The organism is Gilliamella sp. Pra-s60 (assembly GCF_009795755.1).
Taxonomy (GTDB): domain Bacteria; phylum Pseudomonadota; class Gammaproteobacteria; order Enterobacterales; family Orbaceae; genus Gilliamella.
This window is the reverse complement of the sequence record NZ_WTFA01000016.1, coordinates 1-43,030: the sequence shown is the minus strand read 5'-3', so window position 1 is coordinate 43,030 and position 43,030 is coordinate 1. Positions and strand designations below refer to the sequence as shown.

Annotated in this window: 45 protein-coding genes; 11 read left to right on the top strand and 34 right to left on the bottom strand. The window is 36.2% G+C overall.

Annotated elements, in window-relative coordinates:
- Positions 1–200: 200 nt before the first annotated feature.
- The 5 genes from GQ596_RS09510 to ilvI form a co-directional block, all read right to left on the bottom strand.
- On the bottom strand, positions 201–1,799 hold the full coding sequence (locus GQ596_RS09510; protein WP_160401447.1) for a hypothetical protein: 1,599 nt from the start codon (positions 1,797–1,799) through the stop codon (positions 201–203).
- A gap of 453 nt (positions 1,800–2,252) precedes the next feature.
- Positions 2,253–4,832 carry an IgaA/UmoB family intracellular growth attenuator gene (locus tag GQ596_RS09505; RefSeq protein ID WP_160401446.1) on the bottom strand — a complete coding sequence of 860 codons (2,580 nt, stop codon included), beginning with the start codon at positions 4,830–4,832 and terminating at the stop codon, positions 2,253–2,255.
- Positions 4,833–4,949: 117 nt separating this feature from the next.
- Entirely contained in the window at positions 4,950–7,121 is a 2,172-nt protein-coding gene (locus GQ596_RS09500) for an IgaA/UmoB family intracellular growth attenuator (RefSeq protein WP_160401445.1), read from the bottom strand.
- A gap of 173 nt (positions 7,122–7,294) precedes the next feature.
- Positions 7,295–7,789 carry an acetolactate synthase small subunit gene (gene ilvN / locus GQ596_RS09495; protein WP_160401444.1) on the bottom strand — a complete coding sequence of 165 codons (495 nt, stop codon included), beginning with the start codon at positions 7,787–7,789 and terminating at the stop codon, positions 7,295–7,297.
- Positions 7,789–9,507 carry an acetolactate synthase 3 large subunit gene (ilvI, locus tag GQ596_RS09490; protein WP_160401443.1) on the bottom strand — a complete coding sequence of 573 codons (1,719 nt, stop codon included), beginning with the start codon at positions 9,505–9,507 and terminating at the stop codon, positions 7,789–7,791. Before ilvI ends, ilvN begins: the two co-directional genes overlap by 1 nt.
- 243 nt (positions 9,508–9,750) lie before the next feature.
- On the opposite strand from ilvI, the gene ygfZ reads away from it, so the two are divergent.
- Positions 9,751–10,626 carry a tRNA-modifying protein YgfZ gene (gene ygfZ / locus GQ596_RS09485; protein WP_160401442.1) on the top strand — a complete coding sequence of 292 codons (876 nt, stop codon included), beginning with the start codon at positions 9,751–9,753 and terminating at the stop codon, positions 10,624–10,626.
- 118 nt (positions 10,627–10,744) lie between these two features.
- Here the strand turns inward: ygfZ and GQ596_RS09480 are convergent, their stop codons facing one another.
- The 8 genes from GQ596_RS09480 to ppdD (GQ596_RS09445) form a co-directional block, all read right to left on the bottom strand.
- Complete coding sequence (locus tag GQ596_RS09480) at positions 10,745–11,902, bottom strand: M20 aminoacylase family protein (RefSeq protein ID WP_160401441.1); 1,158 nt, start codon at positions 11,900–11,902, stop codon at positions 10,745–10,747.
- Positions 11,903–12,072: 170 nt separating this feature from the next.
- On the bottom strand, positions 12,073–12,867 hold the full coding sequence (locus GQ596_RS09475) for an A24 family peptidase (RefSeq protein WP_160401440.1): 795 nt from the start codon (positions 12,865–12,867) through the stop codon (positions 12,073–12,075).
- A complete protein-coding gene (gene hofC / locus GQ596_RS09470; RefSeq protein WP_160401439.1) occupies positions 12,867–14,042 on the bottom strand; it encodes a protein transport protein HofC in 1,176 nt (391 codons plus the stop codon). Before hofC ends, GQ596_RS09475 begins: the two co-directional genes overlap by 1 nt.
- Positions 14,039–15,148, bottom strand: coding sequence for an ATPase, T2SS/T4P/T4SS family (locus GQ596_RS09465; protein WP_160401438.1), 1,110 nt, complete (start codon positions 15,146–15,148; stop codon positions 14,039–14,041). Before GQ596_RS09465 ends, hofC begins: the two co-directional genes overlap by 4 nt.
- 39 nt (positions 15,149–15,187) lie before the next feature.
- A complete protein-coding gene (ppdD, locus tag GQ596_RS09460) occupies positions 15,188–15,619 on the bottom strand; it encodes a prepilin peptidase-dependent pilin (RefSeq protein WP_160401437.1) in 432 nt (143 codons plus the stop codon).
- Positions 15,620–16,032: 413 nt separating this feature from the next.
- Positions 16,033–16,326 (bottom strand): hypothetical protein, encoded by a 294-nt coding sequence (locus GQ596_RS09455; RefSeq protein ID WP_160401436.1) that lies wholly within the window; start codon positions 16,324–16,326, stop codon positions 16,033–16,035.
- 398 nt (positions 16,327–16,724) lie between these two features.
- A complete protein-coding gene (locus tag GQ596_RS09450) occupies positions 16,725–16,961 on the bottom strand; it encodes an ATPase, T2SS/T4P/T4SS family (RefSeq protein WP_160401435.1) in 237 nt (78 codons plus the stop codon).
- A gap of 39 nt (positions 16,962–17,000) precedes the next feature.
- A complete protein-coding gene (gene ppdD / locus GQ596_RS09445; protein ID WP_160401434.1) occupies positions 17,001–17,432 on the bottom strand; it encodes a prepilin peptidase-dependent pilin in 432 nt (143 codons plus the stop codon).
- A gap of 211 nt (positions 17,433–17,643) precedes the next feature.
- Here ppdD (GQ596_RS09445) and ampD point away from each other — a divergent pair, with 211 nt between their 5' ends.
- Positions 17,644–18,495: a 1,6-anhydro-N-acetylmuramyl-L-alanine amidase AmpD gene (gene ampD, locus GQ596_RS09440; protein ID WP_160401433.1), complete on the top strand. Its 852-nt coding sequence runs from the start codon at positions 17,644–17,646 to the stop codon at positions 18,493–18,495.
- A 122-nt stretch (positions 18,496–18,617) separates the two neighbouring features.
- Here the strand turns inward: ampD and mltG are convergent, their stop codons facing one another.
- The 3 genes from mltG to GQ596_RS09425 all read right to left on the bottom strand — a co-directional run bounded on the left by mltG (position 18,618) and on the right by GQ596_RS09425 (position 21,259).
- Complete coding sequence (mltG, locus tag GQ596_RS09435) at positions 18,618–19,640, bottom strand: endolytic transglycosylase MltG (protein WP_160401432.1); 1,023 nt, start codon at positions 19,638–19,640, stop codon at positions 18,618–18,620.
- Positions 19,641–19,647: 7 nt separating this feature from the next.
- Positions 19,648–20,733: an alanine racemase gene (gene alr, locus GQ596_RS09430; RefSeq protein ID WP_160401431.1), complete on the bottom strand. Its 1,086-nt coding sequence runs from the start codon at positions 20,731–20,733 to the stop codon at positions 19,648–19,650.
- Between the two features lie 196 nt (positions 20,734–20,929).
- Entirely contained in the window at positions 20,930–21,259 is a 330-nt protein-coding gene (locus tag GQ596_RS09425) for a nitrous oxide-stimulated promoter family protein (RefSeq protein WP_160401430.1), read from the bottom strand.
- Positions 21,260–21,331: 72 nt separating this feature from the next.
- Here GQ596_RS09425 and GQ596_RS09420 point away from each other — a divergent pair, with 72 nt between their 5' ends.
- Entirely contained in the window at positions 21,332–22,162 is an 831-nt protein-coding gene (locus tag GQ596_RS09420) for a shikimate 5-dehydrogenase (RefSeq protein ID WP_160401429.1), read from the top strand.
- A 66-nt stretch (positions 22,163–22,228) separates the two neighbouring features.
- Here GQ596_RS09420 and ycaO read toward each other — a convergent pair whose 3' ends face one another.
- Complete coding sequence (gene ycaO, locus GQ596_RS09415; RefSeq protein WP_160401428.1) at positions 22,229–23,995, bottom strand: 30S ribosomal protein S12 methylthiotransferase accessory factor YcaO; 1,767 nt, start codon at positions 23,993–23,995, stop codon at positions 22,229–22,231.
- A 123-nt stretch (positions 23,996–24,118) separates the two neighbouring features.
- Between ycaO and GQ596_RS09410 the strand changes: the two genes are divergently transcribed.
- Positions 24,119–24,448, top strand: coding sequence for a DUF4282 domain-containing protein (locus GQ596_RS09410; RefSeq protein ID WP_160401427.1), 330 nt, complete (start codon positions 24,119–24,121; stop codon positions 24,446–24,448).
- Positions 24,449–24,562: 114 nt separating this feature from the next.
- On the opposite strand, the gene tsaD is transcribed toward GQ596_RS09410, so the two are convergent.
- Genes tsaD through coaE form a run of 4 tightly spaced genes read right to left on the bottom strand, consistent with a single transcriptional unit; the run spans position 24,563 to position 27,189 of the window.
- Positions 24,563–25,588, bottom strand: coding sequence for a tRNA (adenosine(37)-N6)-threonylcarbamoyltransferase complex transferase subunit TsaD (gene tsaD, locus GQ596_RS09405; RefSeq protein ID WP_160401426.1), 1,026 nt, complete (start codon positions 25,586–25,588; stop codon positions 24,563–24,565).
- Complete coding sequence (gene yacG / locus GQ596_RS09400; RefSeq protein ID WP_160401425.1) at positions 25,588–25,806, bottom strand: DNA gyrase inhibitor YacG; 219 nt, start codon at positions 25,804–25,806, stop codon at positions 25,588–25,590. Before yacG ends, tsaD begins: the two co-directional genes overlap by 1 nt.
- A gap of 35 nt (positions 25,807–25,841) precedes the next feature.
- On the bottom strand, positions 25,842–26,579 hold the full coding sequence (zapD, locus tag GQ596_RS09395; RefSeq protein WP_160401424.1) for a cell division protein ZapD: 738 nt from the start codon (positions 26,577–26,579) through the stop codon (positions 25,842–25,844).
- A 4-nt stretch (positions 26,580–26,583) separates the two neighbouring features.
- Entirely contained in the window at positions 26,584–27,189 is a 606-nt protein-coding gene (gene coaE, locus GQ596_RS09390) for a dephospho-CoA kinase (protein ID WP_160401423.1), read from the bottom strand.
- Between the two features lie 266 nt (positions 27,190–27,455).
- Between coaE and lexA the strand changes: the two genes are divergently transcribed.
- Both lexA and GQ596_RS09380 read left to right on the top strand, forming a co-directional pair.
- Positions 27,456–28,082: a transcriptional repressor LexA gene (gene lexA, locus GQ596_RS09385; protein ID WP_160401422.1), complete on the top strand. Its 627-nt coding sequence runs from the start codon at positions 27,456–27,458 to the stop codon at positions 28,080–28,082.
- A gap of 62 nt (positions 28,083–28,144) precedes the next feature.
- Positions 28,145–28,528 (top strand): hypothetical protein, encoded by a 384-nt coding sequence (locus GQ596_RS09380; protein WP_160401421.1) that lies wholly within the window; start codon positions 28,145–28,147, stop codon positions 28,526–28,528.
- A gap of 114 nt (positions 28,529–28,642) precedes the next feature.
- Here the strand turns inward: GQ596_RS09380 and hisM are convergent, their stop codons facing one another.
- The 3 genes from hisM to GQ596_RS09365 are packed head-to-tail and all read right to left on the bottom strand — an operon-like array spanning position 28,643 to position 30,844.
- Positions 28,643–29,362, bottom strand: coding sequence for a histidine ABC transporter permease HisM (gene hisM / locus GQ596_RS09375; RefSeq protein ID WP_160401420.1), 720 nt, complete (start codon positions 29,360–29,362; stop codon positions 28,643–28,645).
- A 6-nt stretch (positions 29,363–29,368) separates the two neighbouring features.
- Positions 29,369–30,052 carry an ABC transporter permease gene (locus GQ596_RS09370; RefSeq protein WP_160401419.1) on the bottom strand — a complete coding sequence of 228 codons (684 nt, stop codon included), beginning with the start codon at positions 30,050–30,052 and terminating at the stop codon, positions 29,369–29,371.
- Between the two features lie 3 nt (positions 30,053–30,055).
- Positions 30,056–30,844: a lysine/arginine/ornithine ABC transporter substrate-binding protein gene (locus GQ596_RS09365; protein WP_160401418.1), complete on the bottom strand. Its 789-nt coding sequence runs from the start codon at positions 30,842–30,844 to the stop codon at positions 30,056–30,058.
- Between the two features lie 399 nt (positions 30,845–31,243).
- Between GQ596_RS09365 and GQ596_RS09360 the strand changes: the two genes are divergently transcribed.
- Genes GQ596_RS09360 through GQ596_RS09350 form a run of 3 tightly spaced genes read left to right on the top strand, consistent with a single transcriptional unit; the run spans position 31,244 to position 33,015 of the window.
- Entirely contained in the window at positions 31,244–31,600 is a 357-nt protein-coding gene (locus GQ596_RS09360; RefSeq protein WP_160401417.1) for an ArsC family reductase, read from the top strand.
- A 13-nt stretch (positions 31,601–31,613) separates the two neighbouring features.
- Positions 31,614–32,753, top strand: coding sequence for a succinyl-diaminopimelate desuccinylase (dapE, locus tag GQ596_RS09355; RefSeq protein ID WP_160401416.1), 1,140 nt, complete (start codon positions 31,614–31,616; stop codon positions 32,751–32,753).
- A gap of 58 nt (positions 32,754–32,811) precedes the next feature.
- Complete coding sequence (locus tag GQ596_RS09350; protein ID WP_160401415.1) at positions 32,812–33,015, top strand: YpfN family protein; 204 nt, start codon at positions 32,812–32,814, stop codon at positions 33,013–33,015.
- A 19-nt stretch (positions 33,016–33,034) separates the two neighbouring features.
- On the opposite strand, the gene cysZ is transcribed toward GQ596_RS09350, so the two are convergent.
- The 7 genes from cysZ to GQ596_RS09315 all read right to left on the bottom strand — a co-directional run bounded on the left by cysZ (position 33,035) and on the right by GQ596_RS09315 (position 39,748).
- Positions 33,035–33,856 carry a sulfate transporter CysZ gene (gene cysZ, locus GQ596_RS09345; protein ID WP_160401414.1) on the bottom strand — a complete coding sequence of 274 codons (822 nt, stop codon included), beginning with the start codon at positions 33,854–33,856 and terminating at the stop codon, positions 33,035–33,037.
- 87 nt (positions 33,857–33,943) lie between these two features.
- Positions 33,944–35,974, bottom strand: a complete 2,031-nt coding sequence (locus tag GQ596_RS09340; protein WP_160401413.1) for a tRNA(Met) cytidine acetyltransferase TmcA — start codon at positions 35,972–35,974, stop codon at positions 33,944–33,946.
- Positions 35,975–35,977: 3 nt separating this feature from the next.
- Positions 35,978–36,433, bottom strand: coding sequence for a DUF441 domain-containing protein (locus GQ596_RS09335; RefSeq protein WP_160401412.1), 456 nt, complete (start codon positions 36,431–36,433; stop codon positions 35,978–35,980).
- Complete coding sequence (gene purC / locus GQ596_RS09330) at positions 36,433–37,143, bottom strand: phosphoribosylaminoimidazolesuccinocarboxamide synthase (RefSeq protein ID WP_160401411.1); 711 nt, start codon at positions 37,141–37,143, stop codon at positions 36,433–36,435. The genes GQ596_RS09335 and purC overlap by 1 nt, the downstream gene beginning before the upstream one ends.
- 71 nt (positions 37,144–37,214) lie before the next feature.
- The gene (gene bamC, locus GQ596_RS09325) at positions 37,215–37,979 is read right to left on the bottom strand and encodes an outer membrane protein assembly factor BamC (protein WP_160401410.1); all 765 of its coding nucleotides are present in this window, start codon (positions 37,977–37,979) and stop codon (positions 37,215–37,217) included.
- Between the two features lie 34 nt (positions 37,980–38,013).
- Positions 38,014–38,892, bottom strand: coding sequence for a 4-hydroxy-tetrahydrodipicolinate synthase (gene dapA / locus GQ596_RS09320; protein WP_160401409.1), 879 nt, complete (start codon positions 38,890–38,892; stop codon positions 38,014–38,016).
- Between the two features lie 97 nt (positions 38,893–38,989).
- Positions 38,990–39,748 carry a Nif3-like dinuclear metal center hexameric protein gene (locus GQ596_RS09315; protein WP_160401408.1) on the bottom strand — a complete coding sequence of 253 codons (759 nt, stop codon included), beginning with the start codon at positions 39,746–39,748 and terminating at the stop codon, positions 38,990–38,992.
- 200 nt (positions 39,749–39,948) lie between these two features.
- On the opposite strand from GQ596_RS09315, the gene rnt reads away from it, so the two are divergent.
- The gene (rnt, locus tag GQ596_RS09310) at positions 39,949–40,632 is read left to right on the top strand and encodes a ribonuclease T (RefSeq protein ID WP_337189513.1); all 684 of its coding nucleotides are present in this window, start codon (positions 39,949–39,951) and stop codon (positions 40,630–40,632) included.
- A 60-nt stretch (positions 40,633–40,692) separates the two neighbouring features.
- Here rnt and GQ596_RS09305 read toward each other — a convergent pair whose 3' ends face one another.
- A complete protein-coding gene (locus tag GQ596_RS09305; RefSeq protein ID WP_160401448.1) occupies positions 40,693–41,019 on the bottom strand; it encodes a Grx4 family monothiol glutaredoxin in 327 nt (108 codons plus the stop codon).
- A 477-nt stretch (positions 41,020–41,496) separates the two neighbouring features.
- Positions 41,497–41,772 carry a hypothetical protein gene (locus tag GQ596_RS09300; protein ID WP_160401407.1) on the bottom strand — a complete coding sequence of 92 codons (276 nt, stop codon included), beginning with the start codon at positions 41,770–41,772 and terminating at the stop codon, positions 41,497–41,499.
- 290 nt (positions 41,773–42,062) lie between these two features.
- Between GQ596_RS09300 and GQ596_RS09295 the strand changes: the two genes are divergently transcribed.
- Positions 42,063–42,251, top strand: a complete 189-nt coding sequence (locus tag GQ596_RS09295; RefSeq protein ID WP_160401406.1) for a ribbon-helix-helix protein, CopG family — start codon at positions 42,063–42,065, stop codon at positions 42,249–42,251.
- A 519-nt stretch (positions 42,252–42,770) separates the two neighbouring features.
- On the opposite strand, the gene GQ596_RS11115 is transcribed toward GQ596_RS09295, so the two are convergent.
- On the bottom strand, positions 42,771–43,030 hold a 260-nt coding region (locus tag GQ596_RS11115), incomplete at its 5' end, for a hypothetical protein (RefSeq protein ID WP_237398400.1).

The window sequence follows — 43,030 nt, the reverse complement described above, 5'->3', positions numbered from 1 at the left end:
CTGTAGCTATTTTGTTCACCAAAGGTCAAAACGTCCGAAACCTTGCCGTACTAAAAATAGACCACCGCTTTAAAGCGCCACAGCGCAACCCTAAGGGAAACGCCCCAACTTACGCGGGGGCTTTATTCTTTGTTATATTATCCCCTCAGGCACCGTAACCCCCTTCCGCGCCCTAAGGATTAAGAACTAAACGCTAAAAGCTAAGGTGCGGTGCAAAGGCCATAGCGGGAGTCGCCGGCATTGTCGCGGAAGACGATGCCGCGCGAGTCGACAGCGTACTGGGAGCTACGCGTCGCGTCGCTCGTCCAGAAGTAGGTGCGGACGAAGCCCGCATCAGCGAAGTAGGTCAGGTAGCCCCACTCCGTGAAAAAGCCTGCTCCTATGTGACGCATGTAATAATTACCTGATGAACGAGGTAAGGCGCCAAAATTGCTATAGTTTGAATTGGTTAAATCCCTTACCCTAGGCATCCGATAACCCAAACTATTACACCATGCTAATTGGTTTCTATAATCTTCCAGTCTACTACCCCCATGGACGAACCACTGCTTTAACACAAATCCATAACGAACCTCATTACCACTTCTATCCCTTCCCACCAACTCGAACGTCTGTGGCAAAGATGGGCGTGTTAGTGAACTTGGATTACTTGAACTTATTTGACTACTACTTGCCCTTGGACCGCTCAATTTTACCCGTGCTACCCGTTTCCTTCTATCAACACTAGGAATCCAACTATCATTAGCTGCTACCACCGATACTGTAGCTGTTATTCCACCACGTGTGACCGGAGACCAAGTTAACTGAGCTACATCTAACCCCCCTACATCCAAATCAAAATACAAACCATCTGCTCCTGTAGTAGGAAAGTTCCTGTCGTAAGATGATGGACTTGTTGACTGAACTAAAAAGCCCTTACTAGGAGACCATATGTTAGCAGGACCTGCATAGCCGGGGTTGTCCCTAGAATCAATGCCTGTTGTTCCACCATACACCAAGTTCGGCCTGACCGAACAAATAACGGGCTGTGATGAATTCGGATTAATATAATAATCCACCGTTGCGCCACTAAAACTACTACTTCTTGGTACCCCATACTGCGTACTTAATGTGCCACCTGTACTTGTTAAAGTTACCTTATAAGGGGCACTACATATACTTAATGCATCGCTACGATTAACCGTATTACCGTTTTTATCCTTAAACGTTACCGATATACTCCCCGATGCCGTTACTCCACCTACTCCCTGTCCGTCTCCATCATCATCACCCCAATATCCCTGACTGACCAAATCATTCATCGTGATTGAACTCCGTGATGGTGGAACTATCGTCTCTATATGACTTAAGTTACTCCCCACATATGGCAACCTGATTGGATTGCTTGGTGTTGATGGATTGGTTGACCTTGTGTATACCGTGCCATCCTGCAACTTTATTGACAATAAACGGTCTGTATTCGTTAATTTTGTTGCCCCTCCATCAAACGTTAAATACGGCGCACTACCCTCTATGACCCTTGATGTCTGTGCCGTTAACGCCTCTGTATCCTGCGTATATGACAATAACAACAATGGCGCAAGAACCAATGCGGATTTAGATAATAATGGCGGTTTGGATAACCACTTGGATATCGGCGATAATTTTGCCGAAAATATGGCCGATGACGGCGTCGATTTCGCTACGCGAAATGACTTCGATGATGAAAATAACTGTGGCGCTCTATTTTGACCACTGTGCGAATCAATAAAATTTAGGGCATAGGTTTGGCAGGCCAGATGCCAGATGCCAGATGCCAACCATGGTAATGCATTTTTATTCCCTTGTCAAGTAATTTCTTGTTTTTTCTCGATTTTTCTATTCGTTCGCTTTATTTTTGAGCGATTCCTTGCTTGAATAAGCCTTAAAATTATAACTTGATAGTGCATAATCTGCCACTTTTTTTGTTAATTTATTGTAAAGATTTGTTAGGGCGTGAGGAGGGGTTGCTTTGTTTTTTTGGGGAAAGTGGCATTTTTTATGGGTGCTTGAGTGGTCGTTTTTAGTCGCTGTTTTAGGTAGCGGTTTTTAATCACTTTTTTAATAAAAACCACCTCAAAAAAACTTCAATAAAATCAATACCTTTCCTGACCGATTTTTGGCAAAAAATAATGGCTTTATCACGTTATATAGTCTAAATCAATTTTATTTGTATTGATTTATTATTTTTGATAAAGCCATTGATTTGGCTGTCAATCCATTAAATGGAGTAATTATTTTATTCTATTTTCATATGCTTTGATGATATTGTCTTTTCGTTTATTATTTGCAATAAGTTTGTAGCAAACTATTATGCCATTAGACAATGCCGTTAAAACAGTAATAATAAAAATAGCGACACCAATAAATATAGGCGAAGTGAAAGATAATAGCCGCTGTTGATAGATGCGATATAACAGGTCATCGTTAATTGTTAGATTTGAAACGGTGTTGTCATTTTGATAATCAATCTGTGTCACTAAGCCTGAAGTTTTGACCCTCCCGCCCTTTCCTAATAACGCATTTTTATATATTTGTAATAAGCCTATATCTTCGCCATCTAGCTGAGTAATTTTTATCTCTTGTGCATTTGTAAGTTTTAAACCAACACTTTGTGGTGATTGTTGGTAATTAGTTAGGGATATGTTTGATTTGTTTAGGTAATAAAATGTCACGCTTTTTTTCAAATTTTTGATTTGTTGTTCTAGTGGTTCTAGCGTGCTATTAAAGATAATTTCTTCGTAATTTGTATTTTTTTTGCTGTATTCAACTAGCTCAGCCCACTGTTCAATTGGATTGTCGATAGGTTTTATGGTATTGATTAAAGCTTGTTTAATTCGACTACATTTATCCTCTTCAAATAATTGACAACTTTCATCAATGGTTAAAATTAAGCGGTCAATATGTAATAGTTTGGTTAATGGTTCAATTTGTGAATAATATTGATGTTTTTTATTTCGTTCGGCGTTTATTTTTTTTTCAAGTTGTTTGACTGAATCATCTCGCACTGTTTCAATTAAGTCATCGTTGTATAATGCATTGATTAAATCATTATCAAATATGGTTTCTTCACCGTTATTTGTAACTTGTTGGTTGATAAACACTTTATCGCAATGTTCTAAATACAGGTTGCTTTCTGCATTACATGATGCGCCGTTGAGTTTGAGATTAATAAAATCGCCTTTTTTGATTGGACTGTTTTTTAAAGATTCAGCATCTTTAATGTTCCAAATGGAAACATTGCTATCAAAAGGATAATTAGCCAATTGCAAATTATCGGTGATATCCACCATTTTGAAAATCATAATAGACAAAAGAAATGCCGTAACAAATAGAATTAAATTGCGCATTATAAATTTGGGTGGGCCAAATTCTTCAATTTCACGGCTGATGGATAATAAATTACCATAACGAAGGAGTTTTTCTTTGTTTACAATGGCATCGATATCGACATCTTCATTGAGTTTACAAGGTAAAAAAGGAGCCCAATAAGCGGGATATGTTAAAGTTAGATCATCGCTAACAATTATTCTGTTTTTTATATCGTCTTTATAGCGAATTTTTGTTTTTATACGGCTAACGTCTAAGGTATAAGGTTGTGCCTTACGCAGGTAAAAGAAAATAGATACAATCAAACTCAGCGCAATAAATAGCGGTAACCATGAGTCAAAAGTGTACCAATATTTAATATAGATTATAACCGTTAAAGCTAAAAAAACAGCGGCAAATATGCCATTGTTTTTTTTGCTTCTGTTTGAAGATTCTATCGGTGTTTCTTGACGTTGTTCAACTATTTCATAACTAACTTTAGGTTTTAATTCAATATCTTTTTTATCAATTCTAATTATGCAGTCATTGGTATCGGTTAGGTTTTGTTCTGGTAAAATTTCTTCTTTTTTGCTTTTCCAAGCGGGTTCAAAATAAGTTTTTTTATTTTGTTGCAGTTGTTGCTGCCGTTGTTCTTGCTTTTGTTGTGCTGTTTTTAAGTCATATTGATTGATTTTGACTACTAATGCATAGTGTTCAGTAACGACAACTTGCACGATGTTAATATCTTCAACATATCGTTCCATGTCATAAGGGAAAAAGACAACAATATCACCAATTTGATAAGTATAGATAGGATCATTACTATTATTAGAATGATTAATAGCAATACATGAACCAATAATAATTGACACATCAGAACTAACTAACGTGGAACTATGCTCATAATTTCCGACCATGGTTGGGTTATTAAGATAAGGTTCAAGTAGTTGTAGCTCTTCTTCTTTTATTGGTCGAGTTAAATCGGAAAATGAAGGCGATAAACTATATAGGCTATTTTTTTTATTAGGTGTAGCACCAAAATCTACTAACGTGTCTAAACTATAGCCATTAAAACTAATCACAATTGCATAATTCGAGGTAAAAACCACTTCCGCAACATTGTGGCTTAAAGAAAATAGCTGTAAATTATAAGGAAATAGCGCTTCGATACCATCTATCTCATAATAAAAATCGGTTTCTTCTGAATTGGTATAAAAACTATGACGAATACAATCCCCCTCAATAATGGATACCTCAGAGTCCACTAATGACGATCGTAATTTATAAGGTTTAACTAACTTTTTATTGTTAAGATAAGGCGTTATAAGCTCAAGCTCTTCTGCTGTTAATCGTCTTGTTGTTTGGCGGTTATTAATAAACTCTTCTAGATTTCTTTTGTTTTGCTTACGTTCTGATTTAAAATCAGACCATTTACCTAGTCCAATTAAGCAACTAAGTAACGTAATTAGGAGTAAAATGATTTTTAAAGTAAAAATTGTATCCATTTTTTCTTTTTCCTTATTTTAGCGTAATTATTATTATTTTTATTTTTTATGTCTAAAAATGCAGAGATTAAATGCAATTACATTTAATTTCTACATAACAATAGGTTATATCATATATTAGATTATTCTATTTTTATAAAATTTAATGATTTCTGTTTGTCGTCGACGATTGGTAATTAATTTATAACAAAGTTTTATGCCATTAAAAAATGATGTTAAGCAGGTAACAATAAAAATAACAAGGCTTATTAAAACTGGCGATGTTAACGAAAATAGATCATTTAAATTCATACGGTAGCAATAGTTTGCATCAATATTTAATCCTGATATTGTATTATCATCTTGATAATAAATATCGTTAACTAATCCAACGATATTAATTGTTCCTGCTTTGGCCAATAGAACATCATAATAATGATTTAACTTTAATTCTAATAATGAATCTTGTGTAAGGTTGTCATTATTTACATTTTCTAGAGTGCTTATGTCTTTGTAGCTATAATTAGATAAATCAATTTTTAAGCTTGGTTTTTGATGCTGATAATTTGAAACTGTATCTTTTACTTTTACTAATATATCTTTCTTTAATGTTGAAATTGAGCTATCAAGCCTAGATACAAATTTGTTATCAACCACCTCATCATAATTTGGATGCGCTTCAGCACTTTTAACCATTTCTTGCCAATTAGAACTATCATAAAATATAGATAATTCTTTTTTAACGTTCTGACAATCCAATTCAAAAACGTTGCAAGCTTTGTCTAAAGTAGTCACAATTTTTCCTATACTTTTTAGTTTTGTATAAATATTTTTGATGTTATAAATTGATGCTCGCCTATCATATTGTTTATATAGTTCATTTATTCTGTCGTGATATTGCTGAACTCTCATAACATCACGATCGATATAAGTATGAATAAAATTATTATCAAATAAGCTTTTCATTAGATCCGCCATTGATGCTACACGATTATTTTCAATAGGTTGATTGTTAATAAATAATGTATGACATCCTTCTTTATTACTCTTTTCATTGACATCACATGATACACCACTCATTTTTATGTTAACCAAATCACCTTTTTTAATTAGGCTGTTTTTTAAGCTTGATTCATCTTCTAGATTCCAAGATGTTATACTTCCATTAAAAGCCCGATAAGCCAATAACGCATTATCAACAATACTTGTTTGAAAATAGACAATAGCAGATAAAACAACGCCTGTAATAAAGAGGATTAAATTGCGCTTAACAAATTTTGGGGGTCCAAATTGTTCAATTTCGTGGTTAATTGAAAGCGTGTTTTCATAACGAATTAAGTTTTTATCATCTACTGTTACATCCATGCTAGCTGGCATAGATGATTTATCAGGAAGGAACGGCAACCAATAAGGTGGAACGTTTAAAATATAATTTTTATCAACAGTTACTTTTTTGGTATCAGTTTGTTTAGAGATAATTAAGCCTTTAATACATTTTACTTTGTGTAAATCGTATTTAGACTTTGGCTGATACCAATAAAATAGAATAAAAAGAATAAAACTAAAAATGACTAAAAAAAGAATGGCAGAATTATTCAAATACCAATACATCAGGAAAGATACTGTCATTGATACCAAAAAAAACGCTGATAATATGCCATTCGTTTTTGGGTTTCTATTTTTTGATTCTAATGGTGTTTCTTCTCGCTCTAACAATTCAACATAGCTAATTTTGTTATCAGTTTCTGATTTTATTTTCGCTGCGTTGTTACTACTTAGTTGCTTATCTTCTAAAGTTTCAAGATCAAAAGATTGTTCGTGTAGCCAAGGTTCATCGAGTTCTGAGTATATGCCCCCATTTTGAGACTCTGCAGCAGTTTTTATATCATAACCATTGACTTTAACAACAAATGCGTATCTTTCGGTAAAAACAACTTCTACCTCGTTAAAGTCTGAAATATGATGGTACATATTATAAGGAAAAAAGAGTTCAATGCCGCCAATCTCATAATAAAAAGATGTTTCTTCAGAATTAGTGTATAAACTATGTCGGACACAATTCCCTGCTAACGCTGATACGTCTAAATCAATTAGAGAAGATTGATATTTATAAGGAAACACCAACCATTTATTATCCAAATAAGGTTTTAGAAGCTGAAATTCATCTTCAGTTAATTTTCTTATTGAAGTGCGCTCATTAATAATATCATTTAAATTTTGTTTATTTTGATTCCTTTCTGACCTATAGTTAATCCAAGAAAATAAAGCAAGACCTATAAAAAAAAGTTTAATTAACCAATAAAACTCCATCCCTATATTTTCCTTATATTATTGCTAGTAATAAATAAAGTTAACAATATAACTTTTATATTATTGTATTTTTGTCAAAATTAAGGCGCATAATGCGCCTTAATTAAATAAGTTATCTATAAATATGTTAATTATAAATATAGCTATTATAAATATAGCTATTATAAATATAGCTATTTAACTGTTTTTTCACTACGCGATAAACCAATAATGCCAGAACGAACAGTTTCGACAATATTGCAAGTTTCACGGATCGAGGCTAAAAACGAGTCTAGTTTTTCGCTAGTTCCCGATAATTGTACGATATAATGTGTTGCAGTAACATCTACAATTGATCCTCTAAAAATATCAGCACAGCGTTTAACTTCGTCACGTGCCTCTGAGCCTTTTGCGGCGACTTTGACTAGCATAATTTCGCGCTCAACATGTGGTCCTTCGGTTAAATCATGCACACGGTAAACATTAACTAGCTTATGTAGCTGTTTTTGGATCTGTTCAAGGACATGTTCATCACCACTAGTCTGTATTGTCATGCGGTGCATGGTGGGATCTTCTGTCTGCGCTGTTGTAATTGTTTCAATATTAAAGCCACGTTGTGAAAACAACCCAATAATTCGTGACAATGCGCCTGGTTCGTTTTCGGTTAAAATTGATAATATATAACGCATTAGGTTCTCTCCGTTTTGCTAAGCCACATTTCGTTCATTGCGCCACCACGAACTTGCATTGGGTAGACGTGTTCAGTAGCATCGGTCATAACATCTACAAAAACCAAACGGTTTTTAATGGCTAATGCTTGTTTGAGTTTTGGCTCTAGTTCTTCACGTTTAGTAATTACCATGCCAACATGACCATAGGCTTCAGCTATCTTGGCAAAATCGGGGAGCGATTCCATATAAGAGCTAGAATGCCTGCCTGCATAAATCATATCTTGCCACTGTTTAACCATGCCTAAAAAACGGTTATTTAGGTTTAACACAAGTACAGGTAAACCATATTGTAATGCGGTTGATAGCTCTTGAATATTCATTTGGATACTGCCATCACCAGTGACACAGACAACGGTCTTTTTAGGAAACGCTAATTTAACCCCAAGCGCCGCAGGCAATCCAAACCCCATAGTGCCAAGCCCACCCGAAGTAATAAAATGACGTGGTTTATCAAATGGGTAATAAAGTGCAGTGAACATTTGATGTTGACCAACATCGGTTGTCACAAATGCATCACCTTTGGTTAGTTTATATAATACTTCAACGGCTTCTTGAGGTTTTATACTCTCGCCGTCATGGCTGTAAGCTAAACAGTGACGAGCTCGCCAATGTTCGATCTGCTTCCACCAATCGACTAATGCGTCTAAATCACGCTCTACATTCAGCTCATCAATTTGAGATAACATTGTTTCAACCACCATTTTAGCATCACCCACAACGGGGATACTTGCCATAATGGTTTTTGATATTGAGGTTGGGTCGATATCAACATGAATAATTTTGGCTTTAGGGCAATACTTTTCAACATTATTTGTTGTTCTATCATCAAATCTAGCACCTATCGCCAAAATGACATCGGCATTATGCATAGCCACATTGGCTTCATAAACACCATGCATACCAACCATACCAAGGTAATGTTTGTCAGTACTAGGAAAGGCACTAATCCCCATTAATGTTGAGGTAACTGGCAAATTTAATTTTTCAGCAAAAGCTTTAATTGCATCACTAGCATTTGCCGCAATTACCCCGCCACCAATACACAAAACAGGCTTTTTAGCCGCTAGTAAAGTAGTTAACGCTTTTTTAATTTGCCCTTTATGCCCCTGTATAGTTGGATTGTAAGAGCGCATAGTGACTGATTTTGGATAATGATAATTATATTTATTGGCAGGGTTAACAATGTCTTTAGGTAAATCAATAACAACGGGGCCTGGCCTACCGGTTGAGGCAATATAAAACGCTTTTTTGATCGTTTCAGGAATATCTTTACTATCTTTGATTAAAAAGCTGTGTTTTACAATTGGGCGGGAAATACCAACCATATCACATTCTTGGAATGCATCATTACCGATTAAGTTGCTAGCAACCTGCCCCGACAATATCACTAGCGGTACGGAGTCCATGTAGGCAGTGGCAATGCCTGTAATGGTGTTTGTTGCCCCCGGCCCTGATGTAACTAACACAACACCTACATCGCCTGTTGCTCTTGCATAACCATCGGCCATATGTACCGCAGCTTGTTCATGACGAACTAGAATATGTTCAATTCCACCTAGAGTATGAATTGCATCATAAATATCAAGAACGCTACCACCGGGATAACCAAATATCTGTTTTACGCCTTGGTCAATCAAAGATTGAATAACCATCTCTGCACCTGACAGCTTCGCCATGGTTGTTGCCTCCAATGTTACTGATTTATTATATAGTGAATCATTTTGCATCAACTTGTAAGTAAAATCAATAAAGTCAATCAACTAAGTGAAATTCAGATAAAATCCAGCAAAAATACAATTAATTTTTTAAATATCGCTAATTGATTTTATTGTTATTTTTTTGTTTTTTATATACACTCAGAACTTAAGTATTTCTAGATATAACAGTACTGGAATTCTTCATTACCTAAAGGTACAAATATGAGCAATATTTCTTCTAAACCGACTTCTCTTGCTGACTGGCAATTGGTTAAAGTCTCAGGGGACGATAACCGTGTTTTTTTGCAAGGACAAATAACCAATGATATTAACCGCCTTTCAGAACACGCTACACTCTATGCAGCTCATTGTGACAGTAAAGGCAGAATGTGGAGTACGTTATTGTTATTTCAACGAGGTAACGATATTTACTACATTGAACGTAAAAGCGTTGCAAAAAGACAGGTTGCTGAGCTAGCAAAATATGCCGTTTTTTCTAAGGTATCTATCGAACTAGTCCAAGACTTAAATATGGTTGGATTGGTTGACGATGCCATACCAGCTGAAATTAAAGCTAAATTAATTGATAAAAGCTGTTTAACTGAAAATAACATCACCTACATCAAGTTACCTTTACCTGAAACACGCGTCATTATGATAACGCCAGAATCAATTCCAAATGATTTGAATCCATGTAGTGACTGGTTAAAACTTGATTTTCAGGCTGGTTATCCAGTTATTGATGATATCAATATGGCTATTTTGTTACCACAAGCTTGCAATTTACAATCATATGATGCAATCAGCTTTGACAAAGGTTGCTATTGCGGGCAAGAAATGGTTGCTAGAGCGCAGTTTCGTGGTGCAAATACACGCGGTATGTATGTTATTAAAGGAACAAGTAATGTTCTGCCCAAAGTGGGAAGTACACTTGAATACAAACTTACTGGTGGTTGGCGAGAAGGCGGCTTAGTATTAGCTGCAACAAGACTAGATGACAAAGACAGCATTTGTGTCCAAGTTGTACTAAATAATGGAATTGATTTAAATACCGTATTTAGAATCTACGGTAATGACAATAGCCGATTGATGTTTTAATCTGTTATTTAGCTAAAACTGCTGGAATAAATTAATGTTTATTCCGGCAGTTTTATGTGTCTACCGTTTCAGCTAGTAGCTTAATCACTTAGTTAACTACTTATAGTTAGTTAGTTCGTTACTTAGCCAATTCTTGGTTAACAATTTCAACAAAATAGCTTACACCCGTTGCTAATACTTCGTCATTGAAGTTAAAGGCGGGATTATGTAAGTTAGCACCTTTTCCTGCACCCAACCAAACGTATACACCTGGTATTTTTTGCAACATAAAGGCAAAATCTTCTGATCCCATTGAAGGAAGCGGATCAATAACTAAGTTATCTTGCCCAACAACTTTTTTAGCGGCGGCAATTGCAATATCAGCTTGTTTTGCGTAATTAATTGTTGCAGGGTAACGACGTTGATAATCCACTTCGGCTTTAGCTTCAAATGTTGTGGCAATGCCAGTTGCAATTTGTTTAATTCGTTGTTCAGCCATATCTTGTACTTGAGCACTAAATGTCCTAACTGTACCACGAATCACCGCTTCTTGAGGTAACACATTCCAAGTATCACCACTATGAATTTGAGTCACACTAACCACTAACGAACTTAGCGGATCAGTATTACGACTCACAATACTTTGCAAACTATTCACTATTTGTGTAGCAGTTAAAATCGTATCTTTACCAAGATGAGGAGCAGCCGCATGCGCACCCACGCCAGTAATTTTAATTTCAAACACATCATACGACGCCATCATTGGACCATGATTAATATAAAAATGATTTAATGCCATGTTAGGTTGATTATGAATACCGTACACCGCTTCAATTGGGAATTGCTCAAATAAGCCATTTTCAACCATAACTCGTGCCCCACCTTCGTTTTCCTCGGCTGGTTGAAAAATAACAACAACCGTTCCTGCAAAATCGCGATGTTCGCTTAAATACTTAGCTGTGCCAAGTAACATAGCAGTATGTCCATCATGTCCACAAGCGTGCATTTTGCCACGAATCGTCGAACAATATTCGATGTTATTTTCTTCAATAATATCTAATGCATCAATATCCGCTCTTAGCGCAATCCACCGCCCTTCTTGCTGACCTTTGATAATACCAACAACGCCCGTTGGGGCAAAATGGGTATACAGTTCAGTAATCCCAAAAGACTGGAGTTTTTCAATAATAAATTGTGTTGTGTTAACTTCTTCGAAGGCGGTTTCAGGATGAGCATGAATATGGTGGCGCCATATTTCCATTTCGTTTTTTAGTTCATTAATGCTATTTGATATCATAAATAATTCCTTAAGTAGTGACTGATTACAGCACAACAAGCTGATCTTGCTGGTACTATAACGCGATTTTCACTTTTATAAAAATAACTATTTTTACTATGAATATCAATTTTAGTTATATGTTGCTAATATTGAAAGGAGTAACAACTTGATGTGCTTTTGATACATGATTAATTAATCAAAAGCGACGTAAATAGCAACATTTTTGAAACACTTTGACCCAAATAAACCATCACATAACCAGAAATTAACAAAAACGGCCCAAAAGGAATACCTTTTAAGGTGTTTTTATTCAGCACATACCGCAAAAAAAGGCAATATAAAATCCCTAATACCGAGGCAAAAAATAGCAATATCGGCAACTCAATATAAGGTAACCAACTGCCTAATGCCGCCAATAATTTAATATCCCCCCCACCTAGTCCTTGTTTTTTGAAAGCTAAATAAAATAAACTAGCAGGCACTTTTAATAATAAATACCCCAAAAAGATACCAAGTAATGAATCAGTTAAGCTGATGTTAGTTATGTTAAAATAGGCAAGTATTACACCAAACCACATCAATGGTTGGGTAAACAAATCAGGTAATAAAAAGTATTTAAAATCGATTAAAGCTAACAGCAAAAAGTAGCAACCAAGTAGCATTAAAATGCCACTTTGATAACTTAAACCAGAATCAAAATAGATAATAACAAATAAAGCCGAGATCAATAATTCGACAATAAGATAATGCCATGAAATCTTAGTGTTACAGTAATGACAACGTCCTTTTAATATCAGCCAAGAAACAATGGGGATTAATTGCCAAGCATTAAGTCGATGATGACAGTGAGAGCAAGCGGATCGATAAACACAAATACGGTATAAATATTGGCATGATGTAATTGTTGGCAAATAACGGCAATATGCAACATAAATAAAACTACCAACACAAAGTCCTAAACAAATAATGATAAATGCTAACATTAGTGAATCACTTCGCCCATTTGAAATATCGGTAAATACATAGCCACAATTAGACTGCCAATAATCAAGGCCAATACTAACATTAATAATGGCTCAAACGCTTGTGATAAATTATCGGTTAAGGTTTGATTTTGTTCTTGATAATAGTTAGCGAGCTTATCAAGCATTAAATCTAATGTGCCTGACTCTTCGCCCACATGAATAAGCTGGGCACATAAGCTAGGAAAGTGTAATTGCTGATGCAATACATGGCTAAATGAGTGTCCTTGCTCAATACTAGCTATAATTTTCGAAAGGCTATCACGATAAAGGCAATAATAAGTGGTATTCGCCGCTGCAGCTAAACCAGCTAATAATGGTATGCCTGCTTTTTGGGTGATCGCAATGGTTTGAAAAATTTGCGTTAAGCAGCTAGTTTTGATCACTGGACCAATAAAAGGACTTTTGATTATTATCTTTTCGATTTTATGGCGATAGTGTACTTTTAAATAGCGTTGATAACAAAAATAGCTAATAGAAAAAATCACACACCCAATTAACCAATTTTGTTGCAAATAATTGGAAAAATCAATAACACCTTGTGTAAAAGCAGGTAACTGAGCATCGAAATCTTGATAAATATCCGAAAATTTTGGCAAAACAAACAACAACATCACCAAACTTACAATTACAGCAACCAATAATAAAAACAGTGGATAACGCATTGCCTTTTTCAGACTTTTTTGTAGTTTAATTGATTTTTCAAGTAATACAGCTAACTGCTCAAAACTTTCATCAAGCTGTCCTGTCAGTTCGCCTGTTGCTATAATTTCGCAATACAGGGCAGAAAATACCGAAGAATGTTGTCGTAATACTTGGGATAAAAATTCGCCTTTAGCTATTTGTTGCTTAATATCAAGTAACAAATATTGCCAGTGAGGTTTAGTTTGCTCTTGGGCAAGTAATTGCAATGTATCAATAATAGATAATCCAGCTTTTAACATCGTCGCTAATTGTTTAGTAATCATCAGCAAATCAGTACGATTAAAGCTATGTGCGGTAATAATATTACCTGCTTTAATCTTAATGGCGATTTTACCTTGCAACAATAAATGCCGTTTAACAGCCTGTGATGATTCGGCGATAATTTTGTGTTGATTAAAATCGACATCATACCAATAATAGAGCCGTTTCATGCGGTATCACCCAAAACTCGATTTAATTCAGTTAACGTCGTCACGCCCTGCTTCACTAATTTTTGTCCAGCCATTTTTAGTGAAATCATATTGGAAGAAGAAATAGCCTGATTGACTAATATTTGCTGTTGAATATCGGGCGTGATAACTAAAAATTCATATAACCCAATTCGTCCTTTATAACCACCAATACAGTTTTGGCATCCTGAAGCTAAATAATGGGGTTCGTATTCATTATCTAACTTAACCAAATCACTTGCCACAACTTTGCAATGTGGGCACAATTTTCGAACTAACCGCTGAGCAATGATTAATTTTAAGCTTGATGACAATAGATAATTTTCTATACCTATTTGCTTTAATCGTGTTATTGCCTCGACACTTGAATTAGTATGCAATGTAGATAACACTAAATGCCCTGTTTGCGCAGCTTGAATTGCTATTTCGGCAGTTTCACGATCGCGAATTTCACCGATCATCATTACATCAGGATCTTGCCGTAGTAAGGCACGCAATACTATAGCAAACGTCAAACCTGCCTTAAGATTAATCGCAGTTTGATTAATGCCATCTAAGGGAATTTCAATGGGATCTTCAACACTACAAATGTTACGTTCAGTTTTATTTAACCGCTTTAATCCACTATATAGTGTTACCGTTTTACCACTACCTGTTGGTCCAGTAACTAAAATCAAACCTTGCGGATAGTTTAAAATTTGCTTGAATGTTAAAAGGTCAGCATCTGTTAATCCTAAGTCATTAATTGTTAGTTCTGATTCATGGTTATCCATAACTCTTAAAACAATTTTTTCACCATACATGACGGGTAAAGTGGCAATACGCATGGTATAACGGTCAATCACAAGTTGCCCATCTTGGGGTAATCTATGTTCAGCAATATTCAATTTAGACATAATTTTTAGCCTTGCAGTAATCTGTTTCGCTAATGCCAGTGGGGGTGATAACATATCGTGCAAAACACCATCAATGCGCATACGAATACGATAGCTATGTTGGTAAGGCTCAAAATGAATATCCGAAGCACGCTTATTTAACGCTTCAAGCAGTAATTTATCAATACTTTCAATTAGCTGTTCTTCTTGCATAAAGGCGCTTCCTTATCTGTTAATTTTTAAATATAAACATTAAAATTTGAAAATATCTTCACACGCACTGGTTAAACTGGCATCAACAGGTGATGTGGTGCACACACGGCTCCAATCCAAATTGCCATGAGTGGCATTGATTGTTGGTGTTAGTGTAGTTGTTAATCCTGTTAAAGCGCTGGTTCCAACCAAGGTAATAATGCCGTTATTGACTGTAATTGAAGTAACATAATTCGACGTTCGACTTGCTGGTACACCATTGTTACCATTGCTACAGTTAGTTAAACCTCCTTGTTCAACAGCACAAATTTCAACCGCTGTTTTATATGATGTCATTATTTGTAACATATCAGTCAGCGCAGCTTTTTTTACATATCCTTGATAGGCAGGTACGCCGATAGCGGTTAAGATAGCAATCACAACAATGGCGATCATCAATTCAAATAATGAGAAACCTGATTGATTGGACATAAACACCTCAATTTTTCAGTTAGTTATTTAATAGAGGATTCTTTATAACAAGATAAAAAAATGAAATAATAACGAAATAGCTAGGTTGGAATGCAAAATCCACTATGCACTTAATTGTTACGTTGCATGTCTAATTTTCGTGAAGTAGATCGCAAAACAAATCCATATATCGATTTATTAGAATCGGTTTATTCGTAAACAGGAGTTAATATGCCCCTAAAAATTATGAATGGCTGGTTAAAAGGTATAAAATATCCTTGCTCAATACCCACAATCATTTGCACAAGGCTGAAGAGATCTGTTGAACCTCACGATCATGATCATAATGAGGTGATAGAATAATAGAAATGCAGAGACGACGACAAATAGATAAAGAGTTAATACTCAAATTTTTTAAGGAAAAAATTTATTGTTTATGAATCTAATTTACAAGTTATCCATTCTACGAGTTTTTTTTCATCTGACCGTGAGCAATAAACCCAGTATCCTTTGAATTCAGATTTCGTCGATAATCTTATAAACCATTGTTCGTCTTTTGGAATATCTTTTTGTAATTTTACTTTTTTATAAACTACTTTCACATCAGAATTTAACTTTTTAATAATCCACTCTTGTAACGTAATGTTGTTGTTTTCTGCTTGTCTTTTCCATCGAATGAATCTTTTTTTTTCTGTAACAAAAATAAATGATATTAATTTTTGCTCCATTTTAACCTCTTTATAGAAAAGACTATTACATGTTAATAGAGTTATAAGTAAAGACGAAAAACTATCTTTTTTTCGTTGGTTTAGTTACTTTAATACACCATAAAGTGAAAATAAACATAAGTAAACCGAGTAAAAATAGTAACCACATATAAGCTCTCCCATTACTTATTTTTAAGTGTTATGCTACTGAGTATAAGTAATACTCCATAAAAAACACTATAATAGCATTTATATAACCAGACTTTTTCACAAAAATAAGACCATATAACGCCCATCTCCGCAATTTTATCACAAATATCTTTTCCAGCATTTTTATTTTCAATAAAATTCACAATAACAAATTAATGAATCTTTCTAAAAAAATCTCATATAAGATATCTTTACGCATGGTATAGCGGTCAATGATAAGTTGACCATCTTGAGGCGATATTTAACTTAGGCATAATTTTTAGCCTTGCAGTAATCTGTTTCGCTAATGCCAGTGGGGGTGATAACATATCGTGCAAAACACCATCAATGCGCATACGAATACGATAGCTATGTTGGTAAGGCTCAAAATGAATATCCGAAGCACGCTTATTTAACGCTTCAAACAGTAATTTATCAATACTTTCAATTAGCTGTTCTTCTTGCATAAAGGCGCTTCCTTATCTATTAATTTTTAAATATAAACATTAAAATTTGAAAATATCTTCACACGCACTAGTTAAACTGGCATCAACAGGTGATGTGGTGCACACACGGTTCCAATCCAAATTGCCATGAGTGGCATTGATTGTTGGTGTTAGTGTAGTTGTTAATCCTGTTAAAGCACTGGTTCCAACCAAGGTAATAATGCCGTTATTGACTGTAATTGAAGTTACATAATTCGACGTTCGACTTGCTGGCACACCATTGTTACCATTGCTACAGTTAGTTAAACCACCTTGTTCAACAGCACAAATTTCAACCGCTGTTTTATACGATGTCATTATTTGTAACATATCAGTCAGCGCAGCTTTTTTTACATATCCTTGATAGGCAGGTACGCCGATAGCGGTTAAAATAGCAATCACAACAATGGCGATCATCAATTCAAATAATGAGAAACCTGATTGATTGGACATAAACACCTCGATTTTTCAGTCAGTTATTTAATAGAGGATTCTTTATAACAAGATAAAAAAATGAAATAATAACAAAATAGCTAGGTTGGAATGCAAAATCCACTATGCACTTAATTGTTACGTTGCATGTCTAATTTTCGTGAAGTAGATCGCAAAACAAATCCATATATCGGTTTATTAGAATCGGTTTATTAGATAAGTCGGAGTCAATATGTCCCTAAAAATTGTAAATGGCTGGTTACAAGGTATAAAGCAGGTTGTTTCGCCTTTTTATAATGAACGTCCAGCAAATAAACCGATATCGTTACTTGTCATCCATAATATCAGCTTGCCACCCAATCAATATGGTGGCCCTTATGTTGAAAAGTTATTCACCGGCAAGCTCGATCCTAAGCAGGATCCGTACTTTACGTCGATTTATCAACTTGAAGTATCCAGTCATCTATTTATTCGACGCGATGGTGAAATAATTCAATTTGTTCCATTTGATAAACGGGCATGGCACGCAGGAAAATCAGTATTTGAAGGACAAGAAAACTGTAACGATTTTTCAATTGGTATTGAAATGGAAGGATGTGATAGTGACAATTTTACCGAGCAACAATATCAACAATTAGCAAACATCACGTTATTATTACAACAGACTTATGCTATCAAAGACATCGCAGGTCATAGCGACATAGCGCCCGATCGCAAAACCGATCCTGGCCCTTGTTTTGATTGGCAATATTATCAAAATTTGCTTGCACAAAAATCACAAGCAGACATGCTACTCAAACAACTTGAAAAAATTATGGCAGAATTGCAAAAAATCGACCTATGGCAAACCACACCGCCAAATCCCGATGCCTTTTTAAGCCAAGAACCTTTTGCTATCGACACCATGCAAGCACACGAATGGTTACAGTGGATTTTTATTCCACGAATACAAGCACTGATTGATGCCAAAACAAATTTGCCAAAATTTGCTCTGCACCCTTATTTTGAAGAAGCACTAAAAGAGCAAGAGCAAGATGTTAATCATCTGCTCAATCTTATTAAACAACTTGATGAATTATCGTAAATTAACAAGATAAAAGAACCGCATTTATATGCGGTTCCCTAATGTATATCAATAACTAATACCAAAAGGATACAATAAAAATCGGTCAGGAAAGGTATTGATTTTATTAAAGTTTTTTTGAGTTAATTTCCACTATTCGATAACTGTCTATATACATTCACCGCTTGTTGATGGTTACTATAAGTGGTTGAAAAGGTATGCCCACCGGTTCCATTCGCAACAAAAAATAGATAATTGGTTTTAGCTGGATGCGCTGCTGCTTCAAGTGAAGCAAGGCTTGGCATTGCAATTGGTGTTGGAGGAAGTCCCTCAATGACATAGGTATTATAAGGGTTTTGGGTATCAGTCAAATCAACTCGCCTAATGGTACCTTTGTAGTTATCACCTAAACCATAAATAATGGTTGGGTCAGTTTGTAACTTCATTTTGCTTTTTAGGCGATTAACAAATACTGAAGCCACATTTGCCCTTTCGGAATTAATACCCGTTTCTTTTTCAATAATTGATGCAATAATAAGGAGTTCATAAGGCGATTGATAAGGAAGATTACTATCGCGATTATCCCAGATTTTTTGCAAGTTACTTTTCATTGTCATGTGTGCACGTTTTAAGATATTAATATCTAACGTATCGGCGGTATAAAGATAAGTATCGGGTGATAACCAACCTTCTATCGATCCTTCAATACCCAGTAGTTTAGCAATTTCTTCGTCGGTTTTACCTATTAACGTTTGTTGAATATATGGGGTATTTTGGATGACAGTTAACCAGTCTTTAGCCCGCTTGCCTTCAACAAATTGAATAGAAAAATTGCTCTCTTTGCCTGACACCAACAATTGCAAAAACTCTTCAACTGTCATATGAGGGTGTAATTGATAAGTTCCTGCTTTAATGGATCTTAATGATGGGTTTAGTTTGCACAAATATGGAAGCAAATATGCCCTTTCGAGCAATTGGCTTTCTTTAACTTGTTCAACTAACTGATGCATAGATGTGCCTTTTTTCAAAACAAACATCTGGTTTTCGTTAGTGACTTGCATTTGCTGTTTAGAAAACTGCTGTAAAAAATAATAACCAATACTAATCGAACCACCCACAATTAAGATTAGGGTGAGTAAAGTGTATAAAAATATCTTTTTAATCATAACTTATTTATCTAATATAGTGGATTTTTGCGCGTGAAGTTAAGCGCGTTATTAATTCATAAGCACTAATTCCTGTGTGCTTTGCGATTTCTTCAACGGGGAGTTCTGCCCCCCAAAATATGACTTCATCACCAGGTTTTTCAAGGCTATTGATGCCTAAATCAACCACAATCATATCCATTGAAACTCGCCCAACAATGGGCACTTTACGGCCATTAATCAAAACTGGGGTATTTTGTGGGATATTTCTTGGATAACCATCACCATACCCCATAGCAACCACACCAAGTTGTGTATCTTGCTCACAATACCAAGTCTGACCATAACCAACCGATTCGCCTTGTTTATGCTTTCGCACGGCGATTAATTCTGATTTAAATGTCATCGCTGGCTTTAAATCAGCAATTGGTGTATCAAAAGGTGAAACACCATATAAAGCGATACCTGGACGCACAGCATCGCGATGAGCCATTGGCCAAGCCAACGTGCCGCCCGATGCGGCAATTGAACATTTGCCAATCAGTGTTTTGTCCTCAATTGAATCAATAAACTGATCAAATAGTTCTATTTGCTTTAACGTTTGATCTGAAGTGAGATCATCAGCTGAACTAAAATGGCTCATAATATTAATCGGTTTACAAACCGCAGAACAATTCGCTAAACGATAAAATTCGTCCTTGGCTTCATCAAGACTAAAACCTAATCGATGCATACCTGTATCAAGTTTAAACCATGTAATAATTTGATTTTCAAGCGGTGATGACTGCAATACGTCGATTTGCCATTTACTATGAATGGCTGGTTGAACATTAAAAGTGATTAAATCCCACATATCATCATGCGGGAAAAACCCTTCCAAAGCCATAATGGGGGTATTAATGCCAATATTTCGCAATTGAATTGCTTCTGAAAGTCGAGACACACCAAAATAATCGACTTTATCGATTAATAGCTGTGCAATTTCTTTAATACCATGAGAATAAGCATTAGCTTTAATTACTGCAACTAGTTGACTCGTTGGCGCTATTTTTTTTAGATATTCAACATTATGAATAACTGCTTGACGATTGACTTCAACAACGACGATAGACATGTTATTACCTAAACTTTGATTAAGGGGTTATTTTAAATTTTGTTTTTAATAATAACAAATTTTTATTTTTATATATATCTATTAATAACTTAACATCATTTTTAAGTCATAAAAAGGTTTTATTTACACTCTCAATTCCATCATTTATATTAAATTAATCAATCTTTTTTGTTTATTACTACAAGCCTGCTGTTTACTATCTACTCAATAAATTTTTATAGATATGTCTAAAGGCCATAATGGGGTGGTGAATAATCATCCTTGGACCTGCATAACGCATCACTTGTTTTATTTTTTGTTTATAATCTTTGCGATAACAGTGTTTTGGACAGCGTTCGCAAGTTGTTTTGTGTTCACCAAAGCGACACATGGTTAGGCGTGCCATGGCATAATTTAGCAAATCATGGCATTCATTACATAACTGATTGCGAGGTGTGTGATGATTTTGATGGCAATATAAATAGATCATCGCACTTACTGTGGCTTTTTCTTGCTGTATTTTAGGACCAGTATTATTTGCAACCATAATCACATAACAGGTTAGTAAAGAAAGTGGTAAAATAAAATTTATCGTACTATACCACAAGGATTTGTTGTCATGACAAGAATTATTAATAAAGACACCACTGTTTGTATGTCTCTTTCGGCAAGACCAAGCAATTTTGGTACTCGTTTTCATAATTATTTGTATGAAAAACTCGATCTTAACTACTTATATAAAGCTTTTACCACTAATAACTTAAAAGATGCTATTTATGGCATTAAAGCCTTAGCGATCCGTGGTTGTGCTATTTCAATGCCTTATAAAGAAGCTTGCATTGAATTTATTGATGAATTAGATGATTCGGTAAAATCTATTCAATCGGTTAATACTATTGTTAACACCAATCACTATTTAAAAGCCTATAATACTGACTATATTGCCGTTGCCAAACTTATAGTCCAAAATAAAATTGATAATACCACACCATTTGTTTTAAAAGGTAGTGGCGGTATGGCAAATGCAGTAATTGGTGCTTTTTATGATGCCGGCTTTAAAAATGGTATTATTGCTGCTCGTAACCAATCCAAAGGCGAAACATTAGCCAAACGTTATGGATATCAATGGGTGAAGAACGAGCAAACTATACCGTCCCAACAAGCTAAGCTTATTATTAATGTGACCCCAATTGGTATGCTTGGTGATGTTGAAGCGCAGGAATTAGCGTTTCCAAAAGAAATGATAAATAATGCTGATGTTGTGTTTGATGTCGTTGCTCTACCCGTTGAAACACCAATGATAAAATATGCCCAACAGTTAAACAAAACTATTATTTCAGGTGCTGATGTTGCGGTACTTCAAGCGCTTGAACAGTTTGTATTATATACAGGTATTACACCTAACGAAGAATTAGTTAAACAAGCAGGTGAATTTGCAAGGCAAGGTTAAATAACATTATCAACGCCACCGAGTCTATTCGGCGGCGTTGAATATATAAATAATAACATATATAAGTTATAACATCGCCTGATGTAATTTGTTATATACTGCTAATAACTTTTGATGCATGGCAAATTGTTCTAAATTATTATTGGTGGTTTTGTCGTCTTTAGCAAAAGACACCAAACCAAAAAATACTTTTTCACCATTAGCGTACTGCCACATGTCATCAACACACGCTTTGCCATACATTTTATCAAAGGCGGTTTGATAGCTACTAAACTGTTTTTTACCGCGTTGCAAAATAAAATTAACTAACGTTTGTAAACAACGATAAGCATGATTACGCTCTGGGGTAAAGATCGATTCATTCATTTCAAGCGTCCAATCAATCCACTGTTGTGCTTGTGTTAAGTCTTTACCTGCCAATGCTAACATTGCTTTTAATTCACCAACACGCAGTGTCAACCACGCATTATCATTACCTGTTGCAATACCTAGTAATTCACGAACACGCGCATAATCATCAAGCCCTTCATCGTCGAGCTGTTCAATAATGGCTAAGTATTGTTTAGCCGTGTGCTTTTTATTAGGTAACGATAAAATAAGATCACGCAAACCAATAGCCATATTGCTGTTAGCAATTAAAAGATCTTCCGGAGGATAAATTTCAGACATGCCTACAGCTAAAATACGGCAAGCATAAACACCTAGATGTTCGTAATCCATGATTAACACTTCAGTTTTGTGACGAGCAAAAATAGCCATTAAATTTGCAAACTCTTGTTCTGTCGTACCTGAAAAGTCCCAATCGACAAATTCATAATCGGCTTGTTCTTTAAATAGATCCCATGAAATCAAACCGCTTGAATCAATAAAATGTGTTTCTAAATTGCTAAGATCTGCAACATCATCATTATCAAAACTTGGTGGTGAAAACACATCAAGATCTTTTAAACTACGTCCTTGTAACAGTTCGGTTACTGTTCGCTCAAGTGCAACACCAAAATTAGGATGAGCCCCAAACGAGGCATAACAAGTTCCATTTTGTGGATTAAACAGCACCACACAAATAACCGGAAACTCACCACCCAGCGAAGCATCAAAACAGTAAAGCGGAAAGCCTTCGCTTTCAAGCGCATCAATCGCAGCTAAAACGGTTGGGTAACGATTAATCACTTCGGTTGGAATAATCGGCAAACTAATAGCTTCAGCTATAATCTTGTTTTTGGTATAACGCTCAAAAATTTCGGATATCGCCTGCACTCGCGCTTCATTATGTGTGTTACCAGCGGCCATACCATTAGAAGCATATAAATTAGCAATTAAATTAACAGGCACATAAACCGTTTGTTTATCGGACTGTTGTTCAAACGGTAAAGTGCAAATACCTCGTTCGTCGTTACTTGATTGTAAATCAACTAAGTCGGTTGCGCTTAACTCACGATCGGGATCATAAAACTTAAGTAGTTTTTGAGATAATAATCCTTTAGGTAAGGAATTATCTTCAGGAATAGAAAACCATTTTTCGCTCGGATAATGTACAAAATCAGCATTTGCGGCTTTTTTGCCTAAATAAAAATCGGAAAAAAAGTAATTGGTTGATAATCGCTCAAAATATTCCCCCAAGGCCGATGCCAATGCTGCTTTTTTGCTGGAGCCTTTACCATTAGCAAAGCATAATGGACAGTTAATATTTTGAATATGAACTGACCACACATTGGGCACAGGATTAAGCCAAGATGCTTCTTTTACTTCTAAATCATATTTTGTTAGTTGTTGTTGAAAATAATTAATTGAATCTTCGAGGGCGGCATCTTTGCCGGGGATATACGTTTTCATAGTTAATCTCAAAATAATTTTATGTTACAATCGTCGCGCCTTACAGCCTTTGAAAATTATAACTGTATACGCGAATTAAAAAAATAGAAGCAATAAAATTAACCCATTCACAAAGGAAATATAATGAACAATAAAATCAAATTTTCAGATCTTACTATTAAAGACTTTTTCTTCTTTAATCGAATGATAACACCAACATTTATCACTATTGTATATTGGATTGCATTATTTTTTATTGTAATTGCTTCATTAACAATGATTTTAGGTAGTTTCGCTTTATTTACTTATAGTTTTTCTGCTGGTTTAGTTACCTTTTTTAGTGGCATCGTTACTTTTATTGCTGGCTTTATTTCAACGCGTATTGGTTTTGAATTGATTTGTGTTTTATTCAACATTAACCACAATATTGAAAAATTAGCCAACGAAAAGACTAATTCAGAAACACAAGAATAATCATCTAATATCAATGCTATTAATTAATAGTGTTGACTGAGTTTCAATAAAAAAGTGGGACTTATTCCCACTTTTTTATTTTCTATTTTTTATCGCTAAATCTAAAATAATCCCCTAACCTACATTAAGCTCACTAAGTGGCCATCTAGGTCTAACATTGATGGACAAATCAGAATGTAGCCCTGCTTTTAGATGGATCATCCCAGCATAAGCAATCATAGCACCATTGTCAGTACAAAATTCAAGTCTTGGGTAATAAACCTGCCCCTTTCGCTGTGCCATTAATTGTGCAAGCTTATTGCGTAATGTTTTATTGGCACTGACACCACCAGCAACAACGAGGCGATTAAATCCGGTTTGTTCAAGTGCACGGCGAGACTTAATAATCAGCGTGTCGACTAAAGCATCTTCAAAAGCCCTCGCAATATCTGCTTTAGTTTGGTCATCTATAACTTGATCGTGCGTATTTTGATGAATAATATTAGCCGCCGCAGTTTTAAGCCCTGAAAAACTAAAATCGAGCCCGGGTCTATCTGTCATTGGTCGTGGAAAGTGAAAGCGAGAATCACAACCTTGTTCAGCTAATTTTGACAATTTTGCACCACCCGGATAATCAAGCCCAATTAGTTTAGCTGTTTTATCAAAGGCTTCCCCTGCCGCATCATCAATCGACTCTCCCATTAATTGGTATTGTCCAACACCTGTCACCTTAATTAATTGTGTATGCCCCCCTGAAACAAGTAGTGCGACAAAAGGGAATTCGGGCGGATTATCTTCTAACATTGGCGCAAGTAAGTGCCCTTCCATATGGTGCACAGCAACTGCTGGTACATCCCACGCATAAGCCAGTGAACGCCCAATTGACGCACCAACCATTAACGCACCAATCAACCCTGGACCTGCCGTATAAGCAATTCCATTAATATCTTGAGCTGTTAAATTTGCTTCTTTTAGAGCTGCTTGAATTAATGGCACTGTTTTACGAATATGATCACGCGATGCCAGTTCAGGTACCACACCACCATAATCGGCATGTAATTTAATTTGCGAATAAAGCTGGTTTGCAATTAACCCCTCGACATCATCATAAATCGCGATGCCTGTTTCATCGCATGAGGTTTCAATACCAAGGATCTTCATTAATGTCTACCTGCAAAATCGTTAAGATCTTCTTCACTCCAAAGATCTTGTTCAGTAATATCTTTATCAGGAATGCGATGTTCTTCAGTTGCCCAATCGCCTAAATCGATAAGTTGACAGCGTTTACTACAAAATGGACGGTACGGGCTATCTTTGCTCCATACCACTTGTTTTTGACAAGTTGGGCAATTGACATAGGTAACGGTTTCTTTATTCATTGTAACTCTTTTTTAATAATTAGTACTTAATAACGCTAACAACAAGCTAATTCAAAATCAATACTATCGGTATTCACATTATCACAAGCATCAAGCGGTAAAAATCGAATGCTATAGCGTGACATATGACCAGATACTTGAGGGTACATGTTTTTTTCTAACGAAATCCGAATACGAATCAAATTAACATCACCATTAGTTTCTTGAAAAAAGTTGTTAGTATAAATAAATGGTTTAAATTCTCCCAATTGTCTTATTAATTGCATATAACATGTCAAAGACTCATCAAGAATGGATAAGTGTTGTAACCAGTTTTTTACTTGTATATAACGCCTTTCTTGTGGAATTTTTAGCCATAAATGAAATGAAGGCAAATCAAAACTACAACAACCACCTGGTATCATTAAGCGTTGACGAATTGCGGTAATAAAACGATCATCTTTTAACGGTTGTCCCAAACGGGCGATAGCATTAAATTGAGCTAGAAAAACATCAAACTTGTTAATCAAATTGCTAAGTAAATCATAATCCACACCATCAAAAGCTAACCAAGAAGTTAACTTTTGTTTTTGAGATTCAAGCTCTTTAATAAAATCTGCTTTCACATCGTTACGTTCAATAATCTCTAATAACTCGGACAATGCGTGAAAAAAAACCAACGCATTATTTTGATCAAAATGACAATGCGTATTTAACTGATTTAATAAAAATTCAATACGAAGCCAAGTGCGCATTTTCTCATTTAATGGATGTTCAAAAACAATGTTATTCATCTATTCAAATCTTACAATTAAAGTTATCTAAATATTGTTGATGTAATTGGTCGACTTGCGTAGTTAGCGACGCAAAATCACCCTCATTAACAATGATATCATCAGCATAAGATAAACGTTTTTGTAAAGACACTTGTGACAGTATCATTTTTTTGGCTAATGATTCGCTAATATTATCTCTTTTTACTAATCGTGCCAATTGTAACGACACAGGCGTATCGATTATCAATACACGATCAGCCAACGTATGTAAATTATTTTCAACTAACAAAGGAACAACCCAGATCACATACGTTGATTTTTGCATTGTAATTTGTTTTTGGGTTTCTTGCTGAATAATTGGATGCAACAAATGATTAAGCCATAGCCGCTCATGATCATTATTAAAAATAATCTCACGGAGTTGACTGCGATCAAGTTCACCATTTGCAAGTAAAATTTCCTGACTAAAATGCTGAACAATTTGATTAAATGCATCGCTACCAACCTGCACAACTTGCCTTGCAATAATGTCAGCATCAATAATAGGTACTCCCAATTTGTTAAACAAATTGGCGATGGTACTTTTACCACTGGCAATACCACCACTGAGCGCAACAACATAAGGCATACAGCAAATTCCAAGTTAAAAAAATATTGCCCAATTATAGCATATAAGTAACTTGATCATATAACCCTAAATACAAGCAAAACTTATTCGTTAATTGGGAAATTTATTCCCCATTAACGCGGTAAAATCATTTACTAAAATAGTGCATAAAGCTAAGAATTAGGAAAATTAATCGCCCATTGTCAAATAAATAAAATAAAACAGTTGTTTTATATCATTGGCTGTATATAATTACATATATATGTATATAAAAACAGGAATATGTTATGAGACCATTAACCGAACGCCAACAACAGATTTATGACCTAATTAAAGACAACATCCAAACTACTGGCATGCCTCCTACTCGTGCCGAAATTGCAAAAAAATTAGGATTTCGATCAGCCAACGCCGCTGAAGAACACCTTAAAGCACTCGCCAAAAAAGGGGCAATCGAAATGATCGCAGGATCATCACGCGGAATTCGTCTTTTGCTTGAAAACCCAGTTGAACAAAATGAACTTGAGGGTTTACCATTAATTGGGCAAGTAGCGGCAGGATCACCGATCTTAGCGCAAGAGCATATTGAAAGCCATTACCAAGTTGATCCGTCTCTATTTAAACCTCATGCCGACTTTTTACTAAGAGTGCATGGCATGTCCATGAAAGATATCGGTATATTAGATGGTGACCTGTTAGCTGTACATAAAACCCAAGATGTTAAAAATGGTCAAATTGTTGTTGCTCGCATTGATGACGAAGTTACCGTAAAACGCCTATCACACAAAGGCAAACATGTCCACTTACTTGCCGAAAATAGTGAATTTTCACCTATAGAAATCGACTTAGAACAACAAAATTTTGCCATTGAAGGGCTTGCTGTTGGCATTATTCGTAACGGTTCATGGATGTAAGTATATAGATGTATGAGCAAAGATGGTATAGAATAGTAAACACTAAAAAGTAGGAGATTACTATGTGGCTATTTTGGTTATACGAAGGTTTAGCATTTGTTGCAGTCATATTGCTCATTTTTGGCTATTGTCGTTTTAGAGGAATTGGTTTTTGGTCTTTCATCTGGAAATATTTAAAATGGGTATCGTTAGCAGTCCTTATTGCTTGGTTAGCAGTTGCAATCCTTTGCCGAGTTGACTTATATAATGCTGCTCACTGCTATTTTAGAGGGGAAAGCATGCATGCCAACACCAAATATTCTATCTTCTTAGGTGAATGCCAAGTTGAGACGCCAAGTGGCAGTTATGTACCTATTGAACGAGCTAGAGCATTACCTGGTTCAAGTAACCATGATAATGACGATCACGACAATGACTCTACAGGCGAATTCTATCCTGTAAATTAATATCGGGAATTCAAAATCCGACAAGTGCTACTGTAGTTGTCGGATTTTTCCATTTTTATCTGAATGAAAAATAGAATTGTAAACAAATAAAAAATCAGCACATAACTTAATTTATTAATTATTTTGCGCATTAGTCCGTTGAAAAGCCAAACAAGACTGTTCTAACTTTTTAAACCCCCAAATTAGCATAAAGCTTACACAAAGATAAATTACTGCGGCAATACCAAAAGCATAAAAAGGTTGATAGGTTTCGGCATAGATATCTCGTGCAATCTTCATCACATCTTGTACTGTAACCGTAAAAGCTAGCGCTGTCGAATGCAACATAAATATCACCTCGTTACTATAAGCAGGCAATGCAATACGAAACGCTCTTGGCAAAATAATATAGCGATAAAGTTGAAAACGGTTAAAGCCAAGTGCAGTTGCGGCTTGAATTTCACCATGTGAAACATGTCTAATAGCACCAGCAAAAACCTCGGTCGTGTAGGCACAAGTATTTAAGGTAAAGGCAAGCACAGTGCAATTTAAGCCACTTTGAAAAAAATCGCCCAACCAAGCATTATTTTTAACCACACTTAAAGTATAAATACCTGTGTAAATAATCAATAACTGCACATATAACGGTGTACCACGAAAAATATAGGTAAACAACCAAATAGGTAATTTAATTAGTTTATTTGGCGAATTTCGTCCTACTGCTAACCCTAGCGACAAAGTGCCACCAATTAAAACGGATAAAATCAAAATCCACAGCGTCATGGCAAGGCCGGTGATGTTATAGCCATCAGTCCATAATAATGCTTGCCAATATTGTTGAATAATTTCTAACATGAGTTTTTATAACTTACTTTTAATGGTACCAATGGAATAACGCCGCTCCAGCCACCATAAAACGATATTCGATATTGAGGTAAAAAACAGATAAAATGCGCCAGCGATCAAAGCAAATAACAAGGGTTGATACAAAGCTTCGCCTGCATTTTTAGTTGCTTTGACTAAGTCTGATAACCCCAGCAACGATACCAACGCCGTCGCTTTTAATACTACTAGCCAATTATTCGCAATACCTGGCAACGCAAAACGCATCATTAAAGGAAACATTACATACCGAAACACTTGGACTTTGCTAAGTCCTAGAGCTGTTGCTGCTGCCAATGTATTTTTAGATACTGCAATATAGGCTCCCCGAAAGGTTTCGGTAAAATAAGCCCCATAAATAAAACCTAACGTAATAATGCCGGCTATTAGTGGATCGATTTCAATAAAAGGCATATTAAAATAATCTGTTATATTATTGATTAAAAACTGCAAACCAAAGAAGATCAACATCATCAACACTAAATCAGGCACGCCACGAATTAGCGACGTATAAGCCTGACAAAGTACATTACATATTTTGGAATCAGCCAACTTTCCTAATGCACAAACAATACCAAGAATTATGGCGAACAACAAAGAAGCCAGTGCTAAAACAATGGTTAGCCATGCGCCTTGAAAAATTAACGAAATATAGCCCTGCATGGTTTATTTTTTATTACCATATACATTAAAGTCGAAATATTTATCATTTATTTTTTGATAAGTACCATCGGCTAAAATAGCTTTTAACGCTTGATTAAATGCTTCACGTAGCTCGTTGTCATTTTTACGAAAACCAATGCCTACCCCAACATCAAAATAATTTGCATCAGTCAATGCATCACCCGCAAAAGTAAAACCTTTACCTTGTGGTTGTTTGAGAAAGGCATAACTACCTGTTACTTCATCTTGTAGTGCGGCATCTAAACGACCAGCCACTAAATCAGAAAATACTTGTAATTGATTTTGATAAGGCACAATTATCACCCCATTAGGGCGCCACATTTCGTTAGCAAAATGTTCCTGCGATGTTCCTTGCTCAACCCCAACACGTTTACCTTTTAACGATTCGGCATTAGGTATTAAATTAGATCCTTCTTTAACAATCAAACGCGAATAAGTCATAAAAATCTCGTCCGAGAATGCAATCTGCTTTTTACGCTTTTCAGTCATCATAAGCGATGAGGAAATAATATCAATTTTTCTTGATAGTAACGAAGGAATCAGCGCATCAAAATCGGTCGATTGAAAGGTGCATTTTATGTTAGCCTTTTCACATAAAGCTTTTGTAATTTCAATATTAAAACCTGTAATATTGCCACTAGCGTCAATAAAATCGAAAGGTGCATAAGACGTATCTGAACCAACTTTGATCGACTCAGGTAATGTGGCATAACTTGCTATGGATAAGCTTAACCCCCCCAAAATAGCTAATGCTTTTAACCAATTCTTCATAATTTATCTTCCCCCCATTTTTAACCAAAGGCATAATATAGCGCGTTATGCTATATTTTTATAATAAAAAAAAGTTATTATTGCTGTCCCCAAAATTAGAATTACTTAACAACAAATCCTCCCAAATAATATTTGCTTAGTAACTAAAAAGACGATTTTTAACCACCAAAAAACTTAAATAAAATCAATACCTTTCCTGACGTTTTTTTGTACCATTTTTTACTTTTATTTTTTAAATATCTAAAACAGTATTGAAAATGCGATAATTGCCACATGTTTACAAATGTGTGTAGCTAAAAAATTCAATCAAAAGATCTAAATATAAAACACCCCTTCAATTTGCTGCCTTATACTGATAGCTGTTATAATTTGTTAAACTTTCAAATTGAGATCACCTTTATGTATACTGTCTATGGCATTAAAAACTGCAACACAATGAAAAAAGCCTTTACTTGGCTTGATGAACATCATATCAATTATCAATTCCATAATTATAAAACTGATCGACTATCAGAAGCGCTTTTAGACACATTTTTACAATTGGTGGACTGGCAAAATTTGCTTAATACACGCGGGACAACTTGGCGCAAGTTAGAGGAAACTGTCCGAGCCCAGATAAATAACGAGCAAGCGGCTAAAAAAATTATGCTAGCCAATCCATCTATATTAAAACGCCCTTTACTGATTGATGGAAAGCGGGCTTTATTGGGATTTTCAGATCAGCTTTATTCACAATTTACATCGCACTCTAAATAAAATCGAGACCATTATGACTGAACCTGTTATTGCATTAACCAAAGCACTCATTGCAGAAAAATCAATAAGCCCTGACGATAAAAACTGCCAAAAACTGATTATTGACCGACTAAAACCGCTTGGCTTCATCATTGAAGAAGTCAATATAGGGCAAACAAAAAACTTATGGGCCTATCATGGTGATGCTACTAGCAAAACCTTAATGTTTGCCGGTCATACCGACGTTGTACCTGCTGGCGATGAAAGTAAATGGCTTTATCCACCATTTACACCGACTATTGACCAGCACGGAGTGCTTTATGGGCGTGGCGCATCAGATATGAAAAGCGGTGTTGCAGCCATGGTTTGTGCGGCGGAAGATTTTGTTAAACGCAATCCAAATCACTCTGGACGTGTAGCTTTTTTGATCACTTCAGATGAAGAAGCTGATGCAACTGACGGCACCGTCAAAGTGGTTGATTTACTTATGGAACGCCAAGAACGTGTTGATTATTGTATTGTCGGTGAGCCATCGAGCAATGCCGTACTTGGCGATCAAATTAAAAACGGTCGTCGTGGTTCAGTCACAGCTAATCTAATTGTGCATGGCGTTCAAGGTCATGTTGCCTACCCTCACCTTGCCGATAATCCTGTCCACCGTTTTGCACCAGCATTAAACGAATTAGTTACCACTGTTTGGGATGAAGGTAATGAGTACTTCCCTAAAACCACAATGCAAATAGCGAATATTAATGGTGGTACAGGTGCTGAAAACGTTGTACCGGGCGAGCTTCGTGTGCAATTTAATTTTCGGTATAGTAGCGAATTGACAGATGCCATGATTAAAGCGCGTGTTGAGCAGATTTTACAAAAGCACAATGTAAATTATACCTTAACTTGGCGATTATCAGGTCATCCTTTTTTAACACCACAAGGCGATTTAACCAACGCTGCAGCTAGTGCTATCAAAGAGTTGACAGATATTGACACTGAATTATCTACTAGTGGTGGTACATCTGATGGTCGCTTTATTGCCAAAATGGGATGCCAAGTAATCGAACTAGGCGTACTTAATAAAACTATTCACAAAGTCAATGAAAACGCCAACTGCCAAGATATTATTACCTTAACTGCAATTTATTACCGAATTTTGGAAAAATTGTTGCTAGTATAATTGGTTCATGTAGCGATTATAACTTGGTGATTTCGATTTTAATCTAAGAGGAAATACTATGGAATGGCTTAAAGATTATTGGTGGATAATTTTGATCATTTTAATTGGAATTTTTATTAATACGATTAAGGCATTAAATCGGCTAAGTTATAAAGCGTATCTTGAAAAAAAGAAAGGGATAAAATCTATCCCTTATAAAGATGACGACGACGATGATTGGCCAACAACAAAGCCCACGTCAACGTCGCCTAAAAAAAAGTAACGCAGTAAAAATAACAAGCCTATTTGCCGCTATTAAATAATGCTTGATGACGGTAGCGATCAACCCACATTGCCGTAGCACCACACACTGCAATAGGCATAATAATTAAATTAAGCACGGGTACCATAGTAAAAAAGCCAACTAGAATACCAAAAGTTAAATTATCGGCTTTATGTTGATTAAGCAACTCACGCATACGGTGAAAAGTGATTTTATGATTATCAAAGGCGTAATCAGCATATTGAATGTTAATTTGCCAAGCGGTAAATAAAAACCAAACCACAGGCGTCACCGATTGCCCAATAACAGGAATAAAATAGGTTAACAGTATTGGAATCGCCCATAATAAATAGTTAAACAATTTTTGAAATTCGCGACCAAAAATCCGAGGAAGATCTTTAATGATACTTATCCACGATGTATCTACTGCTGGCATTCCTGTTAATTGTGCTTCGACTTGTTCGGCCAATAAGCCATTGAACGGCGCAGCAATGATATTTGCTACCGTACTAAAAAAATAACAAAATAAAATCACTAGCGTTAAAATCACAATAAAAACGATAATATAACCCAACCACTGCAACCAACTTGGCACATACGACAATCCCCAATCGACCATACCCGTAATGGTGGTAAAAAACCAATAAAATAGTGCCGACATAATCACAATATTGGCAATTAATGGTAAAAAAACAAATCGCTTGATTCCTGGGCTAAATGCCAAAGACCACCCTTTAAAAAAATACTCAATACCTGTTGTAGGTTGACGGTTTGTGGTGTGGTTATTAGGTTGGTTTTGCGAATGGCGGTGCTGTGTTCGGTTTTCTAATTGATTGTGCATCACATCCGATTCCTTTTAAATTAAAACGAATTGAATTAAAACATGACAACTATTGTAAACATACCTCTTAATAACCTGCAATGACAATTAATTATTTTTACTGTCTATTTTGGCAAAGATTACATTATCGCCTTGCTTTGCTAGCCATGTTCTGACCTCGTTTTTAAGGGTTTGCATTAATGCTTGTTTACCCGCAAGTTGGTATAAATCAATAATCAAAGTCTGATTATTTTTGCTGTTTAATAGTGCTGACAACACAGGTAAATCGTTTGCCTGCGTGGGCTGTGATTGTAAGGATGTTTGAATATGGCGATTTAATCGACACAATGCAGCGTAAGTGGCTTCAAATGGGCGGTGATAATAAGCAAATCCCGTTAGCTCATCAAAATCATTCGTATCTAAGTTTAGTGATAATAACAACTCACTGTCGTTGTTAATCATTTGATTAAAAGGTAAATTGATGATATCGTTAAGCCAAAATATGTTACACTGTAACTTACGTTGTAATTTTAGCGTTAAATGCTGACCAGATTCTGTGAGTGGCTTTAACACCATAACCGAATAACTACCACTGCTGGCTTGTTTATGGCTACTGACATGAACCAAGACAAATCCGCAAGCTGCCCAAAATTGATAATTAGACGGACTATAAGCAAAACTAACCGACACAAAATCACAATCATGCACTTTAGCATCATCAACAATAGTCTGCACAAGTTGCTTAGCAATATGTTGCCGTCGATAAGTGCTAATAACCGCAATACGGTTGATTCTAACCGAACGCAACTTGGCGGCTAATCGTTCGCCAGCATGAGCAACCAGTGACTGTGCCACTAAATTACCTTTAGGACGACGTGTTCCCTGCCATACTTGTTCAATTAAATTATCAGGTAAATTCCCTTCAGTCACAGTCACTGCCGCAGCCACTTTTTTATTACCAACAGTTGCCTGCCAAACTGATAAATTTTGTGCGTCAAACAGACGCCGTAAATCAATAAGTGTAGTCTGATAATGCGCTATTTTTAGTAAATAAAAGATCGACCTTAACGCATGAATATCATTGCGTTCAATCTTGGCATATTTGACGGGTAAAGAACTCGCCTTCCTAGGGTTATTTGGTGCCAATAAACCATTGAGTAACAACCGATCGCTAAATTGTTCCAGCTCATCACCCGCTTGCCAACGAATGGGAGTATGTAGGTGAAAATATTGACATGCTTTATTTGCCAATAATTTCAACAAAAAACCTTGTCCTGTACCTTCATACCCTTCAACGGTTGTAGTTAATAATACTCGACTATTATGGGCAATAGCCAATTGTAACAGTTGTTCAAGCATGGAAAGTGGGATCATGGCGGCTTCGTCAATAATCAGATAGTCAGCAAATCGATTATGCGACTGTGCAATTAATTCATCAGGTGCAAAAAATGGAATATTGGGTTTGGCAAAAGCAAAAAAGGTTGTCAGAGCTGATTTATTGGGAGCGGTTACAATACAACGTTGATAATGGCTAAATAACCCCGCTAATGCTGATTTACCACGCCCACGCTTGGCAACTAATACATTAATCGGTTTATTGCTATCTAATATCTGTTTTAACGTGCTTTGCTGCTGAGTTAAGTCGCAACTGTCATCATTCACTTGCCCAAAAATCACCGGTAATGTTGCTATTTTGGGCAAAGTGGCTTGATTAATATATATGCCAAACTCTGCTAATGTTTGGGTTAAATGTGTAACAAAATTAGGAACGGTGATCGCTGTTTGACATTCATTCCAGCGCAGGCTGTCATGATCGTGCCAAGTAGTTAAGTTATTAGGCAATAACAAAACTAACACACTGCCTTTTACTAGCGTACCGACTAACATGGCAAAAGCATCAAGATTAAATCCGACCGTGGCATCAAAAACCGCATGCTGATACTGCTGCCCCAATAATTGTCTTGTTTGATTAGGTTGGAGTGCGTTAGCAATCAATGAGCAAGGTAAACAATCGGGCTGATGCGTAACAATAACCCAATCGCCAGCATTTTGCTCAAAGATTGGAATAAGTTGTTCAAATAATTGTGAGGTTTCGCCCTGTAACACCCATAGTTTTCGAGTGTTGTTGGGATTATGCATAGATTAACTTTTTCCAATTAATAACGACAATATCCCTGCAGCAATAAGTGGTCCTACAGGAACGCCTTTGAAAAAGGCAACGCCAATTAGCGTACCAATAATTAAGCCATTAACAATAGTTGGATGTGCACCAATAAGTGATATGCCACGCGTGCCTAGCCAAGATACGCAAATACCAACCAAAATAGCCAATAGCGATTGCCAAGTGGTAAACGATTTAGCAATATCAGCAATTTTTAACGAACCATCAGCCAATGGCACCATCATAGCAGCCGTTAAAATAACAATCCCAATGGTTAAGCCATATTGATTTAAAAACGGAAAATAAGTGGCTAGCGGTGTTAGTTTAAAGAGTAACAACAAAAGTACTGCAAATGTCACTGTGTTATTATTCGTTAAATAACATAGTCCCGCTAAACCCAATAGAACAAAAAAAGAAACATCAAACTGCGCAAGCATTACAAAGGCACACCAATCCGTTTTGCCACTTCTTCATAAGCTTCAATTACACCACCTAAACCTTGACGGAATCGGTCTTTGTCCATTTTTTTCAGTGTAGCGCTTTCCCACAAACGGCAACCATCGGGTGAAAACTCATCACCTAACGTAATTTCGCCTTTAAACAAACCAAACTCGAGTTTATAGTCAACCAATATTAGCCCTGCTTTCTCAAATAGTTCAGTCAAAATAGTGTTAATTTTAAAGCTAAGTTCTTTCATTTTAGCTAATTGATCATCACTAGCCCAACCAAAAGCTTTACAGTGCGACTCGTTAACCATAGGATCGTGCAATGCATCGTTTTTTAGAAATAATTCAAAGGTAGGAGGATTTAAAATTTCGCCTTCTTCAACGCCTAAACGCTTAACTAAAGATCCCGCCGCACGATTGCGTACCACGCATTCAACTGGTACCATTTGTAGCTTTTTAACAAGTACTTCATTGTCTGATAATAAGGATTCAACTTGAGTTGGAATGCCCGCTTCACGCAATTTGGTCATAATAAAATAGTTAAATTTATTATTAACCATGCCCTTACGATCTAACTGCTCAATGCGTAAACCATCAAATGCCGATGTATCATTGCGAAACTCAAGGATTAATAAATCGGGGTTTTCAGTCGTGTATACCGTTTTAGCTTTACCACGATAAAGCTCAGCCAACTTTTTCATGTTTATAACCTTATATCAATTACCAATAAATAATTAAGGAGCTATTCGCTCCTTAAATTCCAAATCTATTTTTAATCTGCACCACTCACGGCAGTTGCTGGTTTTTTACTTTCAGACTTGTCCTTTTCTTCATCACTTTTATCTTGTGATTTTGGTGGCACAACACGCATAGAATCAGGTGCTACATCGTCCATAATGTCATTAAATAAACCGACAACATAACGTTGTACTTCAATCGGTTGTGAAGTTAAATCATCAGCACCACGAGTTAACGAAGTGAGCAAAATGGTGATAGTTTCAGTATCCCCTAGCAATTGACGCTTAATTGAATAAGAAGCCTCAACCGCTTGCTCTTCATCCGAACGAACTATAAAACTTTTACCAGTTTGAATAGAATTACTGTCTTGGCTAGCAATAGAAATATTTCTTTTGCTTAAGCTATTAGGGATGCGTTCCCACACTTGACTGCTTAATGGAGCATTAAAAGTAACCACACCACTATCATAAACTGCAAATGCATCTGACACGGTTAGGATTGGTAAACTTGGTGGTCTAATATCAAGCTTTTTACCTAAAGCGCCTTTATAATCGGTTTTATCAATATAAAAATCACCACTTTCAACGGGCACAGCAACGCCTTCAGGAATAATTAATGATTTTAAAATAGGCGTTTGAAGGTAATCCTCATTACCGTCGACTTCACGCTTAAAATTCTGATCATTACCACAACCAGCAAGAAACAAAGAAGCTACAATAGTTAAAATTGCTACTTTTTTAACCCCATTGTTTTTAAATAAAGTTCTGCTTAATGTTTTATTTAATGAATTATTTAACATAAATATCTGCTTTTTAATTAAAGGTTATACAAAACTACAGTAGATTTGCCTCTTTTAATGCTTGCTCAACCACAGGCATTGATGATTGCGTTAACGCTACCAAAGGCAATCGAATTGTTGCGCTTTGCATTAAACCTAATCTTGCACAAGCCCATTTGGCTGGCGTAGGGTTGGGTTCAATAAATAAATGGCGATGTAACGCCATTAAAGTATCGTTTAAAGTACGAGCTTCTTGAATTTGGTTATTAGCCGCAAGTTCACATACTGTTGCAACAGCTTTGGCAGCCACGTTAGCAGTGACCGAAATCACCCCGTCACCACCTAAAATCATAAAGTCTAAAAATGTCGAATCATCGCCACTTAATAATTTAAAATCAGGACCAACTAATTTACGCGTTGGATAAACTCTTGAAAGGTCACCAGTTGCGTCTTTCAATGCAACAATATTTTTAATTTTAGCTAAACGCCCAACGGTTTCAGGTTTAATATCACTACTCGTACGCCCTGGCACATTATATAAAATTTGTGGCAACGCTGTGCTTTCAGCAATGGCTTTAAAGTGTTGATACATACCTTCTTGTGTTGGTTTGTTATAATAAGGCGCAACGGTTAAACAACCAACAACACCGATATCTTCAACCCGACGAGTCAACTCAATGGCCTCTTTCGTTGCGTTTGAACCTGTGCCTGCAATAATGGCAATGCGACCATCGGCATAATCGATAGTTCGTTTAATCACATCGACATGCTCATGATGATCAAGCGTTGCCGATTCGCCTGTCGTACCGACCGAAACAATGCCTGATGTTCCATTAGCAATATGATATTCGACCAATTTTTTTAAGCTTACGTGGTCTACGTTTCCTTTCGTATCCATAGGGGTAACTAGTGCGACCAGACTTCCTGTAAACATAAAATGACCTCTCATATTTATTGGTTTATAACACAACGTGAAGAATAAAAAATCTGCGGATAAGTATGCGATATTTCTTAATTAAATTCAACTTTTGTTATGCTGGATTATCAATATCAACAAAAATAACCTCAACACCATAACGGCTTGCTAACCATTTTCCTAGATTTTCAATGCCATAACGCTCGGTGGCATGATGCCCAGCGGCATAAAAGTTAACACCATATTCACGCGCAATGTGAATAGTGCGTTCTGACACTTCGCCAGTAAAAAAAGCATCCACTCCCATTTGTGCTGCTTGCTCAATATAGTCTTGCCCACCACCACTGCACCAAGCAATACGCTTAATCATTTGCGGTGCATTATCACCACAAAATAACACTTGTCGCTGGTTATGATGTAACACTTGTTCAAGTTGATGTTTAAATTGCAATGTCGTCAATGGGCTATTTAGCACACCTGTAAAAAGTAGATCAGTGATATCATCACGCTTATCAACCGTAATCCCGAACAAATTAGCTAACGCCACATTATTACCCAACGAAGGGTGACCATCTAACGGCAAGTGATAGCCATACAAATTAATATCATTTGTTAACAACGTCTTAATACGCTGATACTTAATACCAGTAATGGTTTGCACTTCGTTTTTCCAAAAATAACCATGATGCACCAACACCGCATCGGCCTGTAATTCAACTGCTTTATCTAACAATAATTGACAAGCTGTAACGCCTGTTACAACTTTATTAACTTGTCTTCGCCCTTGTACTTGCAGCCCATTTGGTGCATAGTCCCGATAGCGAGTAATTTGTAGTTCATCATTAATAATCTTTTCTAATTCAAAATGGTGCATTGCTTGCTCAGTTTTAAAATGATTTTATAAGGAATGATTATAATCACTTTAAATAACAAACGCATCTACTCGTTTGCCTTAATGTAATTTGCGTAATATTTATCATAAAAAATTAACAACAAACGATTAGCTCCAGTGCTAGGCGAACCGTTTAAAAACTGGCATAATAGCCCTTTTTTGACGAATTAAGATAAATTATTGTGCCAAACGCCAAATTATGTGAACGCTTTCGGGGGTTTTATCCCGTTGTCATTGATATCGAAACCTCGGGGTTCGATCCCAAACTCAATGCCATATTAGAAATCGCCGCCATCACCTTAAAAATGACACCAGACGGCTGGCTAGAACCAGATCAATCGCTACAATTTAATGTCAACCCATTTGACGGCGCCATTTTAGAGCCTGCTGCACTTGCCTTTAACGGCATCGAACCCAGCAACCCATTACGAGCCGCAGTGGACGAAAGACAAGCCCTAGATGAAATATTTAAAATGATCAGAACAGGCATAAAAGACAGCGGTTGCACGCGTGCAGTTATTGTGGCGCATAATGCGCACTTTGATCACAGTTTTTTAATGGCAGCAGCAGAACGTTCAGAAATAAAACGCAACCCATTCCACCCATTTGCTACCTTTGACACAGCATCACTCAGTGGCTTAATGTTTGGACAAACAGTGCTTGCCAAAGCTTGCCAAATGGCGCAAATCACCTTTGATCACAAACAAGCTCACAGTGCGCTATACGACACCCAAAAAACCGCCATACTCTTTTGTAAAATTGTTAATCGACTAAAATCGCTTGGTGGATGGCCTTTGGTTTCTATAGAAATTGATGAGGATTTAGAGACAAAGTCAGATAATACTCAACAAATTGAAGAACAATAAAATAAATTACAATAACAAACAAAAAAGCGCGCTCAACTGGCGCGCTTGATTGATTGGACATTAAGACTTGTGCTTTTCAGTCGTTTGCTTAATGAGCGTTTGCAGTTCGCCAGTTTGGAACATTTCTAACATAATATCACAGCCTCCCACAAGCTCGCCTTCAACCCACAATTGTGGGAATGTAGGCCAATCAGCAAATTTGGGTAATTCGGCACGAATATCAGGGTTTTGCAAAATATCAACATAAGCAAACGCTTCACCACATTGCGACAAAACCTGCACAGCCTGAGCCGAAAAGCCACAACTTGGCAATTTTGGCGAACCTTTCATATATAAAATAATTGGGTTATCGGCAATTTGTTTTTTGATTTTGTCGAGTGTTGTCATTTCAGTTGTCATGCGATTTCCTTGGTAATTTAGCGTAATAACGCTAGTTATTTTAACGTAGAATTAGGGTTGTGACTAATGCTATCTTGAATCATAGCCGCTTAGTGGAGGTTTTTAGAGCAGATTATTGGGGGGATTTTAGTGTTAAAAATCACCAACAAAAAATTCAATAAAATCAATACCTTTCCTGACCGTTTTTTTGTGAAAAATAATACCTTTTTTGGCAGTGAATAGAATGGATTAGGTGCGGTGGTTTGGGATGTTTGGACTTTGGGGGTTCAAAATAGCTGTTATGATCATATCCGAGTCAAGGGAATTTTAAGCAAACTTCCTGACACGCCACGCTTTGCAAATAAATCACTGAATTTTTCTAAACCGCTTATTGTATAGCTATATGTGTGTCTAATTTTATTGTCGATTTTGATATTGAGTGAATGACTCAAAATTTGGACATAAAAAAACCGACTTTTGTCAGCTTTATTTTTTATTTTTTTCATCTGTAGATTTAGCTTTTTTGTCCAAATCAGTTTTATTTTGATTTAATTTCTTCTTACGCTTCGATTTCTTATTCTCTTTTAACTTATCGTTGGCTACACTTAAAAGGATAAAACTCACACCAAGAAAATATGTAATATCAATTAAATGAATTATGTGGGGATCTGAACCTCGATACGACCTGATGTAGGGCACTGCCGACGCATCGGCAATTATCGAACAAAAAATAATTAAAAATAATACGATTGCTTTTTTCATTGTGTACACTGCTCAGTAATAAATTAAATAAAAATTTAATATTTTCAGATAAATCGTGTCGACCTTTGTTGCAGGGTATCTTACAACAATAACCATCAAGTAAGAACCTTAATAAGGCCCTCCTGACCTAAAACAAGGGCTTAAAGAGAAGTAAAATGAAGCTCAAAATATTCAATTTAATTCTGCTACTTTTGATAAGATCGCCAGCATTCTAAAGTAGTTCAAAGGAGAGAAAAACTCTCCAAAAGTCTAAATATATCAACTGGTATTTAATTAATCAAGGTAATTTTATGGTAAAAACAATAACAAAAATTCAAGCAAAAAGCGACCAAAAACGAGGAGTTAAAGTAAAGGGTTTCAAACTACACATCGATGATATCGCATTAATAGAACAAGCCAGTAAAAGCCTAGATATACCACAGGCTCAACTTATTGTTGATGCGGTTAAATTCTATCTTGATAGCAAAAAAGCCTCTTAATTGAGGCTTTGTTTTGAAGTAGATAATAAAAAATTCCTGTTATACCTAACAAGAGTAATATCTAACTATTTATACTCTTGAGTAACAAACTTATTTTCATTACCTATATTTCTTTTATCAGCTTATTTAGTGAAATACATTTCAAAACAACTAATAATTGTTCCTAGTTAATTTTCAGATAAATATTTATACTGACCGTTTTTTTAGCGGAAAATCAGGCCTTTTTTGTTTTGGTGAATAGAATAAATTGGGTGCGGTGGTTTCGGACGTTTTGACTTTTTGCGAATAAAATAGCCACAGTGACCACGTCTGAGTCAGGGAATTAAAGCGAATTCTCTGACAACCCACGCTTTCAGCGTCGGCGGCGGGGGGGGCGGCGCTATTGTGGCTTTGCCACAACGGCGCAACCCTAAGGGAAACGCCCCAACTTACGCGGGGGCTTTATTCTTTGTTATATTATCCCCTCAGGCACCATAATCGCCCCCCGCGCCCTAAGGATTAAGAACTAAACGCTAAAAGCTAAGGTGCGGTGCAAACACCGTAAACGCTGTCCCTGTCTAGGTAGCTGCGGACGGTGCCGTTGATCGAGTGGACATAGAACCGGTCGATACTCCTTCTGTCACCCGTCCAGTAGTTGCCGCTGACGAAGCCCGCATCAGCGTAGTAGCGCATGTTGCCCCACTCCGCGAAAAAGCCTGCGCCTATGTGACGCTCGTAAACATTATTACTAGACGACGGCGTAGCGCCTACTGCACCAGTACAAGGACGATTATTATCCA

Bases quoted from the DNA above. Each gene is read 5' to 3' on its own strand.
- dapE (WP_160401416.1), top strand. From the start codon at position 31,614: ATGACTGAACCTGTTATTGCATTAACCAAAGCACTCATTGCAGAAAAA.
- mltG (WP_160401432.1), bottom strand. From the start codon at position 19,640: ATGATTAAAAAGATATTTTTATACACTTTACTCACCCTAATCTTAATT.
- GQ596_RS09500 (WP_160401445.1), bottom strand. From the start codon at position 7,121: ATGGAGTTTTATTGGTTAATTAAACTTTTTTTTATAGGTCTTGCTTTA.
- coaE (WP_160401423.1), bottom strand. From the start codon at position 27,189: ATGCCTTATGTTGTTGCGCTCAGTGGTGGTATTGCCAGTGGTAAAAGT.
- GQ596_RS09380 (WP_160401421.1), top strand. From the start codon at position 28,145: ATGTGGCTATTTTGGTTATACGAAGGTTTAGCATTTGTTGCAGTCATA.
- GQ596_RS09425 (WP_160401430.1), bottom strand. From the start codon at position 21,259: ATGGTTGCAAATAATACTGGTCCTAAAATACAGCAAGAAAAAGCCACA.
- GQ596_RS09365 (WP_160401418.1), bottom strand. From the start codon at position 30,844: ATGAAGAATTGGTTAAAAGCATTAGCTATTTTGGGGGGGTTAAGCTTA.
- dapA (WP_160401409.1), bottom strand. From the start codon at position 38,892: ATGTTTACAGGAAGTCTGGTCGCACTAGTTACCCCTATGGATACGAAA.
- hisM (WP_160401420.1), bottom strand. From the start codon at position 29,362: ATGTTAGAAATTATTCAACAATATTGGCAAGCATTATTATGGACTGAT.
- purC (WP_160401411.1), bottom strand. From the start codon at position 37,143: ATGAAAAAGTTGGCTGAGCTTTATCGTGGTAAAGCTAAAACGGTATAC.
- GQ596_RS09475 (WP_160401440.1), bottom strand. From the start codon at position 12,867: ATGTTAGCATTTATCATTATTTGTTTAGGACTTTGTGTTGGTAGTTTT.
- ycaO (WP_160401428.1), bottom strand. From the start codon at position 23,995: ATGAAAACGTATATCCCCGGCAAAGATGCCGCCCTCGAAGATTCAATT.
- yacG (WP_160401425.1), bottom strand. From the start codon at position 25,806: ATGAATAAAGAAACCGTTACCTATGTCAATTGCCCAACTTGTCAAAAA.
- GQ596_RS09420 (WP_160401429.1), top strand. From the start codon at position 21,332: ATGACAAGAATTATTAATAAAGACACCACTGTTTGTATGTCTCTTTCG.
- ilvN (WP_160401444.1), bottom strand. From the start codon at position 7,789: ATGCGTTATATATTATCAATTTTAACCGAAAACGAACCAGGCGCATTG.
- GQ596_RS09305 (WP_160401448.1), bottom strand. From the start codon at position 41,019: ATGACAACACTCGACAAAATCAAAAAACAAATTGCCGATAACCCAATT.
- GQ596_RS09300 (WP_160401407.1), bottom strand. From the start codon at position 41,772: ATGAAAAAAGCAATCGTATTATTTTTAATTATTTTTTGTTCGATAATT.
- ampD (WP_160401433.1), top strand. From the start codon at position 17,644: ATGTCCCTAAAAATTGTAAATGGCTGGTTACAAGGTATAAAGCAGGTT.
- GQ596_RS09465 (WP_160401438.1), bottom strand. From the start codon at position 15,148: ATGCAAGAAGAACAGCTAATTGAAAGTATTGATAAATTACTGCTTGAA.
- GQ596_RS09315 (WP_160401408.1), bottom strand. From the start codon at position 39,748: ATGCACCATTTTGAATTAGAAAAGATTATTAATGATGAACTACAAATT.
- hofC (WP_160401439.1), bottom strand. From the start codon at position 14,042: ATGAAACGGCTCTATTATTGGTATGATGTCGATTTTAATCAACACAAA.
- GQ596_RS09340 (WP_160401413.1), bottom strand. From the start codon at position 35,974: ATGCATAATCCCAACAACACTCGAAAACTATGGGTGTTACAGGGCGAA.
- GQ596_RS09480 (WP_160401441.1), bottom strand. From the start codon at position 11,902: ATGATATCAAATAGCATTAATGAACTAAAAAACGAAATGGAAATATGG.
- tsaD (WP_160401426.1), bottom strand. From the start codon at position 25,588: ATGAAGATCCTTGGTATTGAAACCTCATGCGATGAAACAGGCATCGCG.
- zapD (WP_160401424.1), bottom strand. From the start codon at position 26,579: ATGAATAACATTGTTTTTGAACATCCATTAAATGAGAAAATGCGCACT.
- GQ596_RS09295 (WP_160401406.1), top strand. From the start codon at position 42,063: ATGGTAAAAACAATAACAAAAATTCAAGCAAAAAGCGACCAAAAACGA.
- lexA (WP_160401422.1), top strand. From the start codon at position 27,456: ATGAGACCATTAACCGAACGCCAACAACAGATTTATGACCTAATTAAA.
- alr (WP_160401431.1), bottom strand. From the start codon at position 20,733: ATGTCTATCGTCGTTGTTGAAGTCAATCGTCAAGCAGTTATTCATAAT.
- cysZ (WP_160401414.1), bottom strand. From the start codon at position 33,856: ATGCACAATCAATTAGAAAACCGAACACAGCACCGCCATTCGCAAAAC.
- ppdD (WP_160401437.1), bottom strand. From the start codon at position 15,619: ATGTCCAATCAATCAGGTTTCTCATTATTTGAATTGATGATCGCCATT.
- ygfZ (WP_160401442.1), top strand. From the start codon at position 9,751: ATGAGCAATATTTCTTCTAAACCGACTTCTCTTGCTGACTGGCAATTG.
- bamC (WP_160401410.1), bottom strand. From the start codon at position 37,979: ATGTTAAATAATTCATTAAATAAAACATTAAGCAGAACTTTATTTAAA.
- GQ596_RS09450 (WP_160401435.1), bottom strand. From the start codon at position 16,961: ATGCAAGAAGAACAGCTAATTGAAAGTATTGATAAATTACTGTTTGAA.
- ppdD (WP_160401434.1), bottom strand. From the start codon at position 17,432: ATGTCCAATCAATCAGGTTTCTCATTATTTGAATTGATGATCGCCATT.
- GQ596_RS09455 (WP_160401436.1), bottom strand. From the start codon at position 16,326: ATGGAGCAAAAATTAATATCATTTATTTTTGTTACAGAAAAAAAAAGA.
- GQ596_RS09505 (WP_160401446.1), bottom strand. From the start codon at position 4,832: ATGGATACAATTTTTACTTTAAAAATCATTTTACTCCTAATTACGTTA.
- GQ596_RS09360 (WP_160401417.1), top strand. From the start codon at position 31,244: ATGTATACTGTCTATGGCATTAAAAACTGCAACACAATGAAAAAAGCC.
- GQ596_RS09350 (WP_160401415.1), top strand. From the start codon at position 32,812: ATGGAATGGCTTAAAGATTATTGGTGGATAATTTTGATCATTTTAATT.
- GQ596_RS09370 (WP_160401419.1), bottom strand. From the start codon at position 30,052: ATGCAGGGCTATATTTCGTTAATTTTTCAAGGCGCATGGCTAACCATT.
- GQ596_RS09335 (WP_160401412.1), bottom strand. From the start codon at position 36,433: ATGCTTGCGCAGTTTGATGTTTCTTTTTTTGTTCTATTGGGTTTAGCG.
- GQ596_RS09410 (WP_160401427.1), top strand. From the start codon at position 24,119: ATGAACAATAAAATCAAATTTTCAGATCTTACTATTAAAGACTTTTTC.
- ilvI (WP_160401443.1), bottom strand. From the start codon at position 9,507: ATGGCGAAGCTGTCAGGTGCAGAGATGGTTATTCAATCTTTGATTGAC.